This window comes from Acinetobacter sp. WC-743, from assembly GCF_000335555.1.
In the GTDB taxonomy this organism is placed as follows: domain Bacteria; phylum Pseudomonadota; class Gammaproteobacteria; order Pseudomonadales; family Moraxellaceae; genus Acinetobacter; species Acinetobacter bereziniae.
The window spans coordinates 115,344-171,653 of the sequence record NZ_AMFQ01000101.1 but is presented as its reverse complement, the minus strand read 5'-3'; the positions used below and the strand labels follow the sequence as shown (position 1 = coordinate 171,653).

At 39.1% G+C, this 56,310-nt stretch carries 60 protein-coding genes and 1 pseudogene; 22 read left to right on the top strand and 39 right to left on the bottom strand.

Features of this window, described 5'->3' with window-relative positions:
* Positions 1-223: 223 nt before the first annotated feature.
* A complete protein-coding gene (locus tag ACINWC743_RS16175) occupies positions 224-883 on the bottom strand; it encodes a ribonuclease T2 family protein (protein ID WP_009586073.1) in 660 nt (219 codons plus the stop codon).
* Positions 884-920: 37 nt separating this feature from the next.
* Positions 921-2,894: a lytic transglycosylase domain-containing protein gene (locus ACINWC743_RS16170; protein WP_009586130.1), complete on the bottom strand. Its 1,974-nt coding sequence runs from the start codon at positions 2,892-2,894 to the stop codon at positions 921-923.
* Between the two features lie 286 nt (positions 2,895-3,180).
* Here ACINWC743_RS16170 and miaB point away from each other — a divergent pair, with 286 nt between their 5' ends.
* Genes miaB through ybeY form a run of 3 tightly spaced genes read left to right on the top strand, consistent with a single transcriptional unit; the run spans position 3,181 to position 6,278 of the window.
* Positions 3,181-4,635: a tRNA (N6-isopentenyl adenosine(37)-C2)-methylthiotransferase MiaB gene (gene miaB / locus ACINWC743_RS16165; protein WP_004826717.1), complete on the top strand. Its 1,455-nt coding sequence runs from the start codon at positions 3,181-3,183 to the stop codon at positions 4,633-4,635.
* Positions 4,636-4,673: 38 nt separating this feature from the next.
* Positions 4,674-5,783: a PhoH family protein gene (locus ACINWC743_RS16160; RefSeq protein ID WP_005035687.1), complete on the top strand. Its 1,110-nt coding sequence runs from the start codon at positions 4,674-4,676 to the stop codon at positions 5,781-5,783.
* Positions 5,784-5,792: 9 nt separating this feature from the next.
* Positions 5,793-6,278, top strand: coding sequence for an rRNA maturation RNase YbeY (ybeY, locus tag ACINWC743_RS16155; RefSeq protein ID WP_004826711.1), 486 nt, complete (start codon positions 5,793-5,795; stop codon positions 6,276-6,278).
* A gap of 312 nt (positions 6,279-6,590) precedes the next feature.
* On the opposite strand, the gene ACINWC743_RS16150 is transcribed toward ybeY, so the two are convergent.
* Positions 6,591-7,442 carry a PHP domain-containing protein gene (locus ACINWC743_RS16150; protein WP_004826709.1) on the bottom strand — a complete coding sequence of 284 codons (852 nt, stop codon included), beginning with the start codon at positions 7,440-7,442 and terminating at the stop codon, positions 6,591-6,593.
* Between the two features lie 44 nt (positions 7,443-7,486).
* Between ACINWC743_RS16150 and ACINWC743_RS16145 the strand changes: the two genes are divergently transcribed.
* The 4 genes from ACINWC743_RS16145 (at position 7,487) to ACINWC743_RS16130 (ending at position 11,156) form a co-directional block, all read left to right on the top strand.
* Positions 7,487-8,101 carry an inner membrane-spanning protein YciB gene (locus ACINWC743_RS16145; RefSeq protein WP_009586145.1) on the top strand — a complete coding sequence of 205 codons (615 nt, stop codon included), beginning with the start codon at positions 7,487-7,489 and terminating at the stop codon, positions 8,099-8,101.
* 27 nt (positions 8,102-8,128) lie between these two features.
* Entirely contained in the window at positions 8,129-8,431 is a 303-nt protein-coding gene (locus ACINWC743_RS16140; RefSeq protein ID WP_009586094.1) for a YciI family protein, read from the top strand.
* Positions 8,432-8,435: 4 nt separating this feature from the next.
* Positions 8,436-8,960 (top strand): hypothetical protein, encoded by a 525-nt coding sequence (locus ACINWC743_RS16135; protein ID WP_004826701.1) that lies wholly within the window; start codon positions 8,436-8,438, stop codon positions 8,958-8,960.
* Positions 8,961-9,245: 285 nt separating this feature from the next.
* The gene (locus tag ACINWC743_RS16130; protein ID WP_009586111.1) at positions 9,246-11,156 is read left to right on the top strand and encodes a bifunctional tRNA (5-methylaminomethyl-2-thiouridine)(34)-methyltransferase MnmD/FAD-dependent 5-carboxymethylaminomethyl-2-thiouridine(34) oxidoreductase MnmC; all 1,911 of its coding nucleotides are present in this window, start codon (positions 9,246-9,248) and stop codon (positions 11,154-11,156) included.
* A 41-nt stretch (positions 11,157-11,197) separates the two neighbouring features.
* Here the strand turns inward: ACINWC743_RS16130 and ACINWC743_RS16125 are convergent, their stop codons facing one another.
* Positions 11,198-11,512 (bottom strand): rhodanese-like domain-containing protein, encoded by a 315-nt coding sequence (locus ACINWC743_RS16125; protein ID WP_005035678.1) that lies wholly within the window; start codon positions 11,510-11,512, stop codon positions 11,198-11,200.
* 91 nt (positions 11,513-11,603) lie between these two features.
* Here ACINWC743_RS16125 and ACINWC743_RS16120 point away from each other — a divergent pair, with 91 nt between their 5' ends.
* From ACINWC743_RS16120 to ACINWC743_RS16110, 3 genes are all read left to right on the top strand, one after another.
* Positions 11,604-12,092, top strand: coding sequence for a YajQ family cyclic di-GMP-binding protein (locus ACINWC743_RS16120; protein WP_004826694.1), 489 nt, complete (start codon positions 11,604-11,606; stop codon positions 12,090-12,092).
* Positions 12,093-12,120: 28 nt separating this feature from the next.
* A complete protein-coding gene (locus ACINWC743_RS16115) occupies positions 12,121-12,624 on the top strand; it encodes a DUF4442 domain-containing protein (protein ID WP_009586131.1) in 504 nt (167 codons plus the stop codon).
* A 138-nt stretch (positions 12,625-12,762) separates the two neighbouring features.
* Positions 12,763-13,278: a nuclear transport factor 2 family protein gene (locus ACINWC743_RS16110; protein ID WP_009586183.1), complete on the top strand. Its 516-nt coding sequence runs from the start codon at positions 12,763-12,765 to the stop codon at positions 13,276-13,278.
* A 73-nt stretch (positions 13,279-13,351) separates the two neighbouring features.
* Here ACINWC743_RS16110 and ACINWC743_RS16105 read toward each other — a convergent pair whose 3' ends face one another.
* The 3 genes from ACINWC743_RS16105 to ACINWC743_RS16095 form a co-directional block, all read right to left on the bottom strand.
* The gene (locus tag ACINWC743_RS16105) at positions 13,352-13,720 is read right to left on the bottom strand and encodes an acyl-CoA thioesterase (protein ID WP_181447883.1); all 369 of its coding nucleotides are present in this window, start codon (positions 13,718-13,720) and stop codon (positions 13,352-13,354) included.
* Positions 13,721-13,794: 74 nt separating this feature from the next.
* Positions 13,795-14,226 (bottom strand): thioredoxin TrxC, encoded by a 432-nt coding sequence (gene trxC / locus ACINWC743_RS16100; RefSeq protein WP_004826686.1) that lies wholly within the window; start codon positions 14,224-14,226, stop codon positions 13,795-13,797.
* Positions 14,227-15,123 (bottom strand): alpha/beta hydrolase, encoded by an 897-nt coding sequence (locus ACINWC743_RS16095; protein ID WP_009586087.1) that lies wholly within the window; start codon positions 15,121-15,123, stop codon positions 14,227-14,229. It abuts the gene before it with no gap.
* A 126-nt stretch (positions 15,124-15,249) separates the two neighbouring features.
* Here ACINWC743_RS16095 and ACINWC743_RS16090 point away from each other — a divergent pair, with 126 nt between their 5' ends.
* The 3 genes from ACINWC743_RS16090 to msrA all read left to right on the top strand — a co-directional run bounded on the left by ACINWC743_RS16090 (position 15,250) and on the right by msrA (position 16,922).
* Entirely contained in the window at positions 15,250-15,588 is a 339-nt protein-coding gene (locus tag ACINWC743_RS16090) for a TIGR01244 family sulfur transferase (protein ID WP_004826681.1), read from the top strand.
* 192 nt (positions 15,589-15,780) lie between these two features.
* Entirely contained in the window at positions 15,781-16,125 is a 345-nt protein-coding gene (locus tag ACINWC743_RS16085) for a hypothetical protein (RefSeq protein ID WP_009586098.1), read from the top strand.
* Positions 16,126-16,400: 275 nt separating this feature from the next.
* Entirely contained in the window at positions 16,401-16,922 is a 522-nt protein-coding gene (msrA, locus tag ACINWC743_RS16080; protein ID WP_009586139.1) for a peptide-methionine (S)-S-oxide reductase MsrA, read from the top strand.
* A 91-nt stretch (positions 16,923-17,013) separates the two neighbouring features.
* On the opposite strand, the gene ACINWC743_RS16075 is transcribed toward msrA, so the two are convergent.
* The 5 genes from ACINWC743_RS16075 to ACINWC743_RS16055 form a co-directional block, all read right to left on the bottom strand.
* Positions 17,014-17,418 (bottom strand): ExbD/TolR family protein, encoded by a 405-nt coding sequence (locus ACINWC743_RS16075; protein WP_004826673.1) that lies wholly within the window; start codon positions 17,416-17,418, stop codon positions 17,014-17,016.
* Positions 17,418-18,041, bottom strand: coding sequence for a MotA/TolQ/ExbB proton channel family protein (locus ACINWC743_RS16070; protein WP_004826672.1), 624 nt, complete (start codon positions 18,039-18,041; stop codon positions 17,418-17,420). The genes ACINWC743_RS16075 and ACINWC743_RS16070 overlap by 1 nt, the downstream gene beginning before the upstream one ends.
* Positions 18,042-18,069: 28 nt before the next feature.
* Entirely contained in the window at positions 18,070-18,885 is an 816-nt protein-coding gene (locus ACINWC743_RS16065; RefSeq protein ID WP_005035655.1) for an energy transducer TonB family protein, read from the bottom strand.
* A 219-nt stretch (positions 18,886-19,104) separates the two neighbouring features.
* The gene (gene purU / locus ACINWC743_RS16060; RefSeq protein ID WP_004826668.1) at positions 19,105-19,971 is read right to left on the bottom strand and encodes a formyltetrahydrofolate deformylase; all 867 of its coding nucleotides are present in this window, start codon (positions 19,969-19,971) and stop codon (positions 19,105-19,107) included.
* 83 nt (positions 19,972-20,054) lie between these two features.
* Entirely contained in the window at positions 20,055-20,747 is a 693-nt protein-coding gene (locus ACINWC743_RS16055) for a TetR/AcrR family transcriptional regulator (RefSeq protein WP_004826666.1), read from the bottom strand.
* Positions 20,748-20,858: 111 nt separating this feature from the next.
* On the opposite strand from ACINWC743_RS16055, the gene ACINWC743_RS16050 reads away from it, so the two are divergent.
* From ACINWC743_RS16050 to ACINWC743_RS16035, 4 genes are all read left to right on the top strand, one after another.
* Positions 20,859-22,307, top strand: a complete 1,449-nt coding sequence (locus tag ACINWC743_RS16050; RefSeq protein ID WP_009586118.1) for a coniferyl aldehyde dehydrogenase — start codon at positions 20,859-20,861, stop codon at positions 22,305-22,307.
* A 165-nt stretch (positions 22,308-22,472) separates the two neighbouring features.
* On the top strand, positions 22,473-22,709 hold the full coding sequence (rpmB, locus tag ACINWC743_RS16045; protein ID WP_000048256.1) for a 50S ribosomal protein L28: 237 nt from the start codon (positions 22,473-22,475) through the stop codon (positions 22,707-22,709).
* Between the two features lie 12 nt (positions 22,710-22,721).
* Positions 22,722-22,877 (top strand): 50S ribosomal protein L33, encoded by a 156-nt coding sequence (gene rpmG, locus ACINWC743_RS16040; RefSeq protein WP_003654787.1) that lies wholly within the window; start codon positions 22,722-22,724, stop codon positions 22,875-22,877.
* Positions 22,878-23,059: 182 nt separating this feature from the next.
* Positions 23,060-24,778 carry a cation:proton antiporter gene (locus tag ACINWC743_RS16035; protein WP_004826661.1) on the top strand — a complete coding sequence of 573 codons (1,719 nt, stop codon included), beginning with the start codon at positions 23,060-23,062 and terminating at the stop codon, positions 24,776-24,778.
* A 90-nt stretch (positions 24,779-24,868) separates the two neighbouring features.
* On the opposite strand, the gene ACINWC743_RS16030 is transcribed toward ACINWC743_RS16035, so the two are convergent.
* The 6 genes from ACINWC743_RS16030 to ACINWC743_RS16005 form a co-directional block, all read right to left on the bottom strand.
* Positions 24,869-25,147: a hypothetical protein gene (locus tag ACINWC743_RS16030; protein ID WP_004826658.1), complete on the bottom strand. Its 279-nt coding sequence runs from the start codon at positions 25,145-25,147 to the stop codon at positions 24,869-24,871.
* Positions 25,148-25,255: 108 nt separating this feature from the next.
* Positions 25,256-25,759: a DUF6586 family protein gene (locus ACINWC743_RS16025; RefSeq protein ID WP_004826657.1), complete on the bottom strand. Its 504-nt coding sequence runs from the start codon at positions 25,757-25,759 to the stop codon at positions 25,256-25,258.
* 82 nt (positions 25,760-25,841) lie between these two features.
* Entirely contained in the window at positions 25,842-26,204 is a 363-nt protein-coding gene (locus ACINWC743_RS16020; RefSeq protein ID WP_009586179.1) for an ASCH domain-containing protein, read from the bottom strand.
* A 54-nt stretch (positions 26,205-26,258) separates the two neighbouring features.
* Positions 26,259-26,510, bottom strand: coding sequence for an RNA recognition motif domain-containing protein (locus ACINWC743_RS16015; RefSeq protein WP_004826655.1), 252 nt, complete (start codon positions 26,508-26,510; stop codon positions 26,259-26,261).
* 85 nt (positions 26,511-26,595) lie between these two features.
* Complete coding sequence (locus ACINWC743_RS16010) at positions 26,596-28,587, bottom strand: ATP-dependent helicase (protein WP_009586113.1); 1,992 nt, start codon at positions 28,585-28,587, stop codon at positions 26,596-26,598.
* Between the two features lie 180 nt (positions 28,588-28,767).
* Positions 28,768-29,904, bottom strand: a complete 1,137-nt coding sequence (locus ACINWC743_RS16005) for a glycerate kinase (protein ID WP_009586076.1) — start codon at positions 29,902-29,904, stop codon at positions 28,768-28,770.
* A gap of 100 nt (positions 29,905-30,004) precedes the next feature.
* Here ACINWC743_RS16005 and ACINWC743_RS16000 point away from each other — a divergent pair, with 100 nt between their 5' ends.
* Positions 30,005-30,457 carry a carboxymuconolactone decarboxylase family protein gene (locus ACINWC743_RS16000; protein WP_009586132.1) on the top strand — a complete coding sequence of 151 codons (453 nt, stop codon included), beginning with the start codon at positions 30,005-30,007 and terminating at the stop codon, positions 30,455-30,457.
* 135 nt (positions 30,458-30,592) lie between these two features.
* Here ACINWC743_RS16000 and ACINWC743_RS15995 read toward each other — a convergent pair whose 3' ends face one another.
* The 6 genes from ACINWC743_RS15995 to ACINWC743_RS15970 form a co-directional block, all read right to left on the bottom strand.
* Positions 30,593-31,156, bottom strand: coding sequence for an HdeD family acid-resistance protein (locus tag ACINWC743_RS15995; protein WP_035301284.1), 564 nt, complete (start codon positions 31,154-31,156; stop codon positions 30,593-30,595).
* A gap of 135 nt (positions 31,157-31,291) precedes the next feature.
* On the bottom strand, positions 31,292-32,050 hold the full coding sequence (locus ACINWC743_RS15990) for a hypothetical protein (protein WP_005035637.1): 759 nt from the start codon (positions 32,048-32,050) through the stop codon (positions 31,292-31,294).
* A 5-nt stretch (positions 32,051-32,055) separates the two neighbouring features.
* Complete coding sequence (locus tag ACINWC743_RS15985; RefSeq protein ID WP_004826644.1) at positions 32,056-32,850, bottom strand: NYN domain-containing protein; 795 nt, start codon at positions 32,848-32,850, stop codon at positions 32,056-32,058.
* A gap of 79 nt (positions 32,851-32,929) precedes the next feature.
* On the bottom strand, positions 32,930-35,572 hold the full coding sequence (gene topA / locus ACINWC743_RS15980) for a type I DNA topoisomerase (protein WP_005035632.1): 2,643 nt from the start codon (positions 35,570-35,572) through the stop codon (positions 32,930-32,932).
* 26 nt (positions 35,573-35,598) lie between these two features.
* A complete protein-coding gene (locus tag ACINWC743_RS15975) occupies positions 35,599-36,048 on the bottom strand; it encodes an ammonium transporter (protein WP_004826640.1) in 450 nt (149 codons plus the stop codon).
* A gap of 106 nt (positions 36,049-36,154) precedes the next feature.
* Entirely contained in the window at positions 36,155-36,493 is a 339-nt protein-coding gene (locus ACINWC743_RS15970; RefSeq protein ID WP_004826637.1) for a winged helix-turn-helix transcriptional regulator, read from the bottom strand.
* A gap of 149 nt (positions 36,494-36,642) precedes the next feature.
* Here ACINWC743_RS15970 and ACINWC743_RS15965 point away from each other — a divergent pair, with 149 nt between their 5' ends.
* On the top strand, positions 36,643-37,389 hold the full coding sequence (locus ACINWC743_RS15965) for an SDR family oxidoreductase (RefSeq protein ID WP_004826634.1): 747 nt from the start codon (positions 36,643-36,645) through the stop codon (positions 37,387-37,389).
* Positions 37,390-37,462: 73 nt separating this feature from the next.
* Here the strand turns inward: ACINWC743_RS15965 and ACINWC743_RS15960 are convergent, their stop codons facing one another.
* From ACINWC743_RS15960 to ACINWC743_RS15925, 8 genes and pseudogenes are all read right to left on the bottom strand, one after another.
* On the bottom strand, positions 37,463-38,500 hold the full coding sequence (locus ACINWC743_RS15960; protein WP_009586140.1) for a hypothetical protein: 1,038 nt from the start codon (positions 38,498-38,500) through the stop codon (positions 37,463-37,465).
* 129 nt (positions 38,501-38,629) lie between these two features.
* Positions 38,630-40,369, bottom strand: a complete 1,740-nt coding sequence (locus ACINWC743_RS15955; RefSeq protein ID WP_009586164.1) for an acetyl/propionyl/methylcrotonyl-CoA carboxylase subunit alpha — start codon at positions 40,367-40,369, stop codon at positions 38,630-38,632.
* 1 nt (position 40,370) lies between these two features.
* Positions 40,371-41,951 (bottom strand): urea amidolyase family protein, encoded by a 1,581-nt coding sequence (locus ACINWC743_RS15950; protein WP_009586103.1) that lies wholly within the window; start codon positions 41,949-41,951, stop codon positions 40,371-40,373.
* Positions 41,952-41,970: 19 nt separating this feature from the next.
* Positions 41,971-42,777, bottom strand: a complete 807-nt coding sequence (locus ACINWC743_RS15945; RefSeq protein ID WP_009586102.1) for a putative hydro-lyase — start codon at positions 42,775-42,777, stop codon at positions 41,971-41,973.
* 12 nt (positions 42,778-42,789) lie between these two features.
* The gene (locus ACINWC743_RS15940; RefSeq protein ID WP_009586126.1) at positions 42,790-43,548 is read right to left on the bottom strand and encodes a LamB/YcsF family protein; all 759 of its coding nucleotides are present in this window, start codon (positions 43,546-43,548) and stop codon (positions 42,790-42,792) included.
* Positions 43,549-43,583: 35 nt separating this feature from the next.
* Positions 43,584-44,835, bottom strand: a pseudogene (locus ACINWC743_RS15935) (NRAMP family divalent metal transporter).
* 340 nt (positions 44,836-45,175) lie between these two features.
* On the bottom strand, positions 45,176-46,087 hold the full coding sequence (gene mumR / locus ACINWC743_RS15930) for a LysR family transcriptional regulator MumR (RefSeq protein ID WP_004826621.1): 912 nt from the start codon (positions 46,085-46,087) through the stop codon (positions 45,176-45,178).
* Positions 46,088-46,213: 126 nt separating this feature from the next.
* Positions 46,214-46,459, bottom strand: coding sequence for a SlyX family protein (locus ACINWC743_RS15925; protein ID WP_004826619.1), 246 nt, complete (start codon positions 46,457-46,459; stop codon positions 46,214-46,216).
* A 35-nt stretch (positions 46,460-46,494) separates the two neighbouring features.
* On the opposite strand from ACINWC743_RS15925, the gene ACINWC743_RS15920 reads away from it, so the two are divergent.
* Positions 46,495-48,402, top strand: a complete 1,908-nt coding sequence (locus ACINWC743_RS15920; RefSeq protein WP_009586161.1) for an ATP-binding cassette domain-containing protein — start codon at positions 46,495-46,497, stop codon at positions 48,400-48,402.
* Between the two features lie 135 nt (positions 48,403-48,537).
* Here ACINWC743_RS15920 and ACINWC743_RS24530 read toward each other — a convergent pair whose 3' ends face one another.
* From ACINWC743_RS24530 to ACINWC743_RS15900, 5 genes are read right to left on the bottom strand one after another with little or no spacing between them, the layout of a single operon-like run.
* Positions 48,538-48,711, bottom strand: coding sequence for a hypothetical protein (locus ACINWC743_RS24530; RefSeq protein ID WP_009586104.1), 174 nt, complete (start codon positions 48,709-48,711; stop codon positions 48,538-48,540).
* On the bottom strand, positions 48,708-50,015 hold the full coding sequence (locus tag ACINWC743_RS15915; RefSeq protein WP_009586075.1) for a type VI immunity family protein: 1,308 nt from the start codon (positions 50,013-50,015) through the stop codon (positions 48,708-48,710). The genes ACINWC743_RS24530 and ACINWC743_RS15915 overlap by 4 nt, the downstream gene beginning before the upstream one ends.
* On the bottom strand, positions 50,005-51,312 hold the full coding sequence (locus tag ACINWC743_RS15910) for a type VI immunity family protein (RefSeq protein WP_009586127.1): 1,308 nt from the start codon (positions 51,310-51,312) through the stop codon (positions 50,005-50,007). The genes ACINWC743_RS15915 and ACINWC743_RS15910 overlap by 11 nt, the downstream gene beginning before the upstream one ends.
* Positions 51,313-51,330: 18 nt before the next feature.
* Positions 51,331-52,344: a hypothetical protein gene (locus ACINWC743_RS15905; protein ID WP_009586090.1), complete on the bottom strand. Its 1,014-nt coding sequence runs from the start codon at positions 52,342-52,344 to the stop codon at positions 51,331-51,333.
* 10 nt (positions 52,345-52,354) lie between these two features.
* Positions 52,355-52,885, bottom strand: a complete 531-nt coding sequence (locus tag ACINWC743_RS15900; RefSeq protein ID WP_005035611.1) for a PAAR domain-containing protein — start codon at positions 52,883-52,885, stop codon at positions 52,355-52,357.
* A gap of 391 nt (positions 52,886-53,276) precedes the next feature.
* Between ACINWC743_RS15900 and ACINWC743_RS15895 the strand changes: the two genes are divergently transcribed.
* Positions 53,277-53,492 (top strand): hypothetical protein, encoded by a 216-nt coding sequence (locus ACINWC743_RS15895; protein WP_010590781.1) that lies wholly within the window; start codon positions 53,277-53,279, stop codon positions 53,490-53,492.
* 124 nt (positions 53,493-53,616) lie between these two features.
* Here the strand turns inward: ACINWC743_RS15895 and ACINWC743_RS15890 are convergent, their stop codons facing one another.
* Positions 53,617-54,594: an acyltransferase family protein gene (locus ACINWC743_RS15890; RefSeq protein ID WP_035301283.1), complete on the bottom strand. Its 978-nt coding sequence runs from the start codon at positions 54,592-54,594 to the stop codon at positions 53,617-53,619.
* Positions 54,595-54,627: 33 nt separating this feature from the next.
* A complete protein-coding gene (locus tag ACINWC743_RS15885) occupies positions 54,628-55,179 on the bottom strand; it encodes an O-acetyl-ADP-ribose deacetylase (protein ID WP_009586162.1) in 552 nt (183 codons plus the stop codon).
* A 115-nt stretch (positions 55,180-55,294) separates the two neighbouring features.
* Between ACINWC743_RS15885 and ACINWC743_RS15880 the strand changes: the two genes are divergently transcribed.
* On the top strand, positions 55,295-56,230 hold the full coding sequence (locus ACINWC743_RS15880) for a lipid A biosynthesis (KDO)2-(lauroyl)-lipid IVA acyltransferase (RefSeq protein ID WP_009586165.1): 936 nt from the start codon (positions 55,295-55,297) through the stop codon (positions 56,228-56,230).
* Positions 56,231-56,310 lie beyond the last annotated feature (80 nt).

Below are 56,310 nucleotides of genomic sequence, written 5' to 3'. Positions count from 1 at the left end.
AACGGTTAAATCCGTTTTAATCGAATTATCATAAACGGCAAAGATTGTACTCCAATCCTTTGACACTTGCATGTAAAAGAGAATGAATTTCAACAAAAGTATGATAGGAAATATAAATAAAATAGCTCAAAAAGAATGGGTTCTAACGACAATTCAGCTCTATTTGTGAATATATCTGCTTTTTAGGGATGACCAGACACAAAATCTAAAATACCAACAGTGGCTAATATGTACCCTTGATTGAGAATGTATTTGGACAATTTGAAACAATATGATTCGAGCATTGCTTATACTGCCCATTGACCCGATAACACACTTGAACTTCAGTTAATACTGGATTTGATGATGAACTTTGACAAGTGAAGCGAATACTATCGTTGTTCATTCCTGGGTTTAATCTTACAAATTGTGTTTTTAAAGCATTGTGCTGAACGTTTTTATTTTCTGAACTGGTCAAATCTGCTGGAATTTTAAGTCGATCAGCCAAATTGATAACTGTTCTAAAATACTGACTGGCATTCATCGGGACACATCCCCCCACACTCCGCCAAAGTTGAATGCGGGCATTTTCCTCTGGCATCACTCGAGCTACGACCTTTGCCTGCAAAGGCGTTAAGCTTGCAGATGAATTGGTGGTGCAATTTCTCTCAGTTGTTTCGGGCAATAAACCTGAAATCGTTAATGAATATCCTTCTAAACATTTGCGTTGTTTTTGTTTAGATGAGTCCAAGGCACAAACCGCTGGCGTCAATTGCACCTGCATCACATAACCTTGTAATTGCGGTGCTGCATGTAACGGCACATTGACCAAAAAAAAACCCGCACAGCATACAGTCAATGCCGTGCAAAACTTCTTTAATTTACGCAAAATATTGAAAATCATTGATTTACTAACAAAGTTTCATCCAAATTTAAAGCGATTATTGTGATACACGAGTTGGAATCACAGGCATACGACTTTCAATGGCTTGAGGTCCTTGTCCTAATAAAATTCCATAATGCGCAGCATTGGTCATCACATTTTTTACATAGTCACGAGTCTCATTCAAAGGAATGGACTCTGTATACTGATCTGCTGAAAGATTTTGATAATCAGGTTGCCAACGTTTAGCACGGTTTGGTCCTGCGTTATAACCTGCTGTTGCCAAAACTGGATTACTGCTTAATTGCCCATGAATCATTGACAAATAGAAAGTACCATAACGAATATTGGTATTGGCATCACTGAGTGCAGCAGGATTATATGTTTCACCCATCTGTCTCGCCACCAATTTTGCCGTGCCTGGCATGATTTGCATCAAACCGCCCGCACCCACATGTGAACGAGCAGCGGTGACAAAACGACTTTCTTGGCGCATTAAACCATATGCCCAAGCAGGGTCAATCCCAGCATTTCGACTATGGCTAACGACTAAAGATTGATGTGGTGTCGCATAACGATAGGTATAGTTATGTTTCTTCTCTGTACGTTCTGCCGCATAAATTGCCCGATCATACCAACCCATATCAGTGGCACGTTTTGCAGCAGCAAGCAGTAATCCATCATCATGCTTCAAGTATGCCTGACGTACAGCCCAATTCCATTCTCTATTGGTATAGGTTGCTGGGGCATTGATATTACGTAAAGTAAACGCACGACGGAAATGAATATCACTATTTAAACGTTGTTGATCGTTAGTCGAGGGCTGCTCACTTGCTGGGCTATCATTATATTTTTGCCCCAAATGATCTTTGGCAAGCAAATTATGATAATCATCGCCTGACATAGCCAAACGCTGATAAATCTCACGTGCTGTTCTTTTCGATTGTGCATCACTACGTTGTTCAGACGCACGTGCTAACCAATATTGCCAACGATCTTCTTGTTTTTGCGTGACGCTCATACTGTCAATTGCACGAATCACACTTTCCCATGCACCAAATCGTATCGCTTGGCGTGCATACACCTCAGCTTCTTCAGCGCTAAAAGGCACGCCATAACTGGCATCAAAGTTTTGCAGTACTTCGCGATTAAAATTATTTTTCATGACTGTTGTGCCACCTATATAGCCCACAGTACGATAAATATATTTTTGCACGTCTTCTGGCACGCCCTGAACCAACTTAGGTACAGATTGCAAAGCACTGGTTAAATCTGTATCCGCTGCACGGCCCAAGGCATACACTAAATAGGCATAGTCTTGCACATTCGTTTTCGGTGCTGACCATAAGTAATTGAGTGGATTTGCTTGAATTTGATTTAACTGGGTCAAAGATAAATTAATACCAATTGATTGTGCTGTCGCTATAGCCAAACCAGATTGTCCTGCTCTTAATTGTGCATAAAGACGTTGTTGACGATCTTGTGTCGTCATCAGTGGACTAGACAACATCATCCGCCCCAAACCATTACAAGATTCAGGTTGAGTGTTGGTCGTCAGCCAAACATCTTTGAATTCAGCAAAAACCAAGGCATCGCCTGTTTTGGCACGAACTTGTGCAACTGCACAGCGTTCTGCTTGGTCTGGATTGGTGACATATTGCAATACAGGTTGGGCACTTGAAAAATCTGCTTGTTTGACTTTTTCTTCCACATAGTCTGCCGCTAACTTTTCAGCCATTGCCGATTGTGGGTAACGTTGCGCAAAGCTAATAATGTTGCCAGCAGGTTGAAAAGCAAGATTAGCATTCAACATCCAATATTCAGGATAGTAGCCTAAAGCATCATTTTGCATTGAAACACGGTACTGTTCTAAAGCACTCGAATTATTCGCATTACGCAAAGCATCGTTAAACTGCTCTTCAGCAGCATAAGTCACTTGCAGGCTTGTGCATGCAACTGTGCCTAAAAGGTAAAGTTTTAATTTATTTTGCTTAAGTTGCTGCTTTAACACCGTTTTTCTCTCAACCTGCATGATGTGCCTTGACTTGCTGATGCACTTATTTGTGCCTAGTTTAATTATTCTAATCCATTTCTACTGTTGTGTTATGTAACCTCATGATTCATCATTAATAATCTATTCTGTTTTTCTTGATTTTTTTCATTTGTGTTCCCGACTGTTCTTAAGCGAGCAGTGATGTTTAAATATTTCCCTGAATTCTATTTAAATGCTGTAAAATAGCGCGCCTTTTGCGAGTCTGTTAAAATAACAAACTCAATGCGAATTTAAAATTCCCTTTATTCATAGGATAGACCCCTCCATGACGGTTCAAACCTTCATTCCAAATGGTGCCAAAGCTGCCTCAGAAAACACTGTAACCCAGCCACAGCACACCCCAGCCGACGGTACGGTTAAAAAACTGTATATCGAAACGCAAGGGTGTCAGATGAATGAGTATGACAGTCATCGTATGGCAGATCTTTTAGGCGACTCACACGGTTATGTGCTCACAAGCGATCCAAGTGATGCAGATATTCTACTGATGAATACCTGTTCAATCCGTGAAAAAGCGCAAGAAAAAGTATTTTCGGAATTAGGACGCTGGCGCAAACTTAAAGAAAAAAATCCTGATCTTGTTATTGGTGTCGGCGGTTGTGTTGCTTCACAAGAAGGTGACAACATCCAAAAGCGTGCGCCTTATGTTGATATGGTTTTTGGTCCACAAACTTTGCATCGTTTACCGCAAATGTTAGATCAACATGTTGATCAAATTGAAAAACCTAAAAAAGATAAAATTAAGCTGGTGGATATCTCATTCCCTGACATTGAAAAGTTCGACTTTTTGCCTGAACCGCGCGTAGAAGGCTACAAAGCATTCGTTTCTATCATGGAAGGCTGTTCGAAATATTGTTCATTTTGCGTAGTTCCCTACACACGTGGTGAAGAAGTATCTCGTCCTCTGGATGATGTCTTGGCAGAAATTGCAGGTTTGGCTGAAAAAGGTGTGCGTGAAATTAGCCTACTGGGTCAAAATGTCAATGGTTATCGTGGTGAGACCTTTGAAGGCGAAATTTGCACATTCGCAGATTTATTGCGTCTTGTTGCAGAAATTCCAGGTATTGGTCGCTTACGTTATACCACCTCACATCCGCTCGAATTTAATGATGATTTGATTCAATGCTATCGCGACTTACCACAAATGGTTTCACATTTGCACTTACCTGTGCAAAGTGGCTCAAATGATGTTTTACAAGCGATGAAACGTAATCACACCATTGATGTTTATATCGAAAAAATTGCCAAATTGCGCAAAGTTCGCCCAGATATGCATTTATCTTCAGATTTCATCATCGGTTTTCCGGGGGAAACAGATGCGCATTTTGAAGAGACTTACCAGTTTATCCAAGATTTAGACTTTGACCATTCTTATAGTTTTGTATATTCAAAGCGTCCAGGCACACCTGCATCTGAATTACCAGATGACACACCTGATGAAGTGAAAAAGGAACGTTTAGCCAAAGTTCAGCATTGGATTAAGCAATCCAGTATCCGTAAAACAGATGCTATGTTGGGTACTATTCAACGCGTTTTGGTTGAGAATGTTTCGAACAAAGATCCAAATTTATTGGTGGGTACAGCCGACAATACACGTTTAGTAACATTTGTAGGTGATGCCTCTTGGGTCGGACGCTTTGCAGAGATTGAGATTACGGAGATTAAGACCTTAAATTTAGTTTACGGAGAACTCTTGAATCTTGAGCCTGACGTGGCGTAATGTAAGGGTATAGACTTTACTTTTAAAAAGGATATCTCTTGACTGCAGCGATTCGACGTACAGTAGCTTTTCCAGGTATTTCAGTTGAACGTTTAAAAAGCATGCTTGGTGCTTATAACGGTCATCTGAAACAAATCGAACAACGTTTAAATGTCAGTATTTCACACCGTGGCGACAGCTTTTATATTGATGGTGAATTAGAAGCAGTGGAGCGAGTTGAAGGCTTATTGCAGCGTTTGCATGCTGAAGCAGAACTCTCTCAAGAAATCAGTGCTGATACGATCCATTTAATGATTCAAGGCAGTCAAACTGACCGCGAGTTACAAGAAGACCTTTCGGACAATGAGCACACAGGCTTAGATGAAGTCTGGTTGCAAACCCGCAAAGGTCGAATTAATCCTCGTGGTGCCAATCAAAAGCGTTATGTACAACGCATTTTACAGAGTGATATTTCTTTCGGGATCGGTCCTGCGGGTACAGGGAAAACCTATCTTGCCGTTGCTGCCGCTGTCGACATGCTCGAACGCAACGAAATTCAACGTATTCTTTTGGTTCGCCCTGCTGTTGAAGCTGGCGAAAAATTGGGCTTTTTACCGGGTGACTTGAGTCAAAAGATCGATCCTTATTTACGTCCACTCTATGATGCACTCTATGAGATGCTTGGCTTTGAAAAAGTTGCAAAACTTATCGAACGCCAAGTCATTGAAGTCGCACCACTTGCTTATATGCGTGGTCGAACATTAAACCACTCATTCGTGATTTTAGATGAAGCTCAGAACACCACGCCAGAACAGATGAAAATGTTCTTAACGCGACTAGGTTTTGGTTCTCGTGCAGTCATCACAGGTGATATTACACAGGTCGATTTACCACGAGGACAACAGTCTGGTCTGGCACACGCCTTACGAATCATCGAAAAAATCAAGGAAATTCATATCACACGTTTCCATTCTCGGGATGTGGTTCGTCATCAGCTGGTACAGAAAATCGTCGAAGCTTATGAAGGATGGGACAGTGAACAATATCGTTTAAGTGCTGAAGCACGTGCTGAACGTAAAGCGCGTCAGGAAGCCTTAATTGCTGAAAATGATTCTGCGGCAGATGCTCAACACCAAGACGCAGTTGCTTCAAATCAGGAAAATGTTTAAGGATTGTTTTTGAAACTTAGCTTATCGTTACAACAATCGTTTGAAGCACCAACTCTGGTGCTCAAACGTGCCTATTTAAAGAAAGTCATTGAAACCACTTTACGTCATATCGAAGTTGATCAAGATTGTGAAATTGGAATCGCTTGTGTAGATAATGACGAAAGCCATCAGTTAAACGCTGAATATCGAAAAAAAGACAAACCCACCAATGTGTTGTCTTTTCCAAGTGATATCCCTGAAGAAGTGCTACCACTTTTGGATGCGTTACCTTTAGGTGATTTAGTCATTTGTATCCCGGTGGTGTTGCAAGAAGCCATTGAACAGCAAAAAACGCCGATTGAACATTTTACCCATATGTTGGTTCATGGAACACTGCACTTGATGGGTTATGATCATGAAACTTCAGATCAAGATGCCGAAGAAATGGAAGCATTAGAAATCGAAATATTAAACAAACTTGGTTTCGAAAATCCCTATTCCGTAAAGGAAGATTGATCCTCCAATCAAACTGAAATCCTTCTAAAAAGAAGGATTTTTTATTTCATCAATATAGTACCTATGCACATCATTACCACGCACCACTCGCACGCATAGCGATACCTTAGAATCACCAAATATAAATCAACCTAAGTATATAGTTTGGTATTTTTCATCATAGATGGTCGTACTTACATATGACATGTGGATGCCTTCCAATGCATGGAAGACTCAAAATATATGAATTGTAGCGCTCACACAGCATCAGTAAATCCTAAGCACCAGCGACACAAAATATTTTAGACTGCACGTTTAAGACTTCAAAAAATATTATCGAAAACTTTCCCAAATTCCAATTTGACCTTCTTTCACGTGTGGAATATTGCCCAGTTTAATCCAGGGCATATTATCTCCATGAAAATCACTGCCTACTGAAACCTTTAATGCATGTTCAGCAATCATTCGATCAACCATTTGGCGTGTTGAAGCGGTTTCAATCGCAGGAGGTAACTCAATAGCATCGCCCCCGTGTTGAGCAAATAATTCAATCAAATAACGAATATTGGTTGCTGATAAATCATAGCGTGTAGGATGTGCCAATACCGCAAAGCCCTGACTTTCATGAATTACTTGTATGGTTTCTGCCAAGCCTAAACCATCAAACTTCACATAAGCTTTTTTGCCCTCTTTGATGTATTTATCAAATGCTTGCTGCGCGCGCTGCACAATGCCCTTTTCAACCAATGTTTTCGCAATATGCGTTCGTGTAATTCGATCAGGCTCACCATCTACCTTTGCCACAACATCGGCATAAATATCTTGGTGAATCAAAGGAATCAACAACTCACAAATTTCCTTTGCTCGTTCCGCACGAATTTTTTTCTGTGCGGTTAAAAGCCGTTGTAAAGGTTCAGGATTTTGCATATTGAGTGCAACGATATGTACGCCATAACTCTTTTTTGTGGCGGGTCTAGACCACTGACTCGAGATTTCTACACCTGAAATGATTTGAATTGGTTGATTTTTTGCAAATTGTTCAGCTTGTATTAAGCCATCCATGCTATCGTGGTCCGTCAATGCAAGCGTATGTATGCCTTTTTCGATGGCAGCTTCAACCAGTAATGCTGGTGTTAAAGTTCCATCAGAAATATTACTGTGAGTATGTAAATCTATGCCTTGCATCTTTTATACTATCCCATCAACCTGAACAGACTAGATACTTTAACATGAAAGCACTTTTAGACTTTGTGCCCCTCATAATTTTCTTTTATTTATACAAAACGGTTGATCCCAAAGATGTTGATCATCCCTTACTACAGTTGATCGGCTCAGCAGGTGGTGTAAATAACAATAACATTCTTGTTGCAACAACAGGTTTGATTATTTCAATGCTTGTTGTCTATGGTGCTTTATTCATTTCACAAAAATTCCGTCTGGATAAACAACAATGGTTTGTTTTATTTATGACTGTGATTTTTGGTGGAATCACTTTAATGTTAAGTGATGACTTCTATATTCGCTTAAAAGCTGCAATTCTGAATTTAGTTTTTGCAGGCGCTTTCTTGCTTTCTCCTTATTTTGGTAAAGATAAAAAACCACTCATTCAACGACTATTTGGTCCGGTTTTAGACCTGACTGAAAAAGGTTGGAAAAATTTAAACTTTGCTTGGGCAGCGATGTTCATTGTGATGTCAGGTTTACATGTTTTCTTTGCTTTTTTATTTGCAGACGGCAAATATTGGGGAGAATTTACAGCATTTGGTGACATGATTGTGATGTTTTCCTTTATCATTATCCAGTTTGTTATATTACGAAAACACTTCAAGTCAGGCGACGAATAAAGTGTTTTAGAAAAATCGAGAAATATCATGCCATTATTTGTAATTACCTGTACTGATCACGAAGGTACAGTAGAAAAACGTCTTGCTGTACGTCCACAGCATTTGGCTCGACTAGAAAAATTAGATGCTGAAGGTCGTGTTATTGTGGCTGGAGCAATGCCCGTTGATCGTGAAAATCCCCAAGCAGGTTTTTATGGCAGTACGATGATTCTTGATTTTGAAAGTCGTGAGGCATTAGATGAATGGCTGAAAGACGAACCTTTCCTTAAAGAAGGAATTTATCGTCATATCGATGTTAAGCCATTCAATAAAGCATTACCTAAGGGATAACAAAATGCGCGTTGTCGTTCAAAGCTTACTTCGTCTGACTTTAAGTTCTACGATACTTCTATCTCCTATGTTATGGGCAGAGCCAACACAGGCACTCACAGCTCAAACAACGACAGCAGCGCCTTCCGCTCAGGCGAATCCAACTGTCGCGCCACCAAAACCCAATATCATTCCTGCAGTTGCTGGTGCAAATGCGACAGTTCAAACTCAGGCACAGGCACAAGAAAATAAACCTTTAACTGCTGAACAAATTGTCAAGGAAAAAGCGTCTCAAGATGCCAAAGTCAAGGCTTTAGTTAAAGACCAAGCAACTCGGTTGCAACAGCTTGAAAAAGCCAATTTAGAAGCCTTGGCGCAGAACCAAGAATTACAATTGAAAAATGATAATCTTGGAGTGCAGGTTCAAGTCCTACAAAGTGAACAAAGCGCACAAATGTTTTTATATGGTGCAGCTACCATTGCCGTGGGTGTATTACTTGGCTTTTTAATCGCAAGCTATATCTATACCAAACGCCGTCGTCAGTGGTAAACCACGATCAAGACCGCATTCATCCAGATACTCTAATGCCCTCCACGTATAAAAGTTGTTTTCGACATTTTTATGCCTGCAGGGCATTCTTATTGAAATATGTTTTAGAACAGCTAGACTACATTTAAATGCGATTTACCTACTGGAAAAAGTTGTAAATAGTATCTAGCGTCAAATCAAGTGTTGTAAATCTCCATGATCTGTTGGCATCATAATGCTCTATCGTTTTGAATATGAATAATTTCAAGCGTTCTCCACATCTCAATCATTAAAAGGTAATTCACGTTGTCAAATGCCATTCAAACTGCCGACTTAGACTGGCAATGTGTTGATGGAATTGAAGTTCCAATTTCAAAACAATTTGGTGATGTCTATTTTTCAAAAGACAATGGACTACTAGAAACACGACATGTTTTTTTGAATGGCAATGACCTTGAAACCAGACTAGGGGCTTTGCGTGATTTTGAGTATTTTTGTGTAGGTGAGACAGGTTTTGGTACAGGGCTCAATATTCTCGCCTTATGGCAACTTTGGCAACAGGTTCGTCCCGATAATCATAGTCACTTACACGTCATCAGCGTCGAAAAGTTCCCACTGTCTAAGCAAGATTTAATTCGTGCTTTAGCAGTCTGGTCTGAGCTAAAAGGTTTTTCACAACAACTGATTGAACAGTACCTCTTACCAATTGCAGGATGCCATCGTTTAAACTTTCCTGAAGCCCGATTTTCAATTGATCTTTGGTTAGGTGATGCACATGATGTCTTTCCCCTTATTGCAAAAACCCATCCCGTCAATGCATGGTTTTTAGATGGTTTTGCGCCTTCATGCAATCCTGACATGTGGGAAGCCAATGTTTTAAACAATCTCATCAGACTTTCTGACATAGGAACAACATTTGCCTCATTCAGTGTAGCAGGCGTGCTTAAGCGCGGTTTAACACAACACGGTATCACCATTTCACGTCCACGTGGTTTTGGACATAAACGCGAGATGTTAAAAGCGATTTGGAATGCGCCTGAGACCATTGCAGAACAAAGCCAAGAACAACAACTACACATTCATCCCACCTCAACAGATCATTTTGATCAACGTCAAATTGCGATTATTGGCGCAGGAATTGCGGGTTTAAGTTGTGCATGGGGTTTAGCTCAACGTGGACATCAAGTTACGATTTACGAGCAATCTGCCCCATTATCAGGTGCATCTGGTAATCCCTTGGCATTGCTCAATCCAAAACTCAGCCCGATTGAGCAGAGTTCAGAACATTTAATGACCTTAGCTTGGCAATATGCGCTTAATCATTATCAAAATTTTAGTGCCTTTCGTCCGATTGCCGTTCAGCAACTGGCACAAAAAAATCCGGATGAATTGCTTCACTTAGCGAGTGAATATCCTCAAGATTTACTTAAAGCACAAACAGCAGAACAACTCGATCTGCACACTCAATACAAAAGTTTGCAGTTGACTCAAGCAGGTTCAGTCTATCCGCAACAACTCAAAGATCAAATTCTTGAACATCCGTTGATTCAATTAAAACATGCCAAAATCGAAAATATTACTCAAACAAATGTTCAGCGACTGACCTTATTCGATCATCAGCATAGCCCTCTGGGCGACTTTGACCATGTGATTGTTTGCTGTGCCAAAGACAGCCAACATTTTTTTGAAAACTTTCCCATACTTAAACCCATCCGTGGGCAAGTGAGTTGGCTCAACAACAGTCAACACAAACTCAATCCCAAACATGCTTATAGCTACGGCGGTTATTGCATGCAACTTGATGATCAACAGTTGATCTTAGGCGCTTCTTTTTATCCTAATCGAGATGATACTGAAGTATTAGCGGAAGACCATGTGCATAACTATGATCTTATCCACAGTGTATTTCCACAATATGCAGAAAGGCTCGCACCTGTTGCAGAATGGCATGGTCGTGCATCCGTACGTGCGCAGAGTTTGGATTATTTCCCATTACTCGGAAAAGTTGAGAAAGACAAAGAAATTTATACTTTTTCAGGACTGGGTTCTAAAGGCTTTTTATTTGCACCGCTGTGTAGTGAAGTTTTGATTGCAATGATTTTAAATGAAGCTTGCCCTGTGCCAGAAACGCTTTTGAGAAAATTGGATATCAAACGTTTCAATAAAAAACTAAAACCAAAGAAACCATACTTCAAGCCAAATCATGTTGATCGTTAATCACATCTACTGACAATAAAAAAGCGCCTTTCGGCGCTTTTTTACGAACCTTGTTCTAATGGTAAGCCTGCATCACGTGCAGCACGAGTACCGCCCATAAGCACGACATAATCGCGAGAACCATCTAAACTTTCTAATTTTTCAGCAGCACGAGGTGCCTTACTTCCACCACCACATAAGATGTAGATGGACTGATCCGAATTCACTTGAGTCAAGCTCTCTGCACTTAGGCTATCGATGGGCTGATTTACAGCACCTTTCACATGACCTTCAGCAAAGGCTTTTGCGTCACGAACATCCCAGATAATGGCATCTTCTGGGAACTCAAATGTTGTAATTTCTAATTTACGGATCATTGTGCACTCCTTTGATGTAAACAACACTTGGCAAATGAAGAAAACATCCCTAGCATCTCAGATATTCTTTCTATTTGTAAAGGTCTAAACTATGCCATCTTTCGATATTGTTTCAGAATTAGAGATTTTTGAAGTCAATCATGCGGTTCAAAACACCCAAAAAGAAATTGCTACACGCTTCGACTTCCGTGGTCAGGATGTTTCTATCGAGATCAACGAAAAAGCCAAAGAGATTAAAATCTCAACTGAAAGCGATTTCCAATGTGAACAGGTTTATAGCATGCTTGAAAATCATTTCTTTAAACGTAAAGTTGATATCCAAGCACTTGATCCTCAAAAAATGACGGCTTCAGGTAAGAATGTTATTCAAGTGATCAAACTCAAAGATGGACTTGACTCAGATACCGCAAAAAAAATTAATAAAGCCATTAAAGAAAGCGGCGTCAAAGTGCAATCTTCTATCCAAGGTGACAAGATTCGTGTAACGGATAAAAAGCGCGATACATTACAGCAAGTTATGGCGTTTTTAAAAGAACAACAGTTCGGTGTACCTTTACAATTTAACAACTTCAAAGACTAAAGTCTTTAATAGCCCTATAGGTTAAGACATGACTCAGACCAATCGTTTATCTAAACTTGTAAAAGCGACTTCTAAATTCCCTAAAGGCATTCGTAGTACGCTCTGGAGTAAAGCCTTTGGTCGAGTTGTCCCTATGGTGGGTACAGCCAATATTAAATACCTCGAGGTCAGCTCTTCAAAAGTGGTGGTGGAGATTAAAAACCATCGCGCTATGCAAAATCATATTGGTCAATTACACGCTGTTGCGATGGCATTAATTGCAGAAACAGCCACAGGTTTTGTGACAGGAATGAATGTTCCTGATAGCTCAATTGTATTGATCAAAAGTATGCATATTGACTACAAACGCCCATCTAAGGGTGACATGACAGCAACAGCTACCCTTAGCCCTGAACAAATTTTAGAAATGCAAACGTCTGAAAAGGGTGAAACCCTAGTTCCAGTTACGATTATGGATGAATCAGGCAAAGAACCTGTAGAATGCCAAATGGTTTGGGCATGGGTATCTAAAGATCGCCTAAAAAATAAATAAATGTAAATAAAACTTACTTTTAAGTAAGTATAAAAATTACTAAAGTCCCCATAATAAATGACGATTGGCAACTATATTCATCAATATTTATTCATCAAGATGATGTTAAAACATCATCTTGAAATATTGAGAATAATCATGAAATCCAATATCCCACGTAAATTAATTGTATTGATGCTCATGTTGAGTCCTGTTTTATTTTTAACAGCATGTGCCCAAAATCAAATCAACTCTAACCTCACTAACAACAGCACAAAAGTCGTGGCGGCAAACCAGCTTGCACAACAGAACAAAGCGCTTGTGACTGATTTTTATGAGGGTGTATTTCAGAAACACCAAGTCAAAACTTATGCTGATCGCTATATTGGTGAACAGTATATTCAGCACAACCCACGTGTTCCTGACGGCAAAGCACCATTTGTGAACTACTTTACCCAATATTTTCAAGACAATCCGGAAGCAAAAAGTGTGATTAAACGTGCGGTCGCTGAAGGAAATTTAGTATTTCTGCATGTTCATTCCACAATGAATCCACAAGATCGAGGTGTTGCGATTATCGACATTTTTAGAGTTGAAAATGGCAAGATTGTTGAACACTGGGATGTACGACAACCCGTTCCTGAGACAAGTGCCAATCAAAACACCATGTTCTAAAACAGCAAATCTGTACTGTTCGAACGCATAAAAAAAATCCCAAACAATGTTGGGATTTTTTAATTTGAAGCCATCACACTGTTTGTGATGCAAGGTGCTTTTGTTTGACATCCTCAGGAATTTGTCGTTTATTCCCTGTAACGTCTACAGCAACAAAAGTGAATACACCTGCTGTTACACGCTTGGCAGCACGTGAACTGTCGTGACTGTCCCACACTTCAATCTGCATTTGAATGGAGGTATTCCCCACTTTTAAAATTTTGGTATAACAACTAATCACATCACCCACTTTCACTGGAACAAGGAAAGTCATTTGATTAATCGAAATAGTTGCACAACGCCCTTTACTAAAACGTTCTGCATGAATAGCGCCAGCCAAGTCCATTTGTGAAACAATCCAACCACCAAAAACATCACCACTCCAGTTTGTATCCGCTGGCATTGCGATGGTTTGTAAAGACAGTGTACCTTCAGGTTTTACATGAGAATCTGACACAATAACTCCGAGCCCGTGAATTACTTAAGGGCATTCAATTGTTGATCTAACCATTCTTGTAATTGGTTAGCCCGTAACGCACCGCTAATTCTAGCAACTTCTGTGGTTTTATTCATTAAAACCAAGGTTGGTATGCTACGAATATTAAATGCACTACTCAAACGAGGGTTGGCTTCTGTATCAATTTTGGCAAAAACCACATTGGGATTACTGCCCGCCACTTGGGCAAAATGAGGTGCCATCATTTTGCATGGACCGCACCACTCTGCCCATAAATCTATCAGGATAGGTAAGTCACTGTGACTCACAAAATTACTAAAATTCTGTTCATTTAATTCAATTGGAGCAAGTGGTATAAGATTTTGATGGCATTGCCCACAACTCGGCTGCGCATTCAGCTTGTCTTCAGGAACACGGTTTTTTGCGCCACATGATGGACATACGATAATCATCTAGCTCACTCCTATATGTTGGTGTAAAAAGTCTAATTGGGTCAAAATTGCTTTTTCCAACCATTTCCCGTGATAAATATCAAAATGCGCCATATCCCACTCATGATATTGCACAAAAGGTGCTATGTTCGTCGCCGTTTCTCGACTAGATTCTATTGGGATAAAACTGTCTTTTTTAGAAGCAATAAATAACACTGGAATATTTATACTTCTTACTGTCTGAATCGGTCTAAAACGAATTAAGTTAAAGAAAACACGTGCAGGAACTTCACCACTCCAAAAATAATCGGGATGTACAATCGACATATAACCGCTGTAGCTATCTTTGGTTGGAATGAAGCAAAGATCATAGGGATGCACGACAGGTAAGGTACGTGGCAGCATCCCAACTTTTGCCCCCATATAATCTTGACTGGATATTTTTAAAGCTTTAGGAAGCTGCTGAATCGGGAATGATTTTGCCGTTTCTGCCCCATCGACATAAGGTACCTGTACCATGATCCCTTGAACATTTTTAAGTTCACTGGCAAGGCTCAATACATAACCACCACTCAGCGATGTCCCCCATAACACCATTTTCTTAGAATTTATTTTCTTTTGTGTTGCCACATAATTAACGACCGTTTTCCAATCTTCCATCTGATTTTGTAAAGAAATCAGTTCACGGGGAAAGCCAGTACTCCCTCCCCAGAAACGATAGTCAAAGAGCACAACCGCATAACCAGCTTGCGCAAATTTTTGTGCATATGCAATCAGTCTAAATTGTCTGAGACAAGCAAAGCCATGTGCCATAATGATTACAGCTGGTTTCTTTAAGTTTTTAGGACGATAAAAATCTGCGGCTATAACTTCTTGCCCGATCGGGACATACAGTGGTTCAACTGTATATGCGTACATACACACTCCATTGCGTTATCTTTTATAGATATTTCTTTTATAAATCTTTTGTAGTCCAAACTCAGTTCTGAGCTTAATGCTATTATATATAGCATATTTGATTTTAAATAATATAGGAGTGACGAAATGAGTGAAAATGTTGGTTTCGCAGGTCAAATAGGTCCAGAACATATTGCTCAAGTTGCAGAGAAAGGGTTTAAGTCTGTGATCAATAACCGCCCTGATTTAGAGGGTGGTTCAGAACAGCCTACCAGCGCACAGATCGAAGAAGCAGCACGTGCTGCTGGGTTAGATTATGTATTTTTACCTGTTGTTGCAGGACAAATTACAGAAGTCGATGTCAGAACGTTTGCGAATCGTTTTAATGAACTTCCAAAGCCGGTCCTTATGTTCTGTCGCACAGGCAATCGTTCAAATAATCTTTACCAAATTGCCAAGCAAATGGACTTATTAGACGACGAATAAAGATTGTTTCATTGAAACAAATATCATTGAGAAGCATTATTTCTTGATTAATTTTGGAATATGAAAATCATTAAAGCCATTTCAGTATACTGGAATGGCTTAAGTTAAAATATTGATGAAAAATAAAATTTAAGAATTTCACATAAAATGACGTATGTTAGTTATATAGAAAATAAATAGTTGGTGAACAAAATGTCATTCGTCATACCAGTGTGGGTTGATTATGGGGCGATTGAAGTGCTCTGGTATAGCCCTTTTGACAATATGGAAATTATTATTTCATGGTGGGAAGATCAAGAAAGTATTGATATATATAAATATAAAACAGATATCCAAGCTGCTAAAGCGATTCTACCCAATGGAATAATAATAAAAGTTACAACGCATAAAGAATCTGATTTCTTCTACAAAATACATGCAGAAAAAAAAGTCATTCTTATGCTTGATAACGATTACACATCGTATTTATCCTTTGAAGGAAAGAAATATTTTCATAAAGGAAAGCTTAATTTTTCTCCTACTCCACCCAGCATTTAAGCGAATACAAAAAACTTAACAACCTCGTTGGTATAAAATCAATTTTTTATGAGCGCATTTTTTCAAATGTCTTTTACTCACACGAATACAATAAGCTTTGACAATTTATTTATATTTTTTTGATGTTAAATCTAGCTACAATTTCCACTGACTGATCAACTTAATCAGGTTGTAATACTATCTATTCTGAAATAGTGATATGACACTATCACATCATTCACGCTATGATCATTTAGATCATATTTTTTCCTATTCAATAATAAAAGGATTTCTCAATGCAACAAGCTTTATTCGGTGGTGGCTGTTTTTGGTGTACAGAAGCCGTTTTTTTACAGCTTAAAGGTGTTCAAAAGGTGGTAAGTGGTTATGCTGGTGGGCATACAACCAATCCTACCTATGAGGCGATTTGCAATGGAGATACCAATCATGCTGAAGTGATTTTGATTGATTTCGATCAACAACAGATCAACTATCAACAATTGCTCACTGTATTTTTTGCAATACATGATCCAACCACATTAAACCGTCAAGGCAATGATATTGGCACACAGTACCGTTCTGTCATTTATTATTTCAATGAACAGCAAAAGGTCGAGTCTGAAAGCTTTATTGAGCAACTCAAAGCAGATGGGCTAAATATTGTCACTGAACTCAGTCCAGCCCCAATCTTCCATCCTGCGGAAGAATATCATCAAAACTTCTTTGCTCGAAACCCTGCGCAGGGATACTGTAATTTTGCCATTCCTCCTAAACTGCTCAAATTACATAGCCAATTCCAAGACTTACTCAAAGATTAAGTCTTTTTAAAATTTAAAGCGTTTAAAATCCGTATAAAAAAACCTCCCATCTGGGAGGTTTTAAAAAATATTATCATTTTCTTGTTATTTATTAATTATCACTCATAAACGCAAGATCATTTAATCCTGCCTCACTTGCACGTGACATCACTTGTGCAACAGTATCATAACGCGACTCTTTATCGGCTCTTAGCTGAACAGCTGGTTTAACAGCTTTTTGTCCTGCTTCATCAAATCGTTTTGATAATTCATCTAAAGTAATGATTTGATCATTCCAAGCCACTTCGCCTTGCTGATTAATACTAATCGTAATGGCTTCAGGAGGTGGAGCATTCACTTCAGCGGTAGTTTTCGGTAAGGTTAACGGTATCGATGGGTTAGCAACGGTTGCTGTCACCAAGAAGATGATCATCAATACCAACATAATATCGATCAGCGGAATAAGATTCATCTCATTCATGCCAGAATCGTTGTCTTCTCCCAATTGAAAAGCCATTAAGCTTGACCTCCAACTAAACCTTTATTTGTTGCTTCAGCTTCAACTTTTTTTGTTGAAGATTCTTGCTGCAACATCGTATCAATCAATAAACCATGTGCTTGATCTTGTAATTCATTTGACAAAGTGCGATTGAAACGTACACAGATGTTATACGCCAATACAGCAGGAATTGCGACTGCAAGACCAAGCCCTGTCATGATCAACGCCTCACCAACAGGTGTTGCAACTTGCGCTAAACCTGCTTGACCGCTTTTACCGACAGCAACCAATGCATGGAAAATTCCCCATACTGTACCAAATAAACCCACAAATGGTGCCAGTGAAGCAATCGTACCTAATACAGAAACACCCTTTTCAGCATTGGCTTTCTCTACTGAAATCTGACGCAATAAAGCTTGTTCTGCAACTGCTTTACGTTGATCAAATCCAAGTGGTGCAAGTTTTGCCTTTAATGCACTCAACGCTTGAGCGAGATGGTCTTGAGCAACCTGCTTGAGTTGACGCGTGCCCAAAATACGCAAAATGAACACAGTCCACGTTGCAATAGACATTGCCAATAACACGAAATACAGTGTTTTACTGACCGCATCAGCATGTTGCCAATAAACTGAAAAGTTCATATGCACATTTCCTAATTCTTAAAAAAAATCATTTTTTAGAGACTGACAACGCAAAATCCTGCCTAATTTTAAATGGTACACCAGTGCCATTTTCTTTGTAGGCTTTAAATTTTGCAGATTGTGTCTGTTTAACAACGTAACTGTCTAAACTTGAGTTACCACTCGATTGGATCACACGTACATTGGTAATATTTCCATTCGCATCTGCGGTAATTTCAAGATTTACAACCTTTGTACCATCTTCAGGTGACATCAGTTTAAGTAACTGGTCTTTTGCAATTCGAGGACTGCGATTCCAAGACACTTGTCCGTCACTGACATTACGTGGCGTATTTCTTTGTTCTTGCTCACGACGCTGACGGTCACGTTCCTCTTGTTCACGCTTCTGTTGATCCAAACGTTTTTGATCTTCTAAACGCTTTTGCTCATCTAGACGTTTTTGCTCATCCATACGCTTCTGATCTTCTAAACGTTTTTGATCATCTAAACGTTTCTGCTCTTCAAGCTTTCTTGCACGATCATCATTTACAACAGGTTTTTTCTGTTCAATGATTTTCGGTTTAACCACCGGTTTCGGTTCGATTTTCTTCTCTACCGGCTTAGGTTTAACTTTAGGCTTGATCTGTTCAACAGGAGGTGGAGGCGGTGGTGGAGCATCTTCTTTGAGCTTTAAAAATTTGATTTTTAAAGGTTCTTTCTTTATTTGAGGTAATTCAAAAGCCTTCATATTACTGATTCCCCACAATACACCTACATGCCCAACAATAACTGCTAAGACTGCAGCAAGGACTTTTTTCTTCATCGGTGGAGGCGTTTGAAGTGGTGCAGAGGAAGACTGACTCATAAGAATCTAAATACCTAAAATTGAGTAAACTGTAAAATAATCAATTTACAGATTAAGCTCATCGGATAGAACAATTAAAGTGCAACAATGATAAATGAGAAGTGTTTTCATTTGCAACAGCTTTTTTTGCGTTTTTTATCATTTTTACAAATAAAAAAATAAAAAGGGATGCTTAAAGCATCCCTTTTTCATCTTAAAAATTTAACCAACATTCACATATTATTGAAATACAACAGTCTTGTTGCCATCGACAATAATACGATCTTCAAGATGCCATTTGACTGCTCTTGCCAAAACATTACGCTCAACATCCTGACCTAATTCACGTAATTGCTCAACAGTAAAATCGTGATTTACACGTTCTACATCTTGCTCAATAATTGGTCCTTGGTCCAAATCAGCTGTGACATAATGGGCTGTTGCACCAATCAACTTCACACCCTTTTCATAGGCTTGTTTATAAGGATTAGCGCCGACAAATGCAGGTAAGAATGAATGATGAATATTAATCACCTTCATTTCCCATTTTTGTACAAACTCTTCATCAAGAATCTGCATATAGCGTGCAAGCACCAGCAAGTCATTGCCTTGCATGAGTTCATCAATTTGCGCATACGCTTCACGCTTATTTTCTTTATTGACTGGAACCACATGGAAAGGAATACCAAAGTTCTCTACTGACTCACGCAAATCTTCATGATTTGAAACCACTTGTGTGATTTCACAATGTAAACCGCCACGTGAATGACGCCAAAGTAACTCAAGTAAAGCATGGTCGACTTTAGAGACCAAGATACCTACTTTTTTAATATCGCTCACCAAGCTTAAACGCCAATGCATGCTATAGCGTTCAGCAACATTACTTGCAAAAGTTTGGATCAGACTTTCACGACGAGATTGCAAATGGTCAAGTTCAAATTCAACACGCATGAAATAACGTCCGCCCTGAGCTTCAGTTGCGTATTGATCAAGCGCGGTAATATTTGCGCCCTGATGATACAAAAAGCTCGATACAGCTTGCACGATTCCTGGCTTGTCTTCACAAGTAATCAGTAGACGTGCTGTGTTGGCAGTAGTCATGTTCATGTTGAAGGATATCACTTATAAATTAGTTTAAAACAGCCGAGTATTCTAACGCTTTTTTAGCAGCTTTCAATCTTGATTCGGCATCAATCGTGTTTTACTGCCGATAAACTTGCAAATAATTCTGAAGAACCAAAACTTTCCAACAAGCGCTCATAGGTTTCACGGCTTTCACCACGCAAATACGGACCTTCCAAAAACACCATTTGACGTAACGCCTGCCAAATCCATTTTTCATCCAAATGATTGGAATCACTCAAATGCCCAGACATATAAAGGAAGTTTGTCCAGTTGGTCAGTACAATCCAAATATTGATAATCAACGCTTCAATTTCAGAAGCTGTCATCTGCATCAAGCCCGCTTGAACAAAGGCATGATAAATTTTTTGTCCCTGCTGCATCACTTTTCCAGCGAAACGAGGATATATTTTTCTAAAATCATCATTATTTTCTATTAAGTGATAAACATCACGATGTAAGAAACGATATTCCCAAAGTTGGCTACTCAAAACTTGAAAATAACGAATCTTATCATTTGCATTGACTTTACGGTCATCGGGTAATGAAAGCATATCTAATGTTTCTTTTTGATATTGCTCCATCAACTCTTTAATGATTTCTTGCTTATTTCGAAAATGATAATACAAATTTCCAGGACTAATCCCAAGCTCAGCAGCAATATGATTTGTCGTAACTGCACGCTCTCCGCGTTCATTAAAAAGTTGCAGACTAATCTGCAAAATTCGATCTTTCGTTTTCAAAGTTTTGGAGCTTGACATCCTATTACCATTTTTAACCGTTAGCACAAGCTAACATAAAGTGACTTGACTATTTAGAGTATTTACTCTAAAAAATATATTATATTAACCTATTCGTAAATGGTGTTTGTCATGAACAGTCATACAAAAACAAATTCAATGACTTCCTATTCACCTGAAGTTCAACATATGCACGATCTGCTTGAACAACAGAAAGCTGCTTATCAGCGTTATCCTGTTCCTACAGCTAAAGAGCGTATTGAACGTTTAGCTCGCTTGAAAAAAGTTTTGGTAAAATATCAAGATCAATTTGCAGATGCAATCAATCAAGACTACGGCAATCGTTCAATCAGCGAAACTAAAATCGGTGAACTACTTACCTGTTTAGAGCAAATTAAATATTATAGCAAGCATTTAACAGCATGGATGAAACCATCTAAGCGCCATGTCTCTATGTTACACCAACCAGGCAAAGCCTGGGTGCAATATCAACCTCTAGGTGTAATTGGAATTATCGCACCTTGGAATTACCCATTGTTACTGTCAGTTGGACCGCTGATTTGCGCCTTGGCTGCTGGTAATCATGCCATGTTAAAGATTTCCAGTTCATCTTCTCAATTTGGTTATGTGCTTGAAAATGCATTATCAGAAGCATTCCCACAAGAGTTGGTTGCAGTCGTGAATGGTGGTGGACAAATTTCTGATGCTTTTTCGCATTTAGCCTTCGATAAAATCATTTTTACTGGTTCTACCAATGTGGGTAAAACAGTGATGAGTGCAGCGGCAGAGAATCTTGTGCCTGTTATTCTTGAACTGGGTGGTAAATCACCAGTGATTGTACATCCGTCTAGCGACTTAAAATTGGTGGCTGAACGAATTGCATTTGGTAAGCTTTGGAATGCAGGTCAAACCTGTGTTGCACCTGACTATATGTTCCTGCCTAAAGGTAAAACTGCTGAGTTCATTGATTCATTTAAAGAAATCGCTACAGCAATGTACCCAACCTTGCGAGACAATCAGGATTACACCAGCATCATTAATGATAAACAATACAATCGTATCCAAGGGTATTTAGAAGATGCGCGTCAACAAGGTGCTCAATTCACTGAGATTAATCCTAATCATGAGGATTTAACCGCTGTACGAAAAATTGCCCCAACATTCTTAACAGGTGTCTTACCGACTATGGACATTATGAAGAATGAAATTTTTGGTCCAGTCCTTCCAATCATGGAATATGATCAAATCGACGATGTGATTGACTTTATTAATGGCAGACCTCGTCCACTTGCTTTATACTATTTCGACTTTGACAATGCTCGTGCTGAATATGTTTCCCAACGTACTCACTCAGGACATTTCGGTCAAAATGCCGTTCTAACCCATGTTGCACAAGACGATCTACCATTTGGTGGCGTAGGTGCTTCGGGTATGGGCAAATATCATGGCCCAGAAGGTTTCTTTGGTTTATCACATGAGCGTTCAGTGATGTCTATTCCTAAGCTATTCAGCTTAAAATTCATCTTAGCGCCTTACGATAAACCCCTAAATAAAATTTTAGAGAAAACTTTCTTACGCTAACTGATCAAGGCATGATCTATCACAATAGATCAGATTGCGTTTTGACGAATTCCGCTTGTCTTTTAAGCGGAATTTTGGTATAAAACGCCCCTTGAATGAATTCAATCCGTTTTATTTTGACTGGCCATACAGATTTGCTGTTGGCTAAATCAATGGAGTTACACCATGTCTAAGGTTTGCCAAGTTACCGGCAAGCGTCCAGTCGTTGGTAACAACGTCTCACACGCCAACAACAAAACTAAACGCCGGTTCGAGCCGAACCTGCATCACCACCGTTTCTGGTTAGAAAGCGAAAAACGTTTCGTACGTCTTCGTCTAACTACTAAAGGTATGCGTATTATCGACAAATTGGGCATTGAAAAGGTTGTTGCTGACCTACGTGCTCAAGGTCAAAAGATCTAAGGAGTCTGAACCATGCGTGATAAAATTCGCCTAGTTTCTACTGCTGGTACAGGTTATTTCTATACCACTACTAAGAACAAACGTACTATGCCGGAAAAAATGGAAATCAAAAAATTTGATCCAAAAATCCGTCAACACGTTATCTTCAAAGAAGCTAAAATTAAATAATTTTAGTTTTCTTAAAAAATACGATCCATTTGGGTCGTTTTTTTTGCCTTTTTTTTCTTCAACTTGTTAAAATCTTCAACAAATTTGGCACTATTCGTGCATTTTCTATGGTTTCACACAGAGCCATACCCTTCTAGAAATGATTTTTTGAATGATTTCTCCTAAAAATTAAGGAGTATTTAGTGCCTCATGACGTAGATCTGATTATTTTGCTTGCAGTTGGCTTTGGTATAGCCCTCATTTTTGGCTATATCGCTGCACGTTTACGCCTTCCCCCTTTGATTGGTTATCTTATTGCTGGGATTATTATTAGTCCTAATACACCCGGTGTGGTCGCAGACATCACACTTGCCAATCAGCTTGCTGAATTAGGCGTGATGTTTTTGATGTTTGGTGTAGGCATGCATTTTTCCCTCAATGATTTAATGCAAGTTCGAAGAATTGCTTTACCTGGTGCAATTTTACAAATCGCAGTTGCAACCTTGTTGGGAATAGCTGTTTCCATGTTTTGGGGATGGAGTTTTGGATCTGCACTGGTCTTTGGTTTAAGTTTATCTTGTGCCAGTACCGTGGTTTTATTGAAAGCTTTGGGTGATAAAGGTTTACTCGATTCGATCAATGGTAAAATTGCAGTCGGCTGGTTATTGGTCGAAGATCTGGTCATGGTACTGGTTTTGGTTCTGCTTCCTGCAACCGCAGTACTTTTGGGAGGACATCCCATCGCAGGGCATGAGTCAGATCAAAACATTTGGATGACTTTAGGCATCACGCTACTCAAAGTCACTGGCTTTATTGCCTTTATGCTCATTATTGGTAAGCGTCTTGTTCCAATGATCATGCAATATGTCGCTCGTTTGGGTTCTAGAGAGCTTTTTACCTTAACAGTGGTTGCAGCAGCAGTTTCAATTGCTTATGGCTCTTACGCGATCTTTGGCGTCTCTATGGCATTAGGCGCATTCTTTGCGGGGATGGTGGTAAAAGAGTCTGATTTTAGCCATCGTGCAGAAGAAGAAACCTTACCATTAAGAGAAATTTTCTCAATCCTCTTCTTCGTTTCTGTGGGAATGTTGTTTGATCCGCGCATTATTATTGAACAACCTTTACATATTTTAGCCGTGATTGCCATCATCATGATTGGTAAAACACTTGCAGCAATGGCGTTAGTTTTATTCTTCCGCTACCCGATCAATACTGCATTGACTGTTGGTGCAAGTTTGGCACAAATTGGTGAGTTCTCATTTATTCTTGCCACATTGGGTCTCTCACTTGGTTTACTCAGTCCAGAAGCACAAAACTTGATTTTGGCAGGTGCATTATTCTCGATTACCCTAAACTCATTCCTGTTCTCAGCCATTGAGCCTGTACAGAGCTGGATTCGTGAACGCTCACATTTAGCACGCTTGCTTGAACGTAGTGGTGACCCTTTGGCAATGCTTCCTGATGAAGTCGATCAAGCTTACTTGCGTGACCAAGTGGTGATTGTCGGTCATGGTGAAGTCGGTCGTCGTATCACCAAAACACTTATGGAAGATGGTATTAAAGTCGTGATCGCAGAAGAAAATCGTGAAATCGTAGAAAACTTACGTGAAAAAGGTATTGCTGCGGTTTCAGGTCGTGCCACTGAACCCAGTGTCCTTATTCAAGCGCATATTCAGCATGCAAGACTATTGGTTATTTCACCGATGGATATTGTCGATATTCATAAAATTGTCGACACAGCAAAATTACTAAATCCAGAAATTCAAGTTTTGGTTTGTGCTGAAAATAAAGAAGAGGCAGAAGTTATTCGCAAAGACAATGTTGGTGAAGTCTATTATGCAAAAGAGGAAATGGCGAAAAATATGAGCAATCATATTTTGAATCAAATTCAAATTGCACACCATCATGAACCAACGCATTGAATTTGAAATGAGCTTTCAGCAAATTTAAAACATGTGACAAAGAAAACGCACTTTAAAGTGCGTTTTTTAATTATGTTAGAAAACCAAACCTTAGCTCATATATTTCGGCTGCACATCAACAACTTCCGCATGCCATTCATCCGCCTGCTTTTCAAGTAAAGCGAATAATGCAGCTTGAATCATTTGTTGAGCTATTGCTGGTGTTTGATCACCCAATAACGCTTTCACTTCTTCATTAAATTGGATCGTGACCAATGGATCCTTTTCAGATCCTGCATTACGCAATGCCAATTCACCACCTTCGAGTTGTACTAACTCCAAAATAGCTTCTTGATTCCCAAATAACTCTTTTAACTGTTCGATAGACATAAATCCTCCATGCTCAACATGGGGCAAAGCACTGAATGCACTTTGCATCTTGTAGATATTTTATATAGTCATTTAAAACAAAATTTCAAGTGAATCTGATCAAAAAGATCAGAATTCAACCATTTCATTACGAAAACCATCAATAAGTTGTGATAAATCACGATGCCATTCTCTTAAAATTCTGGTATCTGGCAACCATGCTTGTGGTGTTTGTGTCACTTTAATAATTAAATTAGAAGATGTCTCGTCTTCAGGTTCTGGCGCACTCGGTTCAGGTGCATATTGGCAAAGTCGATATGCTCTTTTAAGCTCAGCAATAAATCCTTCTTTTGCCAATTTTTGCATCACCAAAACTTCAGGTGATACTTGCCCTTTTGCTGCCATGTTCTCTTCTATCGACTTCAACGTAGGAGACAAATCATTTAAGCGATAATAACGAACCAATTCCTGTAAAAATGCCAGAACTGCGCCATGTAAATGAAATACGGCTGCTTCACGCTGAGCTTGAGCTTGCTGCACATTTTCAGTTTGCTCTGCCTGCATACATGAAAGACGAGCAAAATAAAGTTTTTGATTGGTACGGTCTGCATGAAAGCGAGCTACACGTGACATGAAAGTTCCCTAAGATTTTGGCATTCGTTACAGTCTTAGCTTAATCTTTATTGAACAAAAATCACAATGAATTTTATCCATGTTAGATATCAATATCGTAGATTTTCCGTTTTGCTGGTACTTCAATCAACTTTTCAATAGGACGAACATTACTGATCACCCATGCCCAATAGCCTTTTTCCCAATATGAAGCCATTGCCAAAGCGAGTTCACTTTCAGTCCATGGATGAATTGACTCAATATCAATGATGGCTACGGCTCGCCCTATTTCCTCATCATCATCTTGTGTCAGGTAATTTTTATTTTCAACGATGACTAAATCTTTAAGTGGCAATGATTCAGGCTGCCAAGAGCGGATTTCCATTTTCTTTTGGCCTTCTGCAATAAAGCGACCAAATGGCTCAACAATAGATAAGGCCTGATATGTTCTTTTACATTTATCCATTTTTATTCAATCCATAAAAAAGGAGCAATAAATGCTCCTTAGAATATCTGCCAATTATGCTTCTGGTTTTTCTTCAGCAGCTTTGACACGAATCCCATGACCATGTAAACGCAAAGTATTCAAACCCTTGATCGCTTTTACAGCTTCTCTGCCATGTGGCATTTCAACAAAAGCAAAACCTTTTGATTTGCCTGTGGTTGCATCCAGCACCAATGTACAAGACTTCACTGTGCCAAATTGTTGGAACAACTCTAATAATTCAGCTTCTGTTACAGTGCGTTCTAAACTGCGAACTAAAATTTTCATCTTACAACCTTAAATATAAACGAGGCAAAAAACATCAAAAAGCACTCGCCTACCTACTTTTTGAATGAAAAACGATTGCTATAGTTTAATCCAGATCAATGCCAAAATCTAAATTAATCGCTTGCCGCTCGATTAAAGCACTTTTAACCGTTTGTTCTCGTTGTCTGTAATGAGTTTCTGTTGTACATAAATTTCGAGTTAAATCATTGAAGAAATAACTTTCAATTTCTCTGCCTTGTTCATCCGTCTGACGATGCGCCCAAAAGTTTAAATTTTGCTTGGTTAAAATCAATTCGTTCTGTGCACGGGTGAGTGCCACATAAAGAACTCTGCGTTCTTCCTCAACTTCATCAAAATTACCTTGTGCGCGTGCATGCGGATATTGTCCTGCGGATACATTGGCAACATAACACACTTTTTGTTCAGTTCCCTTTGCCGAATGAATCGTAATCAGTGTTACCACATCATCTTGCGACTGACGTTCGATCTCACTAATTGAAACAGGGTCAAGCACATACTCTTCTAAAAACTCACTTAATTGGCTATGTTTTGAGGCAAGCTGTTTAACAAGATCAAAATCACCCACGCGTTTATGCCAGTCCTTTTTAGCATAATTTTCTTCTAACTGATTGAGAATTGCTTCAACACCAAGCCGAACACAAGCTTCAACTTCAGTTTTCAACACACTCATTTGCTTCATGATCAACAAGGTATGATCTGGAATACGCCCAAATTTCTCAAGTTTATCCGTAATTTTTTCAATATCAGGATCAAGTAGCAGCTGTTGAGCAAGCTTACTTGCACCGACATCACCTACACCATTCCACAGGGTTAAGAAACGCATCCAAGCAATATCATCAAGCGGATTGGCAATCACACGCAATAAACTCAATAAGTCTTTGACATGTGCCGTTTCAAGTAATTTCATCCCACCAATAAACCGGTATGGAACATTGGCTTGAATAAATGCAGCTTCGATATGTCTGGCAGCAAAAGCTGAACGCACCAAGACCATATGATCATTCCATGCCGAGCCTTCCAACAAATGACGTTCTTTAATGTCGATTGCAATCCACTTTGCTTCATCAAACTCGTTTGGAAAAACATGCATACGTGGTTTAAGACCATCGCCTCGGTAAGCTTCTAGTTTTTTATCATAATGAATCGGGCTTTGCTCCAATAGCCAATTGGAGAGGTCTAAAATCTCTTGAGTAGATCGATAATTTTTTTCTAATTTGAAAATCTCTGCGTCTGGTACTCGATCTTTGAAATGATGAATGTTTTCAAAATCTGCACCACGAAAACCATAAATAGATTGTGCATCATCACCGACACAAAACAATGAGGTTTTTTCTTTCAACGGTTCTAAAATCGCCCATTGCAAAGGATTGGTATCCTGCATTTCATCAACCAGCATGTATTGACATAGGCTTGCCACATACTCAACCAATCCCTCCGATTGCGCCAAAGCCGATGCAACAACAGCCAGAATATCATCGTAATCGAGAAAGCTACGAGTGCGTTTACGGCTTTCGTACTCTTTCATAATTTCAGCAATCTGATCTTTATATTCTAAAAACTCAGGCAACTGTTTTTCTAAAGCTAAGCTGAGTTTTTGACGAGTATTGCGAGCAAAAGAATATAAATCACAAAGTTGTTGTGGCTTGGGTAACGCATTCGGGTTGTTTTTATCATCCTTGCCCCGAATCAAACGAAATAACATCAATTGATCATCACGATCAATGATTGAAAACTGGTCCAGACCAAATGCTTTCGGTGCACGGCGCAGTAGATACATGCAAAAGGTGTGGAATGTCGAAGCGCGTAATCCTCTCGCCTGATCACCCAATGCCAACTCTACTCTTGCTACAATTTCACTGGCAGAACGACGAGTAAAGGTCAAAATCTGAATTTGATTCGCAGGAATACCTTGATCTATGAGGTATGCCGCACGAGCGACAATAGTTTTGGTTTTGCCACAACCTGCCCCTGCAAGCACTAGACTATGCTTATTTTTAGTCGTAGCAGCTTGTTTTTGTTGAGGGTTTAATTCATCGATCAGGTTGGCTAAACTCATTTTCACTCATCATTTTATGGATGGCTGCTAGTTTAGCAGAGCTATCATGAAATTATGTAGTTTAAGCTCATGATCAAGTCGTGAATTGACGCTTTACTCTGGATCGAAGATCGAGAAATATTGAAGATAAAAGATTCAACCTCTATAAAAAACAATCAAAATTTACTCGATCTAGAAACACTATAGATTGATTAAGCGAGCCACATTTTCACAACAACGCTGTAAATTTTTCTCACCTTGCTTCAATGCTGTTTGTAAGTCACAAGCACCATCAACTATTGCAAAAATTGCAGTGAAACCCTCAGTGTATAACTCCTCAATTCCTTGCCCCACGTACCCAGCAAAAGCAATCACTGGTTTATTCAACTTCTTAGCAACTTGCGCCACTCCAAAAGGGGTTTTACCGAACTTGGTCTGAAAATCCATACCACCTTCTCCAGTCAAAACATAATCAGCTTTCGCAACTTTTTCAGCGAGTTGAGTTTCTTCAATCACAAGCTCAACGCCTGAACGTATTTTCGCACCTGTAAATACCATCAGACCAAAACCTAAACCACCTGCTGCACCCGCCCCCTGTACATCGGCAACATCGACATTTAATTGATGTTTTACCAACTCCGCAAAATATTTTAAATTTTGATCAAGTTTTTCAACCATCTTTGGTGTTGCTCCTTTTTGTGGGGCAAACACATAAGAAGCGCCAGACGCTCCACACAAAGGATTAGTCACATCACTGGCAATGATAATCTCAGTCTGCTTTAAACGATGGTCCAATTGCGAAATATCAATGCTCTCAATTTGCTCCAGTTGCCCACCACCAACATTCACAATGTGCATATTTTTATCTAAAAATTTTACTCCCAATGCTTGTGCCATTCCTGCACCTGCATCGTTGGTGACACTGCCCCCTAAACCGATAATGATTTTAGACACACCCAACCCTAATGCTGCTTTGATCATTTCACCTGTACCCATAGTTGTTGTCACTAAAGGATTACGTTGGGATTTTTCGATCAAGTGAATACCATTCGCCATCGCCATTTCAATAACGGCTGTTTTGCCATCATCAATTAAACCTAAATAGCTTTGAACATTTTGACCAATCAAAGGACCTGTGACTTCAAAATGTACTTTACGACCATCCCGAGCAGCGACTAAAGCATCAACGGTTCCCTCACCACCATCAGCCATAGGTACATGAATAAACTGCGCATTAGCAATGACTTTTTCAATGCCGCGTTGCATTGCAAAACAGGCTTGTTCAGCCGTCATACTTTCTTTAAATGAGTCTGGAGCAAGAACAAAAACTTTAGTCATGAGAAAATTTATTTTGGTGATATTCAAAAAATAACATAACGATTTTTTTATAGCGAATAAACTGTGAAGTGAAAAAATTAACACTCAAGAAATAATCATTATGCAACGTATAAATCTCGGTAAAACTGCCCCTGAACTCTATAAAACGGTCATCGAACTTGAAAACTTATCTATGCAAAAAGTTCAACAAGCTGGACTAGATATAGGTTTTTCACATTTATTGAAATTACGTGCTTCTCAAATCAACCAATGTGCTTTTTGTGTACGCATGCATACCCAAGATGCAGTTAAAGCAGGTGAGACGACTGATCGTATCGCCCTGATCAGTGCTTGGCGTGAAAGCGAATACTTTAATCAAAAAGAACGTGCAGCGTTAATTTTAATTGAAGAAATCACATTGCTTGCCCAGCATCATTTTCCTGACCAAGCTTATGAGCAGGCAACGCAACATTTATCCAGTGCTGAAATTACTGCAATTGAATGGATTGGGATAGTGATTAACACATGGAATCGCATTGCTATTTCTAGTCAATATCGTGTTGCGCCTGAATAAGTTGTAAACATTCATTTTTTAAATTAAGTACCTGAAAAGATCAAATTTCATCAATTGAAACGGCAAAATAAAAACGCCCGATGTAATACATCAGGCGTTTTTTATTATTGATCTATTTTAGAAGCAAAGATTAAATTAGTGACTTACAGGAGGAATCTGCTTAATTGCTGCGGCAAAAGTCAGGTAATTCACTCCTTGAAATAAAATATCTACGCCTAAGAATAATCCAAGTACCCAAAAAGGAGCATCTGGTGAAGCCAGAATAATTGCCCCAGTTGCCAAAGTTAATAAACCTGAAAATAATGTCCATCCCCATCCAGACATTGGCTTGAGCATAAAAGCATTAAAAATACGAATAAAACCACCAATCAATAAAGCAATTGCCAGAAGATTGGTAAGCACCACTGCGGTAGTCACGGGTGACTTAAATGCATAATATCCAGCAATCAGATACAGCACACCAAACAATGCCCAAAGCCAGCGGAACCCGCCATCAAAAATTTTAAATGCTGCGATAAGATGCAAAACCCCACCAATCATCATCAACGCACCAAACAGTACGACAACTGTAAGTGTTGCCATACCCAATGAAGCCAATAAGACCAATCCAAAGATGACCAACAATGCCCCAAGTAAAAGATACCATTTGCGGTTTTCATGGAGTTGGTGACGAACTAAATCATTTCCGACTGTACGCATATTCTTCTCTTGTTTGTTATTCATTGATTTGATTGTTGATCTAATTCAGCATCTTGTCTGTATAAAATCTGCATCTAAAGCATATAAAATATTGCCTTTATACGAAATCAACAAAATAACAGCATTCCCTAGATACTATTTTACCCACCCCATCTCTTGTGCAGTTAAGCGACTGATCATGGTATCTTCCAAATGTTCAGGGGTTTTACTTTTGCTTTGGGAAAGTGGAATATAACCGCCCATAATTTCTGCGCGCTGTTGCGGGTAAAGTGGTTGTTGCTCAGGATTTGCATAACCTGTTGGATAAAGAGGCTGCCCTGTCGATAAATCATATTTATCTTGCGCACCAAAGGTATGTAATAACTCATGTACTAAGACAACTTGATTACTTGCACTTTGCTTTGGTGAGGCAAATAAGTTGACTGAGCCAATACGCCCACGTTCTAAGGCAGTTGAGTGCTTTAAAACTTTCTGTAACTTTGGATCATAATAATTCAAATACAAGGTCACAGATGGCGTTCCATCTACTCCTTGATGTTGGTTCCATGCATAGAACCTGAACTTTAGACTCCATATTATCGTATTGAATATACTTGAAGATTCAGGAAACTTTGGCGGCAGAGTATTTAATTCACGCCCAAGTTGAAAATGAAAAGATAGCGCTTGACCACGGAAAAGTTGAGATTGCTGCGCCAAATAATGCGTCATCTCTTGTAAATCATCGACAGAAATTTGCTGTATATAATGAGACGTGGAGACTTGTCCATCTGCATTGATCGGATGGAGTAAAACCACAATCGGTTTTGTCCAATCTTGATTCATATCTCGCCAAGCATTCATTCCTACAATAAGCAGAATGATCAATAAAATTGCAATTCGAAGTTTTTTCCACATTGAATTTAGCTCTGTTTTTTACGCTTTTTAAGAAACATTTGACTCCCCTCTATTTTAGTTTCAAAGACTTCCACAGCTTTTATCAGTCCTGATAACTTCGTATAACCATAATCACGAGTATCAAAATCTGGCTTTACTGTACTTAAATAGGTACCAATAGAACCTAGATATGCCCAACCGTTGTCATCTGAGTTGTCTTTTACCGCCTTATAAATCAAATTTAAAGTGGCTTTATCAATGGGTGTTTTCGTTTCTTCTTTGTCGATTGGAGAAGGTTTTTTGGTATCTTCATTATTTTTAGTTTCAGTACTTTGTTTTTCTTCTTCTTTCTCTTCAGCAATCAAGTTTTCAATCGAAATAAATTTATCACAGGCTTTTTTAAATGGCTCAGGTGTTTTCTTACGCCCAAAACCATAAACAACTAAACCACTTTCCCTTATTCTTGAAGCCAAAGGGGTAAAATCACTATCACTAGACACAATACAAAAGCCATCCAATGCACCACCATACAATAAATCCATCGCATCAATGATCAAAATCATATCTGTAGCATCTTTACCGCTGGTATATGCAAATTGCTGTACAGGGGTAATCGCATGCGGCAATAAGACTTCTCTCCATTTTTTTAGAGAATCACTGCTCCAATCCCCATAAACACGCTTTACACTGGCAATCCCATATTTTGCCACTTCCTCCAATACCGACGAAATTGAGTTCACAGATGAATTATCAGCATCAATTAAAACCGCAAATTTTTTAGTATTTTCCACAATATCCCCAATTTTTAGTTTTTTATTCATTCATTTATCATACCGCTTCCCATAATAATTGATATAAAAAATGCCCACTTTTGTGAGCATTTTTATGAGTAATTAAAACTTAGGCTTCAACCCATTTTCCATCTTGGTAAACCAAGGACCACTTGGTTTGTTTACCTTCAGGTGTTTCCGAACCAATATACTGTGCTTGATTCTTACGACTGAATTTCACCAATGTCGGATTTCCATCTGGGTCTTGATCAGGTGCTTGCAAAATAAATTGATATTTTGGATCGAGTTGATCTGCAACAGAACGCAATTCAGCAACCTTAGGTGCACGTGTTTCACGTACTTTCGGGAACTTACTTGCAGCCAAGAATAGACCCGCAGCACCATCACGAAGAACAAAGAAGTCATCATGTTTGGTTGAACGTAAATGTTCCATTTTGATTGGATCTACACGTGGTGGCGCAGGTTGACCATTCTTCAATACTTTACGGGTATTATCACAGCTCATACAGGCAAAATAAGGACCAAACCGACCATTTTTTAACTGCATTTCACCATCACACTTGTCACAAGGAATGGTTGGACCATCATAGCCCTTGATTTTGAACTCACCTTCTTCAAGTTCATAACCATCACAGTCTGGATTGTTTCCACAGATATGCAGTTTTCGACCACCATCAATGACATAGCTGTCCATTGCAGTACCACAAATTGGACAGCGTTTTTTCGACATCAAATCGGCAGTTTCAGCACCATCATCATCGGAAAGTGCTGCCAGTGATTCGACAGGCGTTAGGTTCAACGTGCCCTTACAACGTTCTTTTGGAGGTAAGTTGTAACCTGAACACCCCAGAAAGACACCTGTCGTCCCTGTACGAATCTGCATTGGGCGTTCGCATTCTTTACAATGAACATCCTCAACTTCGACAGGTAAGTTACGGCGCATGCCATTCTCACCTTGAGCTGTGGTTAAACGCTTTTTAAAATCGCCATAGAAACTATCAAGAAGCTCTTTCCAATTACGTTCACCATCTGCAACTTTATCCAACTGACCTTCTAAATCCGCTGTAAAAGCGTAATTCATTAGATTGTTAAAGTTCTCATCCAAACGGTCTGTGACAATTTCACCCATCTTCTCAGCGAAAAGACGGCGGTTGTCTAACTTGACATAGCCTCGATCTTGAATCGTCGAAATAATCGCAGCATATGTCGATGGTCGACCGATACCACGTTTTTCCAATTCTTTGACCAATGATGCTTCAGTAAAACGTGCAGGTGGTTTAGTGAAATGTTGAGAAGGATCAAGTTTCTCAAGTTTTAAAATTTCACCCACTTTAACTGCTGGTAATAGAACATCATCATCAGATTTGTTTTGACCACGAACTTTGGTAAAACCATCAAAAACTAGAGTACGACCTTTGGCTTTGAGCTCTACGCCATTGGCATCCACTAAAATTGTTGAAGATAAATACTCTGCAGGTGTCATTTGACATGCAACAAATTGACGCCAAATTAAATCATATAAACGTTGTGCATCACGCTCAACGCCAGCCAAGCTGTCGCCTTTTAATCCAACGTTTGAAGGACGAATTGCTTCATGGGCTTCTTGTGCATTTGCCTTGTTGCCATAGCGATTGGCTTTTGCAGGTAAATATTTCGAACCAAACTCTGTTTCAATGTGCTGCCGCACCATACTGACTGCATCATCACTTAAAAATGTTGAGTCAGTACGCATATAGGTAATAAAACCAGCTTCATATAAACGTTGTGCAAGCATCATGGTTTTCTTTACTGAGAAACCTAAGCGTGTACTTGCCGCTTGTTGTAGCGTTGAAGTGATATATGGCGCACTTGGATTAACCTTAGTCGGTTTATCTTCACGAGTGGCAACTTTATATTCAGCATCTTTTAAAATTTTCAACAAAGCATCAGTTTGTGCTTTATTCTGTAATTTTAATGTCTTACCAGCTTGCTTCACTGCTTCTAGGCGAATCTCATCTTTTTGAGATTTAGTGTCTGCAAAAACTTGCCAATATTCTTCAGGAATAAAGGCACGAATTTCACGTTCACGTTCCACCACCAATTTCACAGCTACAGATTGCACGCGACCCGCAGATAAACCACGTGCAATTTTTTCCCATAACAATGGTGAAACCATAAAGCCAACAACTCGGTCTAGAAAACGACGAGCTTGTTGCGCATTGACTCGGTTTAAATCTAGACGTGTCGGCTGTTTAAATGCTTCTTGGATGGCATTTTTGGTAATTTCATTGAAAACCACACGATGGTAACGGCTATCATCCCCACCAATGACTTCTCTCAAATGCCAAGCAATTGCTTCCCCTTCTCTATCCAAATCCGTTGCGAGATAGATTTCATCTGCATCTTTGGCAAGCTTTTTGAGTTCGGCAACAACATTCTCTTTGCCGGGAAGGACTTCATACTTAGCTTTCCAACCATGTTCTGGATCAACACCCATACGATTGACGAGTGCGGATTGTGCCTTTTCAGCCTTCTGATCTTCCGTCAACTTGGTGCGTGTTGCTGGCTTTTTTTCTGCTGTTTTACTTGAGCCGCCTGTAGGTAAATCACGGACATGACCTACGGATGACTTTACAATGTAATTTGAGCCTAAATATTTATTAATCGTTTTCGCTTTTGCAGGCGACTCCACAATCACTAATGCACGCTTTTTTCCAGCATCAGGAGATTTTGCTGTAGTGCTTTTGGATGTGGACCGAGGAGCGTTCGCCATAATAAACCACTGTTCCTATTATTAAGTTAAATTTCAGCCAATTTGAGTAAATATGCTTTCATATCATCAAGTTGTGTTGCTCTTAGGTCAGATTCTTCATCCCAATATAGCCCTACACAATTTGCCTGCATATCAATAGCATAAATCCCCTTTAATGCAATGGGAAAATCTTTAAATTTCGCATCACCTTGAATCACGTGAAGCTTTTCATCTTCGACACATGCACGCATCAGCGCTAAACGTGCATCAGGAATAAGTACACTATAATAAGCCACCATACTTGCACGAGATTCTGTTGCCATTGGGATTTTAGTCCATTCTGGCGCAGCCACCAAACGCGGATGCAAACCCATCTTTCGGGCTTTTTCACGCATTAAACCTAATGCCTTTTCTCTTGGGCTTACGCGTAAGCCAAAAATTGAGCCCAGTACAAAAACAACGATTACGAGCGCAACCCAAAGACCAGTGTGTTCCATAGTTCACCTTTAAATTCCTATATTAGAGTTGCATAAGCTGAATATAAAACGCAAGTTTAAAATTAAAATTACAACGAATCTGTAATTTTAAAGTCAGTTTAATGTCTTATTTTTCATCTCTATTTTTTTCGTAAAACGTCATCCAATCACCCAATGAGCGAATCGAACTTTCCAAAGATTTTCCCAATGCAGTAATTTGATATTCTACACGTGGAGGTACTTCTGGATAAATCTGTTTGGAGATCAGTTGGCATTCTTCTAAAAGCTTTAACTGTTTTGAAAGTTCTTTTTGAGGAATCGGTGCTAAAGCCTTTTGTAATTGATTAAATCGCACAGGATGTTGAGCTTGTATAAGATGATAAACAATTGGCAAGACCCATTTACCTGAAAATATCGCAACGAATCGCATAATTGAACAGTTTTGCTCATATTGCACAGTTGTCATTTTTCACCTTACATAAAGCTACAATTTATAAAAGCTGATTTCAGCCTATTTCAAACCCAACAGCGACTTAGTTACCATTTGGTAAGTTCTTACATCTGCGCATAAATTTTCACAATATACGTGTTTCTTAATGACATTATAGTGAAAAAATGAGATTAAAAGACAAGACTGTTTTAATCACAGGTGCAACCAGTGGAATTGGCTTTGCTGCCGCACAACGAGCCATTGAAGAAGGTGCACGAGTAGTCTTTACTGGACGGAATATCAATCAAATTGCACAAGTTCAACAGCAATTAGGATCGCAAAGTTTCGGTTTTACATGTGACCATGCTGACTTAAATTCACAGCATGATTTTCTCAAAAAATTACAGCAATTATCCTTTATCTTTGATGTGATTTATATCAATGCAGGCAATGTGAACCATCAACGTTTTGGGCAATGGAGCGTTGAACAATTTGATGAGGTGTTAAATACCAATCTAAAAGGTCCTTTCTTTTTGATTCAAAGCCTTCTTCCTATGATTAATCCAAACAGTTCAGTAATTTTATGTGGTTCAACCAGCATTCATATCGCATTAGAAAAAAGCAGTGTGTATGCTGCTTCAAAGATCGCCTTACGCTCCTTGGTCAAAACACTTTCAAGGGAACTGTTAAATCATAAAATACGCTTTAATCTGCTTTCTCCTGGACCGACATTTACACCTGCACTGAATAAAGTCGCAGACAGCCCTGCTGAAGTTGAACAGCTCAAAACCAGTATTGAAAATTTAGTCCCACTACAAAGACTTGCCACAGCAACAGAAATTGCCAACGCCTTTATTTATCTTGCTTCTGATGAGTCTCGTTTTGTTGTTGGAACAGAACTATTGATAGATGGTGGTGTTGCCAACTTGTAAAGCATTTAAATCAAAAAATCTGAAAGTAGATCAGAGATCTCTTGGAGTGTTTCTCTCATCTACTTGAACAGCATTAATTCAAATACATTTCATGACTGTAGACCACTTCATGCCCATTCCAATAAATATATCCTTTTTCAATCAACTCTTTAAGCAATAAACGAACATCAGATTTAGGGAACATTTTTTCCAATAGATCGCGCAATGCATAAATATCTTTGGGTTTCGATGTTTTTAAATCATTCAGTTTATGAATCACTTCAATTTGAACAGGATCAATCTGCTCAAAGTTTTTAAACAGCACCTGTTGTACCGCTTCAAGTGATTCCTGATCATCTATTTCTTGGATAACCTGTTGCGGATGCGCATGTAAGCTTTCTAAAATTTGATCAATTTTATGTAATTTAATATGCGATTGTTTGTCCAGCTGTTGATCAGCTTGGTCATGAGAAGTTGAATTTTCTATATCGAGACTGATCCACTGTTTTAAGACCTTTTTCCGATAAGAAATTTGTTCATCAAGGCATTTCACAATTCTTAAATTAATCAGCATTCCTACAAGATGCTTTGCTTTTTCTGGCACAATTTGCAATGTATTGGCAACAGAGTTGCGTAATTTTTCAATTGTATTCGGCTTTCCTGTCATCTTTGCTAAAGCATCACAATACTTTTTAACCATTTGTAAATACGGTTTATTTTGAATTGTTTCAAGACTTGGAAGCTGTCGTTTTTGACTTGGCAATTGACCAGTCGGATCAATTTGAACAAGACGGCAATCGAGATGTACATTACGGATGATATCCAACAACACCGTACAAGTGGATGTGGCAGAAATAATTTCGATCTGTGTATCTGGTGTTAAGAGTGCCAATAATTGCCCTGCAATCACGGCATACTCATATTCTTTTTGAGCCGATTGAGGAACGTCTAAAATCACCACTTGACCACTGTTGATCCAACTGGAAAGCGCTGTGAGATCAGCCAGTGAATAATGAAAATGCCCAGTACAATTAAAAAGATATAATGTAGCGTAATGCTCAACCATTTTACCCAGCATTGGTGCTGTAGGCATATTATTTTCAAGGTCAAAAAGAACAACTGTATCCGGCATGGTCAAAAGTTTGCAATTAAACAGTGGCGTGCATTACAGCGGGCTTTCAGTAAAAGGTCAAATAAAATTGGAAATTTAACTATAAATTTCCAATTTTTACGCTCAGGTTAAATTGCACATGTCTAAAGACTATTGAATATTGGCAATCACATGATCAGCCTGACAAGTTGTCCCCACGTTTGCCGATATTTGTATTTGACCACTTTGGTGTGCGAGCACTTGAACTTCCATTTTCATGGCTTCCATAATCGCTACCACTTGCCCTTCAGTGACGTGCTCTCCTGTTTGAACTTTCCATGCCACGATTGCGCCATTAATGGGTGCAAGCAAATGCTCAGGTAGAGTCTCTAAAGATGTTTTTTGTTCTTCATGTTGACCAGTTGGCATAATATTTTGGGCAAACAGCGCCGCAGGCAGTCCTAAACGGTGTAATTTCCCATCAATTTCGATATAGCTCAATGTCATCGCTTGCTGATGTTGAGGAATACTTCGCTGCGTCGGTTTTAATACCTGCTTAAAGTCATTTTCAATCCATCGAGTATGAACTTTAAATTCTTCAGTAAAATCAGGTTCATTCAATACAGCACGATGAAAATCTAGTACTGATGCAACACCTTCGATTTTAAATTGCTTGAATGCACGTTTTGCACGTGCAATTGCGATCTCACGGGTTGAGCCTGTCACAATGAGCTTCGCCATCAAAGAATCAAAGTGGCTTGAAACCAACGAGCCTGTACGGACACCTGTATCAACACGTACACCATGACCAAAAGGTGCTTCAAACAGACTCAATGTGCCAAATGCAGGAATAAAGCCACGACTAGGATCTTCCGCATTAATCCGGAACTCAATAGCATGCCCAAGTGCCTTTGGTGTGTCTTGAATAGACAGTTCTTCACCTAATGCAACTCGGATTTGTTCAACCACCAAGTCTACCTGTGCTGTTTCCTCAGTCACAGGATGTTCGACTTGCAAACGTGTATTCACTTCAAGAAAAGACAATGTACCATTTTGGCTCAACAAATATTCAACTGTTCCTGCTCCAACATATTGTGCTGCCTGACAAATATTTTTTGCAGAACTAAGGATTTCTTGATAAATCTCATCACTGATAAATGGCGCAGGAGATTCTTCGACCAGTTTTTGATTACGGCGTTGTAGAGAACAATCTCGTGTCCCCAACACCACCACATGTCCATGCTGATCAGCGATCACCTGTGCTTCTACATGACGAGGATTATCTAAATATTGCTCAACAAAACACTCTCCACGACCAAATGCAGCCTTGGCTTCTCGAACCGCAGACTCATAGAGTTCTTTCACTTCTTCAAGTTTCCAAACCACTTTTAGACCACGACCACCGCCACCGAAAGCAGCTTTAATTGCAATAGGCAAACCATGCTGTTTGGCAAAGGCTAATGCTTCTTCTGCATTGTTCAAAGGATCTTGTGTACCTTGAACCAGAGGTGCGCCGACTGAAGCTGCGATTTTACGTGCTTCAATTTTATCTCCTAATTTTTGAATCGCAGTTGGAGATGGACCTACCCATTTTAAACCAGCATCAATCACTGCTTGAGCAAACTCTGCACGTTCTGATAAAAAACCATAACCAGGATGCACCATCGTAGCTTTAGATTTCTTAGCAACATCAATGATGGCATCGATATTTAAATAGGTTTCTTTAGCGGTTGCTCCCGCTAAACCCCATGCCTCATCTGCAAGCTCGACATGTAAGCTGCCGATGTCATCATCTGCATACATGGCAATAGATGTGATACCCATATCACGACACGCTTGAATAATACGTACAGCAATTTCGCCACGGTTGGCGATTAATAGTTTTTCATTGGCATAATTTTGCTTGTTCATTTCAATTCTCTATCTCTACAAATTCGGCAATTTTTCTAAACTTGACATGGCAATCTGCAGGTATTTGCGCCACCAGATTCCAATGGTGTTTAGCAACCGAGGCAATCACGGGATAACCACCAGTAAGTGGGTGATCGTTCATAAACAAGACTGGCTGACCATTTGGTGGAATTTGTAAAGCGCCAATACAGGTACCTTCACTTTCCAACTCATGGGTCACTTTACGGTTGAGTGGTTGTTTACCCAACAAGCGCAAACCAACACGGTTACTTTCATTGGTGACTAACCAGGATTGATTGCACAGTTTCTCAATACTGTCTTGATCGAACCAATCCGTGCGGGGTCCCATCACAATATCCAGTTCAACCGTGTCGCCAAGTTGAGGGAGATTGGCTTTTGCCACGTCATTGATCGTGATATTGGATGGGACAACTTGACCTTGGTAAAGCACATCCCCCACTTTTAAGGGATGTGGACCAAGAATTGCTAAACTGTCAAAAGAACAGCTATTTAAAACAGGCTGAATGTCGAAACCACCACGAACTGCAAGATAATTTCGTAGTCCAGCACGAGGAGTTTGTATGTGAAACTCATCACCACAATCTAATGCGATGGGTTGATAACACTCAAAATCAGCGTTTTGACCATCTGCAAATTTCACATGAATATTTGAAATTGCACCCGCCACAGCAATAACCGCTGAATGTTGCATTTTTGCTTTTAAACCGCCATTTAAAATCTCAATTACGGGTGTGTCAGTTGGATTACCCACAATTCGATTAGCACTGTGCATAGAATCAATATCCATCGCACCTGCTGTCCCAACACCAATACTGGTCTGTTGAAAGCGACCTTCATCTTGAATCGAAGTTTGCAATCCAGATGCAGTCAGTTTAAATAATGGTAATTTTGAACCATTGTCTTGCACCGAGGTGATCTGTTTTGGTACATCTACAGAAATAGGATGACGTGTCACATCTTCAAAATTTACAGTCATTCCGGGTCTTAACAGTGCAGGATTCGAGCGTTCCAAATCCCACATTTTTTCAGTTGTTGTACCAATCAATTGCCAACCGCCAGGGCTATCCTTCGGATAAATGCCTGAATATTGACCTGCTAAACCTAGAGAGCCTGATGGAATTTTTTTACGGGGCGTTTTTAAACGCGGAATATCCGTAAACGGCTGGTCAGGACTATTCATATAGGCAAAACCAGGCGCAAAGCCAATAAATGTGACATCCCAAGTACTTTGATGATGTTTACGAATCAAATCTGCGACAGATAAGCCCTGTAACTCTGCCACTTGTGCTAAATCTTCACCATCATAACGAATGGGAATAATCACTTGCTGGCAATGTCGCTGAATATCTAAATCTATATTTAAGCTACCGATTAAAGTCGATAAGGTTTTGAAGTCAGTGTTGATCTCATCAAAAAACACCAAAATCGTCTTTGCAGCAGGAATTAAATCTTTGATTCCTTTCAAGTGTAAATTTTGCAATTTGCTGTATAACGCCAAAGTTTCTTGCAAACTGGCAAGTTCAATCAAGAAACTATCGGAATTTACTGATAAAAATCGCATTTACTGATCCTTTCTTTTTTTAACCCATCCAGACACGATCTGGAATGTCGGTAATCAACATGTGTCCCGGTGCATGACTAATTGCAAATGGAATTTTTGAGTTCATTACAGCTGCTTGAGGTGTTACACCACACGCCCAAAACACAGCAATCTCGCCCTGTTCAATACGAGATGCTTCACCAAAATCAGGTTGATTAATATCTTGAATACCTAAACTTTCAGGATGTCCAATATGCACAGGTGCACCATGCACACTTGGCATACGTGCGGTAATTTTCACAGCTTCTGAAACTTGATCAGCAGGAATTGGTCGCATGGAAACCACCATATTTCCTGAAATGCGCCCTGCTGGTTCGCAACTAATGTTGCTCAAATACATGGGTACATTGGTTTTATCATGAATATGACGGACTTCTATACCAGCATCTTGCAATGCTGTTTCAAAAGAAAAGCTACAACCAATTAAAAATGTCACCAAATCTGGATGATCATTGTAAATCTCAGTTGCATCCGTCACTTCATCGACCATTTCACCATCTTTCCAAATTCGATAGCGTGGAAAATCGGTTCGAATATCTGCATCCAATGCCAATTTTGTGGCATAAACACCTTCTTCTAGAACATCGAGAACAGGACAACTTTGAGGATTACGGTGCGCATATAATAAGAAATCATAAGCCCAATCTTTGGGTACAGAAATCATATTCACTTGGGTCATACCCGGCGCCATACCAGCCGTAGGTCGATCAAAACCTGCTCGAATTTGCTGTCTTGCTTGTTGGGTCACTTTTAACTGTGCTGGGTCAACTTTGATATTTTTCAACATGTGTATCTTCCTTTATCCACAAAATGAACGAACCTGAATATCATTTTTTAACAGTTCAGCTTTAATCGCAGCAGACATTTCTAAAGCACCAGCCGTATCACCATGCAAACAAATCGTATCGGCTTGGATCGGGGTAAATACCCCATCAATGGATTCGACTCCACCGTTTTTCAGCATAGACACCACGCGTTGAGCGACAAAATCAGCATCATGCAGCACTGCACCTTGCAAACGGCGTGAAACCAATGAACCATCTCGGTTATAAGCACGATCTGCAAATGCTTCAGAAACCACTGTTAGCCCTGCTTGACGCGCCTGATCGACCAGATTAGACCCCGCTAAAGCGACCAATACCAACTTGGGGTTATACATTTTTATCGCTGCAATGACGGCTTCAGCCTGAACTGCATCTTTGGCAATGGTGTTATAAAGTGCACCATGTGGTTTAACATAGCTCACTGCCGAACCAGCCACTTTGGCAAGCCCATCCAATGCAGAAATTTGGTAGAGCACATCAGCAATCAGCTCATCCCGAGACAAATCCATATTGCGACGACCAAACCCAACTAAATCAGGATAAGCAACATGCGCACCGATACACACATTTAATCGCACAGCCTGCTTTAATGTTTGTAATATCCCTAATGGATCACCAGCATGAAAACCACAAGCAATATTGGCACTACTGACCACAGGCAAAATTTGCTCATCATTGCCCATTTTCCATGAACCGAAACTTTCACCCAAGTCACTATTTAAATCGACAAACATCAGCGTACTTCCTTTTTAATTGAGTGTTAGATTGATTACAGTTTAGTGAGATAATTAAATACTGTTGTGAATGACATATATCCCATCCACCATGTCAGTAAGCAGGTCAGCACACCTAAAATCAATAACCATTTTGGATAGTTATAATTGCCCATGAGGTCTTTACGACATGCAGCGACATAGACAAAAATTGTCAAACCAATCGGTAAAACCAGCCCATTAAAACCACCGACAAAGATCAATAATCCAGCTGGTGTTGCACCTAAAACTACATACAACAGTAATGCCAAAGAAATAAAGCTGATGGTGATATAGTTGGTTTGTTTAGCATTTAGATTCTTTTTAAAAGCTGAAATAAATGAAACTGATGTATAGGCTGCACCGATGGTACTACTGATCCCTGCTGCCCAAAAAATCAAACCAAACAGTTTAAACCCAAAAGTACCTGCGGCATATTGAAATGCTTGTGCTGCAGGATTGGCATCATGGCTGGCTAGATCAATTGTTGCACCACTGACCACCACACCTAAAAATGCTAAGAACAAAACATAGCGCATGATCCCAACAACCACGATCCCTTTGGTTGCTGCCTTTGCAACTTCATCAATGTTTTCTGGCCCAACAGCACCCTTATCGAGTAAACGGTGTGCACCTGCATAGCAGATATAGCCTCCGACGGTTCCACCGACAATCGTGGTGATAATCGCAAAATCAATTTGGTCAGGCGCAAAAGTTTGTTGAACAGCTTGTCCCACGGGTGGCATGACAATAAAGGCGACAATGACAATTAGAATAATTTTGAGCAAACCCAAAACAATCATACTTTTGTCCATCACCAGTGTGGCTTTTCTGGAAGCAAAAATAAGAATAGCCAATGCACCACTGAGTACACCACCAACTTTGGTATCTAAACCAAATAAGGCATTTAAGCCAAGTGCTGCACCTGCAATGTTCCCGATACTAAAGAAGAAGCCGCCAAGAATGACCAAAAATGCAAGTAAATAACCGCTGCCGGGTAAAGCCTTGTTGGCAATATCAGAGGCTCGCATCTGAGTCAGGGTGACCACACGCCAAATATTTTGTTGAACCACATAATCAATCAGAATAGAAATCAAGATTGCAAAGCCAAATGCTGCACCTAATTTCACTGTAAATACAGCAGTTTGTGTAAGGAACCCCGGACCCATTGCAGAAGTTGCCATCATAAATATCGATGCAACAATTGCCCATTGACGGTCAGATAATATAGAAGATTTCAATAAAGACATGTATGCGTTCCTCATCCATTTGAGCTTAATCAACGCTATTTCAAGTTAAACAAAGAACATCAATTTTTCTGAAAATATGAAATTCTTTTATCCTTTAAATCTTGAAGATTTTTTTTGGTAGTGCCCTACCAAATCTATATTTGAAATAAAAGCATAGGAAATGAGCCAGAACAATCAGCCAAAAAGATTAGCAATAAAATTTTAAAATATTGAATTTAATATGTTTTATTTTAAAAATATCATTTTCATAATGATTCATTATAGATACCGATAAGTTCTAATTATCAATAATGTGACAATTTTGGAACTTTAAAAGATCAAATTATGAATCAAAAATAAAGTACAACAGTAATAATTACTTAATTTTTAATTTTATCATTCAACTTTTTCATTGCTTTATCGGAGATCAACACCGCCAAATCCGTTAGTTTTTCCTTTAGAGCAGTATTATTTCCCTGAGTATAAATTGCAGTGAAATGAAAAGTCTTGAGCTGAATCGGGGTATCCAATATCTCCAAGCGACCATCTAAAATTTCCTTGAGTGCAGTCAATTTAGGGACAACAGCTATCCCTAAGCCTTGTTCAGCTAAACGTAATAAGGTTGCCAATGAATAACTGGTAATTGAAAGTGGCTCATCTATTGCCTGTTCTTTCATTCGAGCTTTGAGTTCTTTATAAGGATAAGTAATTCTTGGATAAGTCAAAATAGTATGCGACATCAATGTACGGAATGACATTTGTCCGATGCCTCCTTTAAAGGAAGGGGATGCTAAAAAACTTAATTCAAAATCACACAGTGAACGTTCAATACATTCAAAGGGTAAAGTCGGTCCAAGCAAAAAAGCCATATCCAAATCCCCTACGCGTACACCTTCTTGCAGATCAGGAGTCAAACTCACCACGATTTCGATAGAAACTTTAGGAAACTCTTTTTGGACTTGCTCCATATATTCCACTAACCATGTGTGTACGATGGTTTCAGAGACACCTAAACGAATTGTACCCGTTAAATATTGGCTTTCAGTAAGCTCGGCAACCAGATCTGTTTCAAGCCGCATAAATTTTTCAGCATACTTGAATAATGTGGTTCCCTTATGGGTGGCTTTGATTTGACGAGAACTACGATCCAGTACTTTAAAGCCAAGATCATTTTCAATCGCAGTAATTTTTTGTGAAATTGCGGGTTGTGTAGTTTGAAGTTTGGTCGCTGCTTTATTAAAACTTTTTAAAGTCACCACCCAATAAAATGCTTCAAGGTTTTTTAAGTTCATGATCCATCTTGACCTTATGTATGAATGATGACGGTATGCAAATCCTTTGCCAGCGTAACGGATAATTGTGTAAATGCATAAGCAGTTTAAATCATGCCAGCAACATTCAAATTACATTTTATCTCCTCAGTAATGCGGTGGACGATTGGTCATTGGATCAAAAGCAGCAATACCTTCTGACAAATCAGCGGACTCTACACGTTGATAAAGTAATTGCATTTGTTTTTTTAAATCAGCAATTTCCAAGCTCTGTTGCACAACTTGATCATTTAATTGTTCGACTAAATCATCTAAAAATGCAATTCGGACTTGCAAATCTTCGATAGGTGCGGAAAATGACGCCTGATCATCAAGATTTTTATGTTTAGTCATTTTTAGTCCTCACTGTGGGATGTTTAGGAAACCGTATGGCCTATATTACTATAAGGGATGTCCAACTTGCGTTTGGTGGACCTGCCCTGCTCGATGGCGCAAACTTCAATTTAGAACGTGGCGAACGAGTCTGTTTGATTGGCCGTAACGGTGAAGGTAAGTCTACTTTACTCAAACTGATTGAGGGAAGTTTATTACCCGATCAAGGTGAAATTGCCTTACAAAACGGAATCACCATTTCTATGCTTGCTCAGGATGTCCCTATGGACTCTGGCAAGGTTGCGGATATTGTCGCTGAGGGTGCAGGTGAAGCTGCTCAAGTCCTCAAAGAATACCATGAAGCGAGTGATGCTTGTGTATTAGGTGATATGGATGCTTGTGACCGTATGGGCAACTTGCAACATAAGCTTGACCTACTTGATGGTTGGGCTTTAGAAACCAAAGTTAATGCTATTCTCAGTAAAATGGGCTTAGATCCAGAAGCTGATTTGGCAGATTTATCTGGTGGTCGTAAACGCCGTGTTTTGTTGGCACGTGCTTTACTTACCCAACCTGATGTTTTATTACTTGATGAGCCGACTAACCATTTAGACGTTGAAAGTATCGAATGGTTAGAAAAATTCTTACTCGACCAAAATAATCTCACGCTGTTATTTATTTCACATGACCGAGCTTTTGTCGACAGTATTGCGACTCGTATCGTTGAATTAGATCGTGGTATTTTACGTAGTTATGAAGGCAACTACTCAAGATATCTCGACTTAAAAGCCCAACAAATGGAAGCAGAAGAAAAACAAAATGCTTTATTTGATAAAAAACTGGCTGAGGAAGAAGCTTGGATTCGTCAAGGCATTAAAGCACGACGTACCCGTAATGAAGGTCGTGTTCGTGCATTAAAAGATTTACGTGAACAGTCTAAAGCTCGTCGTTCGCAGCAAGGCAAAGTCAGTATGGCAACGCAAGAAGCCAATCGTTCAGGTAAGTTAGTCTTCGATATTGAACATTTACGTGTTGAATATGATGGCTACCCAATCATCAAAGATTTTTCTGCGTTGGTTCTGCGTGGTGATCGAATCGGTTTGGTAGGTGATAACGGTGTCGGTAAAACGACATTGGTAAAAGCTATACTGGGTGAACTTGAACATGGGGGTTCGGTTAAAACAGGTACACAACTTGAAGTGGCTTATTTTGATCAACTGCGTAATGCGCTAGACCTTGAAAAATCAGTCATGGCAAATGTATCGGAAGGCTCAGACTTTGTGGATGTTAACGGTGGTCGCCGTCATATCTACAGCTATTTACAAGATTTCTTATTCTCTCCTGAGCGTGCACGCACACCCGTTAAAGCCCTTTCGGGTGGCGAACGAAATCGTATTCTTCTGGCAAAACTATTGCTTAAACCATCCAATCTGATCGTCATGGATGAACCCACCAATGACTTGGATATGGTGACTTTAGAGCTTCTTGAAGAAATGCTCAGTGAATATAAAGGGACCTTGTTGTTGATCTCGCATGACCGTGCCTTTATGGACAATGTGGTGACATCGACTTGGGTATTTGATGGTAAAGGCAATATTGATGAATATATTGGTGGTTATCAAGATTACCTTGAGCAACGTCCTGATCAAAAAGTTGTAGACCAAAAGAGTGATGTAAAAAAAGCCATCGCCAAAGCTGAAGCAGCCTCAGTAGCCGTTGAAGCACCAGTCAAGAAAGTAAAACTGAGTTATAAAGACCAACGTGCTTTAGAACAATTGCCTGCCGAAATTGAGGCATTGGAAAAAGAACAGTCTGAACTCTCAGAAAAACTCGCAGACGGTTCATGGTTTGTCACAGATGCCGATGCAGCAACACAAGCTTCTCAACGCTTGGCTGAAATCGATGATCTTCTGTTGGAAAAAATGGAGCGTTGGGATCAATTAGAAGAAATGACCAAAGGTTAATTTTTTATTGTTTCTTCCAAAAAACTCCGTAAATCTGCGGAGTTTTTTTATTGTAGCAATGCTCCAATAAAATCAGCACAGTTTTCACTGTAGGTATTCCCATCAGGATAAATCGCTAGCATTCCTTGATAAGTATTAAGCGTATAGATCATCTAAAGCTTGGCGTTTTTCAGTGCTATGTCCTGCAAAATATAAAAAATGTGCCTGAAATTCAGCACCCGTAATAAATAAGGAGGGTTGATCTTTTCGATGTTCAGACCACTGAAAATCCTTTAAATGCGGTTCTAAATCTGCATAGTTGTTGATCATTCTTTTACTCGTACAATCTCACTTACCAGATGCCATTTAATTTTCTTGGCTTGTTTTAAAACCATATGGTCATAGCATTCTAAAAAGCGAGGCGCGATATCACCTTTCAATAAAACTACATGTTGGCGGTAGTCAGAAAGGTAATTTTCTTCATAACTATTTATCGAATCTATTTCATACTTACCCCCACTATGTACTGGCTGACCATCTAAATCCAACTGTTCATCATAGCGGTAGACGCCATCAATCTCGCATGGTCGTCCAGATTCCAAGTAAATATTCTTCTTCGCTGGTGTACACTCTTGATAATGCCCACGATCAGGGAAAATATCAGGCGCATCTAAACGTCGAATCCATTTACGACTTTCATCAACATCTAAAACTTGATAGTTATTACCCGTATCCCAACTAATATGCCAATATGCACCATTCCGTAAAGGGCGTAGTGCCTTATTGAGATTAAAATAACTGTCTAAAACAGGTTGATTGCTTGGCAGTAATTGAGGAAATTCTTCAAGTTGAAATAAAAAACCTTCTTGTTGTTGCTGTGGTTTTAAATTAAAGTGCTCACAATATTTGGGGAAAGTTTTAACTTCACAAATTCGTTGTACCAAGCTATGACTAATATAGGTCAGCCAATCTATACTTTTAATGCCATTTCGAATTTTACTTCTTTCACGAATACTAGCACCTTGATAAATCCCCCAAAAGCGTTCGCCTTGTGCCAATGAATAATCACCAACGCCCATTGGCTTAAAGGGTAAAACCCCTTGAAAACCAGCCACTGCATGATAGACCCCAAGCTTATCAATACACATTTGGATTAAAGACATCAGGATTTGCTTTTGTTCAGGATCAAAAATCAATTGATTAGGTACATGAAAAGTTAATGTTGAACTATATAATTTATGCCCTTCCCAACCACGATTGGTAAATGCCATCAGTGCATATTCTGGTGCCTCATCACGTTCACCTGATGCGCAGTACCATTCGATTTGATCATCTGGATCTGGATTCTTTTTAAGCACTTCACGAATACTCGGCATTTCTATAATATCGGTATAATGGATTTTTCCATTCTTATCAAAATCAATGCCCCAAGTGAAATGCTCTGCAAAATATTGGTTATAAGCTTCAATACATTCGGCTAAAGCTTGGCGTTTTTCAGGAGTATGTCCTGCAAAATATAAAAAATGTGCCTGAAATTCAGCACCCGTAATAAATAAGGAGGGTTGATCTTTTTTATGTTCTAGCCACTGAAAATCTTTTAAATAAGGCTCTAAATCTGCATAGCTATTGATCATTCTTTACTCGCACGATCTCACTCACCAAATGCCATTTAATTTTCTTGGCTTGTTTTAAAATCATATGGTCATAACATTCTAAAAATCGAGGCGCAATATCACCTTTCAATAAAACCACATGTTGTCGATAATCATCCGTTGAATTTATTTCATAATGATTTCTATCAGCAAAACCGACAGACATTGGTTGACCATCTAAATCTAATTGCTCATCATAGCGATAGATACCATCAATTTCACAAGGTCGTCCTGATTCTAGGTAAATATTCTTCTTCGCTGGCGCACGCTCTTGATAATGTCCAAGATCAGGAAATATATCAGGCGCATCCAAACGACGAATCCACTTTCGACTTTCATCAACATCTAAAACTTTATAATTATAACCAACATCATCACTAATAGCCCAATATGCACCATTTCTTAAAGGGCGTAGTGCCTTATTCAGATTGTAATAACTGTCTAAAACAGGTTGATTGCTTGGGAGTAATTGAGGAAACTCTTCAAGTTGAAATAGAAAACCTTCTTGTTGTTGCTGTGGTTGAAGATTGAAATGTTCACAATATTTAGGAAAGGTTTTAACTTCACAAATTCGTTGTATCAAGGTATGACTGACATAAGTCAGCCAATCAATGCTCTTAATTCCATTTTTTATTAAATTAGTTTCACTCTCATCCGCTCCTAAATATATCCCCCAAAAACGCTCTCCTTGTGTACGAGCATAGTCTCCAACCCCAATAGGTCTATAAGGAAGAATACTTTGTAATCCTGCTACAGCATGATAAGCCCCGAGTTTATCAATAAACATTTGAATGAGAGAAATTAAAATATTCTTTTGTTCTTCATCAAAAATAAACTTATTTGGAACACAAAATTTAATTTCAGAACAATATAACAGGTGCCCTTGCCAGCCACGATTGGTCATCGCTGAAATCATATATTCAGGAGCTTCTTTTTGTTCTCCCGATGCACAATACCATTCTATAACATCATCTGGATGTGATTTCTTTTCAATCACTTGCTTGATGGTTGGCATTCTAGGGTCATCTAAATCGGCATAATGTCCTTCGCCTTGATCATCATAATATCCGCCCCAAACCAAATGTTCACCAAAATATCGATTATAAGCTTCAATACACTCAATTAAAGCTTGACGCTTTTCAGGAGTATGCCCTGCAAAATATAAAAAATGTGCCTGAAATTCAGCACCCGTAATAAATAAGGAGGGTTGGTCTTTTCGATGTTCAGACCATTGAAAATCCTTTAAATAAGGCTCTAAATCTGCGTAGCTATTGATCATAATATTATTTCCTATTTTTTATGAATGCGCCAAAGTGGCAAAGCCTGTAATCAGTAAACCTCCACCCACTGCCTCACTTGTACCGATTGCCCCTGCTGTAGCCACTGCCCCACCTGCTGCGCCTGCCAAAACCACCGTTCCACAAATAAATGCTCCTGCGATACCAACACTGGCAGTAATCGGAATCATCATACTTTGATATTCTTGAAGGGGTACAAGTTGGCGATAAAAAATAACTTCTGGTGATGGTGGTGCAATCAATTTACCTAAAGCACCGAGCATACTTGGAATCCCTTTTCTTGCTGTCAATCCAACATTTGCAGGACGAAATGTTGCATTCGCTAGAGGGTTTGGATTTTTTATTGGTGGATAGACAGGGATTTTTAATCCCCCACTTGGAGGTTTTCGAGTATCACAGTTACAGTCTTTGTCAGCTATTTCTCGAACCTTTTTAGGTGCTATTTTATTGTAATCCCTATATTGATCTTTTCCCCATTTATCTTTACCAAATTTAATTTCAACTAAGCGCTCAATATTGGCATTAATAGGATTAAAGCGATTCCAGTCAATCGTACCTGACATGCGCATTTCAATAATTTCAGATGCTTTAATGCTAAGAACAGTGACATCTGGGATGCGAAAATCCCCCTTAGATAGATCTTCAATTTCACGTTTAGCTGCACCCAATGGAAAGCTCGATGGTCTATGCTCTCGACCTTTTTTATCACTCATCAATGCTTTCGGCGGTTCTATTCGCATGTTATAACCAACTTCCGCGAGATATGCCCATACACCAAAATTCGCTTCAGCCTCTGCTTGGATGGCAAGCGTGACAGCTCTTTGATAAAGCTTTTGTCCATTTTTTCCAATTTTAGGGGCTTTACTGGCCGCGCAAATATGTGCACATAAATAGGTTTTATTTGTGCCCGTTTCTAATTTAATCACTGTCCCTTTCGTATTAGTTTTTGTTACAGATGGTTTAGTCTTATTGGGACTAGTAGAACCTGAACCTGTTGTATCTCGACCTGCCATTTTATTTTCCTTATTCTTTATCGGTTATATGGTATTTGTCGAAATCAGTATCTTCATCATCGTCAAGCGTTTCAAAATTGACTGGCAATTCTTCATGAGTCCACAAATGTTCTGTTTGCCCTTGTGCGTTGGTATAACCTTCAATGAAAGAACCGTCTTCTGACGTTAAACGATATTTCTGATTGACGACTGGGTGATTATCATGGTCATACAGGGTGAAAAATTCATAATACTTTTGAGGTTTAGAAATCAATTGTTCTGGAATGCTTGTATCGCTACGTCCATCACTCCATCCCATTAAGTTCTGACTGGCTTTAACCGTATGCCCGCAACTCAGTACACAACCATCATAAGCAATCTGTCTATCTTGATCGAGATGTCCTATCCAGCCTTGTTGAATGGTTTGAGGACGATTACAGCAAATTGCTTTCATTCCCACTGAAGCGACAGGTCGCCCTAAAATGATATTACTCACATTACCTTCAACCACGACCCCACCACCCGAAGTGCGATCACCAATACAGATATAATAATTAACCATTATATTTTGTTCTCTCTTTAGATATTCTAATAATAAAAAAACATCAAATAAAAAAATTATTTTATTAACAATGATATAAAATAAACATTACTATCAAGAGCAATAGTTAAGTTAAGAATAGCATTAAAAAATAGACTTTTCATTGTCAATTTGAAAGTTCAAAAGGCAACAAATCTTATTTAAAGAATAAATGAAGGCAATACTTTAAGGATTAAAATTAAATAAATCTTAAAAAATTAAAACACTTACCATTCCCCTATCATCTCACTCTACATCATTGCATTTATACTGATTTTCGCTACAAGCACTTCATGATGTTTCCATATAAATGCCTGAATATACAACTATCGAATCTAATTCAGATCTCGAATTATTTAGTGAGAATATGATCATGAAAAAAGTTACATCATTACTTATTGCAGCATTTACAACAGCAGTTTTTGCAGGTTCTGCAATGGCAGCAACACCAGCACAACATTCATCTCAACCAGTGAAAACACATCAGGTTCAAAAACAGCATAAAGCTGGACATGCCAAAAAACATCATGCAGCTGCTCATAAATCAGCAACAGCAAAAAAAGTAGAGGATAAAGCTGCAACTAAATAATCGAGTGAATTTAAACACTTTATAAATCAATGATCCTCATGCTTAAAAGCTACATCAATGATGTAGCTTTTAAATTTTTATCGCTAGAAATAATATAGATAGAGATCATTTTAAAACTTTTGCTCTACTTAAACCCCAATTTTTCAGCAGGCTTGATCAGCCACAATGATAATTTTCTTAATCCTCTATCAAATATAGACTGTTGTAAAATCCAACAGGTCAAAACAGATAAAATGATACAAATACTCACTTCAATAAAAAGATTGAAATCCAATTGCCAATAACGTGCAACCAACATCACCACAAATCCATGTAATAGATAAACAGCCAGTGTATTTTGCCCCAAGTGTACAAAGTGCTGATTTAAACTTTTAATCCATACAAAAGTCGCATAAATCCCCAATGATGAAATGAGCAGACATGCTAGTCTCATTCCGATTCCTACAGGTATGCTGACTTTAAGTTGCGAATAACTCAAACTGCCATATAACCAAAATGGATTCAGTTGCGTGAAATAGACCAAAATAGCGATCAGCCCTAGAAGAGATAGGCTCAAAACTTTGCTAAAGTGACTTTGCTGAATTTTGACTAAAATCTCTTTTCCATATAGTGCACCAACAACAAAAAAGGGCAAGAAAGTAAAAATTCGTCCAATTGAATATTGATAATTGTTCCAAGGGCTTAAGCCAATACATAGAGCAAAAATCAGTGCAATCAACAGGGGAAATTTTGTTTTTATCAAAAAATGGGTAAGCATTGTCCATGCAATCATTCCCAACAGATACCATAGAATCCAGTAAGGGCGTTCAAATAAATTCCAATTGATTTGGAAATGCCCAGACCAGATGGCATCAAAGGCAGGAAATAAAATTTGAAAAGGTAGATACAGCGAAATAAAAAATAAAATATTCTTCCGCCATTTTTTTTCGTTAAACAACATGCCTGAAATGAAAATAAATACAGGCATGTGTATAAAATAAATAGTCCCCAACAAGGCATGGTTAAATGGGTCATCCCATCCAATCATTCGTTCGAGGAAGTGTCCAAGAACCACAAGAAATATAAGGGTTGCCTTACAACTGTCTAAGTAAGTATCTCTCATGATCAAATGGTCGAGAATAATGACTGATCATCATTATATACCTAAAATCTGTAATTGATTTTGCTCAATATCAGCAAGAAGCTGTCGATAAATTTTAAAATTTTCTAAATCAAAACAGACAAAATTGACTTCTTGTAAATATGCTGTTTGCTCCAAAAAATCTGTCGTGGCTTTGATCGCAATCGATGCTGCATCATTTTTTGGAAAACGATAGATTCCTGTAGAAATATTGGGAAATGCCAGTGTATTCAATTGCTGTTGTTCCGCCAGTTTCAGACTATTGGTATAAGCGGATTCAAGCAGTAGAGCTTCTCCTTGTTGCCCATCTTGCCAAGTCGGTCCTACAGTATGAATAACAAAGCGACTGGGTAATTGTCCAGCTGTTGTGATTACGGCTTCACCTACTGCACATCCCCCTTGTCTGGCACGGATTTTTTGACAATCAGTTAATATTGCTTCCCCACCTTTCCGATGAATTGCTCCATCTACACCACCACCACCAAGTAAAGAGGTATTTGCAGCATTTACAATCGCATCAACCTTTTGCAGTGTAATATCACCTTGAACTAATCGAATAATTTTCATTTTACTTCCTTGCTCATCATTGTTGATGATGATTCACATCTCGAGTTTTCTTCTTTAAACGGCTTCATGCTACACTTCTTTCAGTTTTAACCACCCCCAAATTTACAAAATTGCTATGAGTAAAAAGCTTCAATACGAACCTGGAAAATTTTATTGGGCGTTTTTACATCCAAAATATTGGGGAATATGGATTGCAATTGTGTTCTTGATGTTACTGGCGATTTTGCCTTGGGCAATTCAATACCGACTCGCGACGGTATTAGGAAATATTGCCTTTGATCGACTTAAATCACGCCGTGAAACAACTGTGCGCAATTTGGAAGTCTGCTTTCCAGAATGGTCATCAGAGCAAGTACTTGAAAATTCAAGACAAGTCTTTGTTGATCAAATGATAGGTGTATTTGAAACACTGAATGCATGGTATTCCCCGCAGTGGTTTAAAAATCGTGTCAGTATTGAAGGTTTAGAACATATTACAACTGCAAAACAACAAGGTCAGGGCATATTACTTTTAGGTACCCACAGTACGATGCTCGATGCAGGTGGTTATTTATGTGCCCAATTCTTTGAACCCGATGTGGTGTATCGTCCGCAAAATAATCCTTTGTTAGACATGCTGATTTATCGTTGCCGTGCAACCATTTATAAGGCACAGATTGATCATGACGATATGCGAGGATTGATTCGCCACCTCAAGGAAGGCGATGCGATTTGGTATAGCCCTGATCAAGATTTTGGACTGAAACAAGGTGTGATGGCGCCATTTTTTGGTACACCTGCGGCAACAGTAACCGCACATCGACGCTTATTAAAAATATCAAAAGCTGTGGCGATTCCTTTGTATTTTTATCGTCATGGAGATATTAAAAATCCCAAATATCATGTCTTGATTGAACCTGCCGTCGAGCCCTTACCGAGTGATGATGAATTGGATGATGCTATTCGTGTGAATAAAATCATCGAGAATCAGCTTCGGATCGCACCCACACAATATATGTGGTTCCATCGTCGTTTTAAAACCCGTCCAGAAGGTTATGAAAAAATTTATTAAGTTCTTACTTTTATTTGGCTCGAATTTTAAAATCAAAAAAGCAAAGTTAAATATCCTATAATATCGTTTCAAACATGGGC

Excerpts from the sequence above, each read along its gene's own strand:
- ACINWC743_RS16010 (WP_009586113.1), bottom strand. The coding sequence starts at position 28,587 with ATGAGTTTAGCCAACCTGATCGATGAATTAAACCCTCAACAAAAACAA.
- ACINWC743_RS15990 (WP_005035637.1), bottom strand. The coding sequence starts at position 32,050 with ATGTGGAAAAAACTTCGAATTGCAATTTTATTGATCATTCTGCTTATT.
- ACINWC743_RS15940 (WP_009586126.1), bottom strand. The coding sequence starts at position 43,548 with ATGTTTGTCGATTTAAATAGTGACTTGGGTGAAAGTTTCGGTTCATGG.
- mumR (WP_004826621.1), bottom strand. The coding sequence starts at position 46,087 with ATGAACTTAAAAAACCTTGAAGCATTTTATTGGGTGGTGACTTTAAAA.
- purU (WP_004826668.1), bottom strand. The coding sequence starts at position 19,971 with ATGAACATGACTACTGCCAACACAGCACGTCTACTGATTACTTGTGAA.
- rpmB (WP_000048256.1), top strand. The coding sequence starts at position 22,473 with ATGTCTAAGGTTTGCCAAGTTACCGGCAAGCGTCCAGTCGTTGGTAAC.
- ACINWC743_RS15895 (WP_010590781.1), top strand. The coding sequence starts at position 53,277 with ATGAAAAAAGTTACATCATTACTTATTGCAGCATTTACAACAGCAGTT.
- ACINWC743_RS16125 (WP_005035678.1), bottom strand. The coding sequence starts at position 11,512 with ATGATCCGTAAATTAGAAATTACAACATTTGAGTTCCCAGAAGATGCC.
- ACINWC743_RS16075 (WP_004826673.1), bottom strand. The coding sequence starts at position 17,418 with ATGGCTTTTCAATTGGGAGAAGACAACGATTCTGGCATGAATGAGATG.
- ACINWC743_RS15920 (WP_009586161.1), top strand. The coding sequence starts at position 46,495 with ATGGCCTATATTACTATAAGGGATGTCCAACTTGCGTTTGGTGGACCT.
- ACINWC743_RS16140 (WP_009586094.1), top strand. The coding sequence starts at position 8,129 with ATGCCATTATTTGTAATTACCTGTACTGATCACGAAGGTACAGTAGAA.
- ACINWC743_RS15925 (WP_004826619.1), bottom strand. The coding sequence starts at position 46,459 with ATGACTAAACATAAAAATCTTGATGATCAGGCGTCATTTTCCGCACCT.
- ACINWC743_RS16105 (WP_181447883.1), bottom strand. The coding sequence starts at position 13,720 with ATGCCAGCGGATACAAACTGGAGTGGTGATGTTTTTGGTGGTTGGATT.
- rpmG (WP_003654787.1), top strand. The coding sequence starts at position 22,722 with ATGCGTGATAAAATTCGCCTAGTTTCTACTGCTGGTACAGGTTATTTC.
- ACINWC743_RS16135 (WP_004826701.1), top strand. The coding sequence starts at position 8,436 with ATGCGCGTTGTCGTTCAAAGCTTACTTCGTCTGACTTTAAGTTCTACG.
- ACINWC743_RS16145 (WP_009586145.1), top strand. The coding sequence starts at position 7,487 with ATGAAAGCACTTTTAGACTTTGTGCCCCTCATAATTTTCTTTTATTTA.
- ACINWC743_RS15970 (WP_004826637.1), bottom strand. The coding sequence starts at position 36,493 with ATGACAACTGTGCAATATGAGCAAAACTGTTCAATTATGCGATTCGTT.
- ACINWC743_RS24530 (WP_009586104.1), bottom strand. The coding sequence starts at position 48,711 with ATGATCAACAACTATGCAGATTTAGAACCGCATTTAAAGGATTTTCAG.
- ACINWC743_RS16170 (WP_009586130.1), bottom strand. The coding sequence starts at position 2,894 with ATGCAGGTTGAGAGAAAAACGGTGTTAAAGCAGCAACTTAAGCAAAAT.
- ACINWC743_RS16065 (WP_005035655.1), bottom strand. The coding sequence starts at position 18,885 with ATGAGTCAGTCTTCCTCTGCACCACTTCAAACGCCTCCACCGATGAAG.
- ACINWC743_RS16020 (WP_009586179.1), bottom strand. The coding sequence starts at position 26,204 with ATGGATAAATGTAAAAGAACATATCAGGCCTTATCTATTGTTGAGCCA.
- ACINWC743_RS15900 (WP_005035611.1), bottom strand. The coding sequence starts at position 52,885 with ATGGTTAATTATTATATCTGTATTGGTGATCGCACTTCGGGTGGTGGG.
- ACINWC743_RS15960 (WP_009586140.1), bottom strand. The coding sequence starts at position 38,500 with ATGCCGGATACAGTTGTTCTTTTTGACCTTGAAAATAATATGCCTACA.
- ACINWC743_RS15905 (WP_009586090.1), bottom strand. The coding sequence starts at position 52,344 with ATGGCAGGTCGAGATACAACAGGTTCAGGTTCTACTAGTCCCAATAAG.
- ACINWC743_RS16085 (WP_009586098.1), top strand. The coding sequence starts at position 15,781 with ATGTCATTCGTCATACCAGTGTGGGTTGATTATGGGGCGATTGAAGTG.
- ACINWC743_RS16025 (WP_004826657.1), bottom strand. The coding sequence starts at position 25,759 with ATGTCACGTGTAGCTCGCTTTCATGCAGACCGTACCAATCAAAAACTT.
- ACINWC743_RS16055 (WP_004826666.1), bottom strand. The coding sequence starts at position 20,747 with ATGTCAAGCTCCAAAACTTTGAAAACGAAAGATCGAATTTTGCAGATT.
- ACINWC743_RS15885 (WP_009586162.1), bottom strand. The coding sequence starts at position 55,179 with ATGAAAATTATTCGATTAGTTCAAGGTGATATTACACTGCAAAAGGTT.
- ACINWC743_RS16015 (WP_004826655.1), bottom strand. The coding sequence starts at position 26,510 with ATGAAAATTTTAGTTCGCAGTTTAGAACGCACTGTAACAGAAGCTGAA.
- ACINWC743_RS15945 (WP_009586102.1), bottom strand. The coding sequence starts at position 42,777 with ATGTTGAAAAATATCAAAGTTGACCCAGCACAGTTAAAAGTGACCCAA.
- ACINWC743_RS15880 (WP_009586165.1), top strand. The coding sequence starts at position 55,295 with ATGAGTAAAAAGCTTCAATACGAACCTGGAAAATTTTATTGGGCGTTT.
- ACINWC743_RS16095 (WP_009586087.1), bottom strand. The coding sequence starts at position 15,123 with ATGTACGCATATACAGTTGAACCACTGTATGTCCCGATCGGGCAAGAA.
- ACINWC743_RS16120 (WP_004826694.1), top strand. The coding sequence starts at position 11,604 with ATGCCATCTTTCGATATTGTTTCAGAATTAGAGATTTTTGAAGTCAAT.
- ACINWC743_RS16115 (WP_009586131.1), top strand. The coding sequence starts at position 12,121 with ATGACTCAGACCAATCGTTTATCTAAACTTGTAAAAGCGACTTCTAAA.
- ACINWC743_RS16070 (WP_004826672.1), bottom strand. The coding sequence starts at position 18,041 with ATGAACTTTTCAGTTTATTGGCAACATGCTGATGCGGTCAGTAAAACA.
- ACINWC743_RS16050 (WP_009586118.1), top strand. The coding sequence starts at position 20,859 with ATGAACAGTCATACAAAAACAAATTCAATGACTTCCTATTCACCTGAA.
- ACINWC743_RS15965 (WP_004826634.1), top strand. The coding sequence starts at position 36,643 with ATGAGATTAAAAGACAAGACTGTTTTAATCACAGGTGCAACCAGTGGA.
- ACINWC743_RS16090 (WP_004826681.1), top strand. The coding sequence starts at position 15,250 with ATGAGTGAAAATGTTGGTTTCGCAGGTCAAATAGGTCCAGAACATATT.
- ACINWC743_RS16030 (WP_004826658.1), bottom strand. The coding sequence starts at position 25,147 with ATGTCTATCGAACAGTTAAAAGAGTTATTTGGGAATCAAGAAGCTATT.
- ACINWC743_RS16175 (WP_009586073.1), bottom strand. The coding sequence starts at position 883 with ATGATTTTCAATATTTTGCGTAAATTAAAGAAGTTTTGCACGGCATTG.
- ACINWC743_RS15910 (WP_009586127.1), bottom strand. The coding sequence starts at position 51,312 with ATGATCAATAGCTACGCAGATTTAGAGCCTTATTTAAAGGATTTTCAA.
- trxC (WP_004826686.1), bottom strand. The coding sequence starts at position 14,226 with ATGATTATCGTATGTCCATCATGTGGCGCAAAAAACCGTGTTCCTGAA.
- ACINWC743_RS15995 (WP_035301284.1), bottom strand. The coding sequence starts at position 31,156 with ATGCGTACAGTCGGAAATGATTTAGTTCGTCACCAACTCCATGAAAAC.
- ACINWC743_RS16005 (WP_009586076.1), bottom strand. The coding sequence starts at position 29,904 with ATGACTAAAGTTTTTGTTCTTGCTCCAGACTCATTTAAAGAAAGTATG.
- ACINWC743_RS15890 (WP_035301283.1), bottom strand. The coding sequence starts at position 54,594 with ATGAGAGATACTTACTTAGACAGTTGTAAGGCAACCCTTATATTTCTT.
- ACINWC743_RS15955 (WP_009586164.1), bottom strand. The coding sequence starts at position 40,369 with ATGAACAAGCAAAATTATGCCAATGAAAAACTATTAATCGCCAACCGT.
- msrA (WP_009586139.1), top strand. The coding sequence starts at position 16,401 with ATGCAACAAGCTTTATTCGGTGGTGGCTGTTTTTGGTGTACAGAAGCC.
- ACINWC743_RS15915 (WP_009586075.1), bottom strand. The coding sequence starts at position 50,015 with ATGATCAATAGCTATGCAGATTTAGAGCCTTATTTAAAAGATTTTCAG.
- ACINWC743_RS15985 (WP_004826644.1), bottom strand. The coding sequence starts at position 32,850 with ATGAATAAAAAACTAAAAATTGGGGATATTGTGGAAAATACTAAAAAA.
- ACINWC743_RS15975 (WP_004826640.1), bottom strand. The coding sequence starts at position 36,048 with ATGGAACACACTGGTCTTTGGGTTGCGCTCGTAATCGTTGTTTTTGTA.
- ACINWC743_RS16150 (WP_004826709.1), bottom strand. The coding sequence starts at position 7,442 with ATGCAAGGCATAGATTTACATACTCACAGTAATATTTCTGATGGAACT.
- topA (WP_005035632.1), bottom strand. The coding sequence starts at position 35,572 with ATGGCGAACGCTCCTCGGTCCACATCCAAAAGCACTACAGCAAAATCT.
- miaB (WP_004826717.1), top strand. The coding sequence starts at position 3,181 with ATGACGGTTCAAACCTTCATTCCAAATGGTGCCAAAGCTGCCTCAGAA.
- ACINWC743_RS16110 (WP_009586183.1), top strand. The coding sequence starts at position 12,763 with ATGAAATCCAATATCCCACGTAAATTAATTGTATTGATGCTCATGTTG.
- ACINWC743_RS16000 (WP_009586132.1), top strand. The coding sequence starts at position 30,005 with ATGCAACGTATAAATCTCGGTAAAACTGCCCCTGAACTCTATAAAACG.
- ACINWC743_RS15950 (WP_009586103.1), bottom strand. The coding sequence starts at position 41,951 with ATGCGATTTTTATCAGTAAATTCCGATAGTTTCTTGATTGAACTTGCC.